This is a genomic window from Salipiger sp. ABF4_146 (assembly GCF_056161345.1).
Genome location: NZ_JBSWYX010000013.1, coordinates 57118 through 112521 on the forward strand (window position 1 = coordinate 57118; position 55404 = coordinate 112521).

Annotated in this window: 54 protein-coding genes and 2 pseudogenes (1 of these 56 only partly in view); 32 read left to right on the forward strand and 24 right to left on the reverse strand. The window is 66.1% G+C overall.

The features are described from left to right. Positions 1–287: 287 nt before the first annotated feature. Entirely contained in the window at positions 288–803 is a 516-nt protein-coding gene (locus tag ACXAJT_RS18485) for a DMT family transporter (RefSeq protein WP_475237522.1), read from the forward strand. Further along, on the forward strand, positions 800–1219 hold the full coding sequence (locus tag ACXAJT_RS18490) for a DMT family transporter (RefSeq protein ID WP_475237523.1): 420 nt from the start codon (positions 800–802) through the stop codon (positions 1217–1219). The genes ACXAJT_RS18485 and ACXAJT_RS18490 overlap by 4 nt, the downstream gene beginning before the upstream one ends. Before the next feature lie 11 nt (positions 1220–1230). On the opposite strand, the gene ACXAJT_RS18495 is transcribed toward ACXAJT_RS18490, so the two are convergent. Further along, positions 1231–1917, reverse strand: coding sequence for a GntR family transcriptional regulator (locus tag ACXAJT_RS18495; RefSeq protein WP_475237524.1), 687 nt, complete (start codon positions 1915–1917; stop codon positions 1231–1233). Positions 1918–2174: 257 nt separating this feature from the next. On the opposite strand from ACXAJT_RS18495, the gene ACXAJT_RS18500 reads away from it, so the two are divergent. The 7 genes and pseudogenes from ACXAJT_RS18500 to ACXAJT_RS18530 form a co-directional block, all read left to right on the forward strand. Next, positions 2175–3083 (forward strand): DMT family transporter, encoded by a 909-nt coding sequence (locus ACXAJT_RS18500; RefSeq protein ID WP_475237525.1) that lies wholly within the window; start codon positions 2175–2177, stop codon positions 3081–3083. Then, the gene (locus ACXAJT_RS18505) at positions 3076–4548 is read left to right on the forward strand and encodes a serine hydrolase domain-containing protein (RefSeq protein WP_475237526.1); all 1473 of its coding nucleotides are present in this window, start codon (positions 3076–3078) and stop codon (positions 4546–4548) included. The genes ACXAJT_RS18500 and ACXAJT_RS18505 overlap by 8 nt, the downstream gene beginning before the upstream one ends. 35 nt (positions 4549–4583) lie before the next feature. After that, positions 4584–5798, forward strand: coding sequence for a M20/M25/M40 family metallo-hydrolase (locus ACXAJT_RS18510; protein ID WP_475237527.1), 1215 nt, complete (start codon positions 4584–4586; stop codon positions 5796–5798). A gap of 144 nt (positions 5799–5942) precedes the next feature. Then, positions 5943–6215 carry a WGR domain-containing protein gene (locus ACXAJT_RS18515; protein ID WP_475237528.1) on the forward strand — a complete coding sequence of 91 codons (273 nt, stop codon included), beginning with the start codon at positions 5943–5945 and terminating at the stop codon, positions 6213–6215. A 264-nt stretch (positions 6216–6479) separates the two neighbouring features. Next, the gene (locus tag ACXAJT_RS18520; RefSeq protein ID WP_475237529.1) at positions 6480–7685 is read left to right on the forward strand and encodes an aminotransferase-like domain-containing protein; all 1206 of its coding nucleotides are present in this window, start codon (positions 6480–6482) and stop codon (positions 7683–7685) included. 375 nt (positions 7686–8060) lie between these two features. Beyond that, positions 8061–8666 carry a 2Fe-2S iron-sulfur cluster-binding protein gene (locus ACXAJT_RS18525; protein WP_475237530.1) on the forward strand — a complete coding sequence of 202 codons (606 nt, stop codon included), beginning with the start codon at positions 8061–8063 and terminating at the stop codon, positions 8664–8666. After that, positions 8663–8829: pseudogene (locus ACXAJT_RS18530) on the forward strand (FAD binding domain-containing protein); the annotation flags it as partial. The gene ACXAJT_RS18525 and the pseudogene ACXAJT_RS18530, both read left to right, overlap by 4 nt. 205 nt (positions 8830–9034) lie before the next feature. On the opposite strand, the gene ACXAJT_RS18535 reads toward ACXAJT_RS18530, so the two are convergent. The 8 genes from ACXAJT_RS18535 to ACXAJT_RS18570 all read right to left on the reverse strand — a co-directional run bounded on the left by ACXAJT_RS18535 (position 9035) and on the right by ACXAJT_RS18570 (position 15869). Next, the gene (locus ACXAJT_RS18535) at positions 9035–9370 is read right to left on the reverse strand and encodes an SH3 domain-containing protein (RefSeq protein ID WP_475237531.1); all 336 of its coding nucleotides are present in this window, start codon (positions 9368–9370) and stop codon (positions 9035–9037) included. A 133-nt stretch (positions 9371–9503) separates the two neighbouring features. Further along, the gene (locus tag ACXAJT_RS18540) at positions 9504–9983 is read right to left on the reverse strand and encodes a CYTH domain-containing protein (protein ID WP_475237532.1); all 480 of its coding nucleotides are present in this window, start codon (positions 9981–9983) and stop codon (positions 9504–9506) included. Between the two features lie 145 nt (positions 9984–10128). Then, positions 10129–10584 carry a MaoC/PaaZ C-terminal domain-containing protein gene (locus ACXAJT_RS18545; protein WP_475237533.1) on the reverse strand — a complete coding sequence of 152 codons (456 nt, stop codon included), beginning with the start codon at positions 10582–10584 and terminating at the stop codon, positions 10129–10131. Next, positions 10584–11627, reverse strand: a complete 1044-nt coding sequence (locus ACXAJT_RS18550; protein WP_475237534.1) for a Gfo/Idh/MocA family protein — start codon at positions 11625–11627, stop codon at positions 10584–10586. The genes ACXAJT_RS18545 and ACXAJT_RS18550 overlap by 1 nt, the downstream gene beginning before the upstream one ends. Positions 11628–11636: 9 nt before the next feature. Beyond that, on the reverse strand, positions 11637–12728 hold the full coding sequence (locus tag ACXAJT_RS18555) for an ABC transporter ATP-binding protein (RefSeq protein WP_475237535.1): 1092 nt from the start codon (positions 12726–12728) through the stop codon (positions 11637–11639). Between the two features lie 3 nt (positions 12729–12731). Beyond that, a complete protein-coding gene (locus tag ACXAJT_RS18560; protein WP_475237536.1) occupies positions 12732–13598 on the reverse strand; it encodes a carbohydrate ABC transporter permease in 867 nt (288 codons plus the stop codon). Next, positions 13598–14494: a carbohydrate ABC transporter permease gene (locus ACXAJT_RS18565; protein WP_475237537.1), complete on the reverse strand. Its 897-nt coding sequence runs from the start codon at positions 14492–14494 to the stop codon at positions 13598–13600. The genes ACXAJT_RS18560 and ACXAJT_RS18565 overlap by 1 nt, the downstream gene beginning before the upstream one ends. A gap of 67 nt (positions 14495–14561) precedes the next feature. Beyond that, the gene (locus ACXAJT_RS18570) at positions 14562–15869 is read right to left on the reverse strand and encodes an ABC transporter substrate-binding protein (protein WP_475237538.1); all 1308 of its coding nucleotides are present in this window, start codon (positions 15867–15869) and stop codon (positions 14562–14564) included. A 152-nt stretch (positions 15870–16021) separates the two neighbouring features. Here ACXAJT_RS18570 and ACXAJT_RS18575 point away from each other — a divergent pair, with 152 nt between their 5' ends. Continuing rightward, entirely contained in the window at positions 16022–16819 is a 798-nt protein-coding gene (locus tag ACXAJT_RS18575) for an IclR family transcriptional regulator (RefSeq protein ID WP_475237539.1), read from the forward strand. 38 nt (positions 16820–16857) lie between these two features. Beyond that, positions 16858–17703 (forward strand): amidohydrolase family protein, encoded by an 846-nt coding sequence (locus ACXAJT_RS18580; protein ID WP_475237540.1) that lies wholly within the window; start codon positions 16858–16860, stop codon positions 17701–17703. Between the two features lie 7 nt (positions 17704–17710). Here the strand turns inward: ACXAJT_RS18580 and ACXAJT_RS18585 are convergent, their stop codons facing one another. Together ACXAJT_RS18585 and ACXAJT_RS18590 are read right to left on the reverse strand one after the other, a co-directional pair. Then, a complete protein-coding gene (locus ACXAJT_RS18585; protein WP_475237541.1) occupies positions 17711–18814 on the reverse strand; it encodes an extracellular solute-binding protein in 1104 nt (367 codons plus the stop codon). Beyond that, on the reverse strand, positions 18811–20004 hold the full coding sequence (locus ACXAJT_RS18590; protein WP_475237542.1) for a CaiB/BaiF CoA transferase family protein: 1194 nt from the start codon (positions 20002–20004) through the stop codon (positions 18811–18813). Before ACXAJT_RS18590 ends, ACXAJT_RS18585 begins: the two co-directional genes overlap by 4 nt. A 123-nt stretch (positions 20005–20127) precedes the next feature. On the opposite strand from ACXAJT_RS18590, the gene sfsA reads away from it, so the two are divergent. Then, positions 20128–20835: a DNA/RNA nuclease SfsA gene (gene sfsA / locus ACXAJT_RS18595; RefSeq protein WP_475237543.1), complete on the forward strand. Its 708-nt coding sequence runs from the start codon at positions 20128–20130 to the stop codon at positions 20833–20835. Positions 20836–20921: 86 nt separating this feature from the next. Here the strand turns inward: sfsA and ACXAJT_RS18600 are convergent, their stop codons facing one another. Beyond that, complete coding sequence (locus tag ACXAJT_RS18600; protein ID WP_475237544.1) at positions 20922–21824, reverse strand: mechanosensitive ion channel family protein; 903 nt, start codon at positions 21822–21824, stop codon at positions 20922–20924. Positions 21825–21998: 174 nt separating this feature from the next. Between ACXAJT_RS18600 and map the strand changes: the two genes are divergently transcribed. Further along, a complete protein-coding gene (gene map / locus ACXAJT_RS18605) occupies positions 21999–22826 on the forward strand; it encodes a type I methionyl aminopeptidase (RefSeq protein ID WP_475237545.1) in 828 nt (275 codons plus the stop codon). A 124-nt stretch (positions 22827–22950) separates the two neighbouring features. Here map and ACXAJT_RS18610 read toward each other — a convergent pair whose 3' ends face one another. Beyond that, on the reverse strand, positions 22951–23763 hold the full coding sequence (locus ACXAJT_RS18610; RefSeq protein WP_475237546.1) for a sulfite exporter TauE/SafE family protein: 813 nt from the start codon (positions 23761–23763) through the stop codon (positions 22951–22953). Between the two features lie 323 nt (positions 23764–24086). On the opposite strand from ACXAJT_RS18610, the gene ACXAJT_RS18615 reads away from it, so the two are divergent. From ACXAJT_RS18615 to ACXAJT_RS18650, 8 genes are all read left to right on the forward strand, one after another. After that, a complete protein-coding gene (locus ACXAJT_RS18615; protein WP_475237547.1) occupies positions 24087–24869 on the forward strand; it encodes a serine O-acetyltransferase in 783 nt (260 codons plus the stop codon). Next, on the forward strand, positions 24866–25762 hold the full coding sequence (locus ACXAJT_RS18620; protein WP_475237548.1) for a VOC family protein: 897 nt from the start codon (positions 24866–24868) through the stop codon (positions 25760–25762). The genes ACXAJT_RS18615 and ACXAJT_RS18620 overlap by 4 nt, the downstream gene beginning before the upstream one ends. 9 nt (positions 25763–25771) lie before the next feature. Beyond that, positions 25772–26911: a M20 aminoacylase family protein gene (locus tag ACXAJT_RS18625; protein WP_475237549.1), complete on the forward strand. Its 1140-nt coding sequence runs from the start codon at positions 25772–25774 to the stop codon at positions 26909–26911. Between the two features lie 10 nt (positions 26912–26921). Next, positions 26922–27830 (forward strand): LysR family transcriptional regulator, encoded by a 909-nt coding sequence (locus ACXAJT_RS18630; protein WP_475237550.1) that lies wholly within the window; start codon positions 26922–26924, stop codon positions 27828–27830. Between the two features lie 128 nt (positions 27831–27958). Further along, complete coding sequence (locus ACXAJT_RS18635; protein ID WP_475237551.1) at positions 27959–28870, forward strand: NAD(P)-dependent oxidoreductase; 912 nt, start codon at positions 27959–27961, stop codon at positions 28868–28870. Beyond that, a complete protein-coding gene (locus ACXAJT_RS18640; RefSeq protein WP_475237552.1) occupies positions 28870–30405 on the forward strand; it encodes an aldehyde dehydrogenase family protein in 1536 nt (511 codons plus the stop codon). Before ACXAJT_RS18635 ends, ACXAJT_RS18640 begins: the two co-directional genes overlap by 1 nt. Before the next feature lie 99 nt (positions 30406–30504). Beyond that, positions 30505–31320 carry a DUF3100 domain-containing protein gene (locus ACXAJT_RS18645; protein WP_475237553.1) on the forward strand — a complete coding sequence of 272 codons (816 nt, stop codon included), beginning with the start codon at positions 30505–30507 and terminating at the stop codon, positions 31318–31320. Between the two features lie 3 nt (positions 31321–31323). After that, the gene (locus ACXAJT_RS18650) at positions 31324–31803 is read left to right on the forward strand and encodes a hypothetical protein (RefSeq protein WP_475237554.1); all 480 of its coding nucleotides are present in this window, start codon (positions 31324–31326) and stop codon (positions 31801–31803) included. A gap of 137 nt (positions 31804–31940) precedes the next feature. On the opposite strand, the gene ACXAJT_RS18655 is transcribed toward ACXAJT_RS18650, so the two are convergent. Both ACXAJT_RS18655 and ACXAJT_RS18660 read right to left on the reverse strand, forming a co-directional pair. Further along, positions 31941–32921 carry a zinc-binding dehydrogenase gene (locus tag ACXAJT_RS18655; RefSeq protein ID WP_475237555.1) on the reverse strand — a complete coding sequence of 327 codons (981 nt, stop codon included), beginning with the start codon at positions 32919–32921 and terminating at the stop codon, positions 31941–31943. Between the two features lie 28 nt (positions 32922–32949). Next, positions 32950–33549 carry a TetR/AcrR family transcriptional regulator gene (locus ACXAJT_RS18660; RefSeq protein ID WP_475237556.1) on the reverse strand — a complete coding sequence of 200 codons (600 nt, stop codon included), beginning with the start codon at positions 33547–33549 and terminating at the stop codon, positions 32950–32952. Positions 33550–33677: 128 nt separating this feature from the next. Between ACXAJT_RS18660 and ACXAJT_RS18665 the strand changes: the two genes are divergently transcribed. Continuing rightward, positions 33678–34256, forward strand: coding sequence for a GNAT family N-acetyltransferase (locus ACXAJT_RS18665; RefSeq protein WP_475237557.1), 579 nt, complete (start codon positions 33678–33680; stop codon positions 34254–34256). A gap of 6 nt (positions 34257–34262) precedes the next feature. Here ACXAJT_RS18665 and ACXAJT_RS18670 read toward each other — a convergent pair whose 3' ends face one another. The 4 genes from ACXAJT_RS18670 to ACXAJT_RS18685 form a co-directional block, all read right to left on the reverse strand. Then, complete coding sequence (locus ACXAJT_RS18670) at positions 34263–34706, reverse strand: MaoC family dehydratase (protein WP_066110477.1); 444 nt, start codon at positions 34704–34706, stop codon at positions 34263–34265. Between the two features lie 224 nt (positions 34707–34930). Then, the gene (locus ACXAJT_RS18675) at positions 34931–35803 is read right to left on the reverse strand and encodes a TIGR01459 family HAD-type hydrolase (RefSeq protein WP_475237558.1); all 873 of its coding nucleotides are present in this window, start codon (positions 35801–35803) and stop codon (positions 34931–34933) included. Between the two features lie 74 nt (positions 35804–35877). Then, positions 35878–36762: an aldose 1-epimerase family protein gene (locus ACXAJT_RS18680; protein ID WP_475237559.1), complete on the reverse strand. Its 885-nt coding sequence runs from the start codon at positions 36760–36762 to the stop codon at positions 35878–35880. 159 nt (positions 36763–36921) lie between these two features. Continuing rightward, entirely contained in the window at positions 36922–37842 is a 921-nt protein-coding gene (locus ACXAJT_RS18685) for a manganese-dependent inorganic pyrophosphatase (RefSeq protein ID WP_475237560.1), read from the reverse strand. 178 nt (positions 37843–38020) lie between these two features. On the opposite strand from ACXAJT_RS18685, the gene ACXAJT_RS18690 reads away from it, so the two are divergent. Together ACXAJT_RS18690 and ACXAJT_RS18695 are read left to right on the forward strand one after the other, a co-directional pair. Next, positions 38021–38233: a DUF3072 domain-containing protein gene (locus ACXAJT_RS18690; protein ID WP_475237561.1), complete on the forward strand. Its 213-nt coding sequence runs from the start codon at positions 38021–38023 to the stop codon at positions 38231–38233. Between the two features lie 169 nt (positions 38234–38402). Continuing rightward, positions 38403–40682 (forward strand): NADP-dependent malic enzyme, encoded by a 2280-nt coding sequence (locus tag ACXAJT_RS18695; protein ID WP_475237562.1) that lies wholly within the window; start codon positions 38403–38405, stop codon positions 40680–40682. A gap of 85 nt (positions 40683–40767) precedes the next feature. Here the strand turns inward: ACXAJT_RS18695 and ACXAJT_RS18700 are convergent, their stop codons facing one another. Continuing rightward, a complete protein-coding gene (locus tag ACXAJT_RS18700; protein WP_475237563.1) occupies positions 40768–41733 on the reverse strand; it encodes a Hint domain-containing protein in 966 nt (321 codons plus the stop codon). Between the two features lie 435 nt (positions 41734–42168). Here ACXAJT_RS18700 and prpE point away from each other — a divergent pair, with 435 nt between their 5' ends. Then, entirely contained in the window at positions 42169–44067 is a 1899-nt protein-coding gene (gene prpE, locus ACXAJT_RS18705) for a propionate-CoA ligase PrpE (RefSeq protein WP_475237564.1), read from the forward strand. 91 nt (positions 44068–44158) lie between these two features. Here prpE and ACXAJT_RS18710 read toward each other — a convergent pair. From ACXAJT_RS18710 to ACXAJT_RS18720, 3 genes and pseudogenes are all read right to left on the reverse strand, one after another. Then, positions 44159–44512, reverse strand: a pseudogene (locus ACXAJT_RS18710) (DUF4396 domain-containing protein); the annotation flags it as partial. 15 nt (positions 44513–44527) lie between these two features. Further along, the gene (locus tag ACXAJT_RS18715) at positions 44528–44797 is read right to left on the reverse strand and encodes a hypothetical protein (RefSeq protein ID WP_475237565.1); all 270 of its coding nucleotides are present in this window, start codon (positions 44795–44797) and stop codon (positions 44528–44530) included. 122 nt (positions 44798–44919) lie between these two features. After that, entirely contained in the window at positions 44920–45954 is a 1035-nt protein-coding gene (locus tag ACXAJT_RS18720; protein WP_475237566.1) for a GlxA family transcriptional regulator, read from the reverse strand. Between the two features lie 366 nt (positions 45955–46320). Here ACXAJT_RS18720 and ACXAJT_RS18725 point away from each other — a divergent pair, with 366 nt between their 5' ends. From ACXAJT_RS18725 to ACXAJT_RS18755, 7 genes are all read left to right on the forward strand, one after another. Further along, the gene (locus ACXAJT_RS18725) at positions 46321–47574 is read left to right on the forward strand and encodes a sarcosine oxidase subunit beta family protein (protein ID WP_475237567.1); all 1254 of its coding nucleotides are present in this window, start codon (positions 46321–46323) and stop codon (positions 47572–47574) included. A gap of 11 nt (positions 47575–47585) precedes the next feature. After that, the gene (locus ACXAJT_RS18730) at positions 47586–47888 is read left to right on the forward strand and encodes a sarcosine oxidase subunit delta (protein ID WP_475237568.1); all 303 of its coding nucleotides are present in this window, start codon (positions 47586–47588) and stop codon (positions 47886–47888) included. Then, the gene (locus ACXAJT_RS18735) at positions 47885–50875 is read left to right on the forward strand and encodes a sarcosine oxidase subunit alpha (RefSeq protein ID WP_475237569.1); all 2991 of its coding nucleotides are present in this window, start codon (positions 47885–47887) and stop codon (positions 50873–50875) included. Before ACXAJT_RS18730 ends, ACXAJT_RS18735 begins: the two co-directional genes overlap by 4 nt. Positions 50876–50885: 10 nt before the next feature. Then, positions 50886–51431, forward strand: coding sequence for a sarcosine oxidase subunit gamma (locus ACXAJT_RS18740; protein ID WP_475237570.1), 546 nt, complete (start codon positions 50886–50888; stop codon positions 51429–51431). A 17-nt stretch (positions 51432–51448) separates the two neighbouring features. Further along, positions 51449–52723, forward strand: a complete 1275-nt coding sequence (gene glyA, locus ACXAJT_RS18745) for a serine hydroxymethyltransferase (protein WP_475237571.1) — start codon at positions 51449–51451, stop codon at positions 52721–52723. A gap of 20 nt (positions 52724–52743) precedes the next feature. Next, positions 52744–53628: a formyltetrahydrofolate deformylase gene (purU, locus tag ACXAJT_RS18750; RefSeq protein WP_475237572.1), complete on the forward strand. Its 885-nt coding sequence runs from the start codon at positions 52744–52746 to the stop codon at positions 53626–53628. Positions 53629–53794: 166 nt separating this feature from the next. Beyond that, a complete protein-coding gene (locus tag ACXAJT_RS18755; RefSeq protein ID WP_475237573.1) occupies positions 53795–55051 on the forward strand; it encodes an NAD(P)/FAD-dependent oxidoreductase in 1257 nt (418 codons plus the stop codon). A 73-nt stretch (positions 55052–55124) separates the two neighbouring features. Here the strand turns inward: ACXAJT_RS18755 and ACXAJT_RS18760 are convergent, their stop codons facing one another. Next, positions 55125–55404 carry the final stretch of a MetQ/NlpA family ABC transporter substrate-binding protein gene (locus ACXAJT_RS18760; RefSeq protein ID WP_475237574.1) on the reverse strand. Its footprint extends 497 nt past the window's final position, so only the last 280 of its 777 coding nucleotides appear in the window; the start codon falls outside the window, past its right edge — the gene reads right to left on this strand; its stop codon occupies positions 55125–55127.

Genomic DNA, 55404 nt, shown 5'->3' on the forward strand with positions numbered 1-55404 from the left:
TGGCTGGAACGCTCTGGGAGAGCCTTTGATGCGGGAGAAATGCAGCAAATTTCATGGGTAAAAGCCGCGCAGCAGCGGCTGGCGTGATGTCGCAATGATGCAAATTTAACCGTACGCATTTTCAGTACAGTCATCTCTCCAAATTCTTACATCGTGACGCGGCTTTTCCGGGTTCCGTGCGGTTCGGAGGGGCGGCTTGTGCGTCGCAGGTGCTACCCTCTGCCCTGCGAGGTGGGTATGGGAGAGGCGAGATTCCCGTCGCCGCCCGGCGCTTCCAAGGACACCAGATGGCCGCACCTGACACCGATCCGCAAAAAGACGGCGCGCGCCATGCGCCGCATCCGGTCGAGATCGCCGCCGCGCTTTGCGCGGGCAGCCTGCTCACGCTCATGCTGCTCAGCAATGGCATGATGGCGGCGCATACGACGCCGGTGTTTGCCTCGCTCACCGCGCATGGGGTCGGCTCGGTCGTGGCGGCGCTGCTTCTGGGGCTGTTCTGGCTGCGCCGACCTGCCGCACGCCGCGGACAGCCGCGGCGGAGGGCGCCGCTCTGGGCCTATCTTGGGGGCGTGTCGGGGGCGCTGACGGTGATCTTGTCGACGGTGGTGGTGAACTCGTCGCTGGCGCTGACCGGCACGCTGGCGCTGGGGCTGGCAGGGCAGGTGGTGCTGGCGCTGCTCTTCGATGTTACCGGGGCCTTGGGGATGGAGCGACGGGTGCCGCGCCGCAACGACCTGCTGGCGCTGGCGGCAATCATCGCCGGCACGCTGCTGATCATCTTTGCGCGGGGGGCTGGGCAATGATCTGGCTGATCGGTCTCGGGGTGGCGTCGGGCATGCTCGTCACCCTGTCGCGGCAACTCAACGGGCGGCTGGCGCTGACCACATCGGCGATGCAGTCCTCCTTCTGGAACCACCTTGTTGGCTTTGTCGTTCTGGTGCCCTGCGCCCTGATCGCCGGGAGCCTGTGGCCCGAGGCCGCCACAACCGCGCCGCTCTTTGCCTGGGCGGGCGGGGCGATCGGCGTGATCTTTGTCGCCAGCGGCAGCTGGCTGATCCCGCGCCTCGGCGCGGCGCTCACGGGCGGGCTGCTGGTGGCCGGGCAAATGCTGTCGAGCGTGTCGCTGGACCTGGCGGGCGGCGCGGGCGGGGTGCTTTGGATGCAACTTGCCGGCGTGGCGCTGATCTTGCTGGGGGTGTGGCTGAGCCGCCGCCGATGAGCGCCGCCGCGCTACCGCTTCTGAGCGTGGATTTCCGCTTCGGTGCGCGACCAGTTCTCGATCATCCGCCGCCCCGACCGATAGGTGTGCTCTGTCTGAATGCGATGGGCACGCTCTGGCTGGCGGTTCAGCACGGCGTCGAACAGTTCGAGGTGCTCGTCCTGTGATTGCCGCAGCAGATCTGCGTCGAACCAGCGCCAACGGATCAGGTCGAACAGCGGCACTTCGTTGGTCTTGCGGATCATCTCGGCGAGGAAAGGGTTTTGCGCCGTTTCGCGCACCAACTCATGGAGGCGGCGGTTGAGCGGCAGGAAGGTCTCGCGGATCTCGTCGTCCCAGCGGGCGGTCCGCACCAGACGCGCGGTCCCGTCGAGCAACTCGCGCATCTCGGCCTCGCCTGCGGGGGTGAAGCCCTCTTCGGCTGCCAGCCGCGCCGCAAGCCCCTCAAGCTCGGTGCGCACCCGAAAGATGCGCGAGATGTCCTGCACGGTGAAGCGGCGCACCGTGTACCCGGCGTTCGGGGTGTAATCGAGCAGCCCTTCGGCGGCGAGCGCCGCCAGAGCATTGCGCACCGGGGTGCGAGAGACCCCGAACCGCTCGGCGATCTCAACCTCGTTCATCCGGCTGCCACCGGGAAAACGCCCGCTGGCGATCCCCTCCCGGATGTGCCGCACCACTTGCTGCCCGCGTGTCGACATTGCCTGTCCCAATCCCCGATACCGTATGCCGCGATCCTGACCGGAACAGGCCCCTTTGTCACCGCGCCTCGCATAATTGTATCCAACCTGCCTTGCGAGTCCAAAATTCCGGGCGTACGACTTGCGTAAACTGATATTTTTGAAGCGATGATTGGGATGCTCATGCCGGTAAGGCGCAGGGTTGTATGCAATGTGGCCGCGGATCGTGTTCTTGGCCAAGGGTGCCCAGACACTGTCGCTTGCGCGGAGACTGGTCCTTGAGCGCCTTTGTCACGCTGACCGAAGGGCTGCGCGGGCGGATCGCCGGTCTGCCGGGAAACCTGCAGGGCGCGGTCTGGGTGGCGATGGCAGGACTGGTGATGACGATCATGACCGCGCTGATCAAAACCGTGGGTGAGGCGATCCCGGTGGTGCAGGTGCTGTTCATCCGGCAATTGGTGATGACCGCCGCGATGAGCCCGCGCATCCTGCGCGATCCGCGCGGCGCCTTCCAAACCGACGCGCCGAAACTGCACACCGCGCGGGTGGGGCTCTCGGCGCTGGCGATGGTCGCCGGGTTCACCGCGATGGTGCATCTGCCGCTTGCCGATGCGGTGTCGATCAGCTTCTCGCGCTCGTTCTTCGTGGCGATCTTCGCCATACTCATTCTGCACGAAACCGTCTGGGCGCACCGCTGGGTTTCCATCGTCGCGGGCTTTGCCGGTGTGGTGGTGATCACCGATCCCCGCGGCGGGCAGATCGACCACTACACGCTGCTGGCGCTGCTGTCGGCGGGATCGGTGGCGCTGGTCATGGTGATCGTGCGCAAGCTCGCGCAACGCGAGAAACTGGGTACGGTGATCACCTATCAGGCGGTGGGCGTGGGCGCGCTTCTGGCGGTGCCCGCCGCGCTGTCGTGGGTGCCGCCAAGCCCGGCACAATGGGCCCTGCTGCTGTGCATCGGCCTGCTCTCGACGCTGGGGCAGAGCCTGAATTTTCTTGCCTTCCGAGTCGGCGAGGCAACGGCGCTTGCCCCGTTCGATTACCTGCGGCTGGTCTACGCGGCGCTGATCGGCGCGATCTTCTTCCTTGAAGCGCCGACGCTGACCACGCTGGCCGGAGCGGGGCTGATCGTGCTCGGCTCGTTCTGGGGGCTGTGGTGGGAGCGTCGGCCGCGCCATGCCTGAAGCAGATTGGAGAGCCGCCGACGCGGCAGCCCGGCAGGACCTGTCGGCCTTCGAGGAGACAGGCCCGGGGGCCGTCGTCCTTGCAATTGAAAAAGGCACGATCCGCTTGTCGGTCGCGCGCGGGCGCGCGGCGCCGGGCGGTGCCCCGCTGGATACGCGCAGCGTGTTTCGCTGGGCCTCGGTAACGAAGCACGTCTTTGCGGCCTGCCTGCTGGAAAGTGGCGCGCTTCCGCTGAAGATGCCGCTGGGCGAGGCGTTGCCAGAGCTGGCCCCTGAACCGGCCAAGGTCACCGTCGCACAGGCGCTCGCCATGCAGGGCGGGCTGCCGGACACGCGCGAGTGCCTGACGCTGCTGGGCCTTGGCGCGCACGACCGGACCGAGGCGGCGGCGCTTCTGGCTTGGTCGGCTGGGATCGACCGGCTCAATGCCCCGCCCGGCACCGAGATGGTCTATTCCAACGGCGGCTATCGTCTGCTCGAAGCGGCGCTGGCGCGGCGCGGTGTGGTGTTCGCCGAGGCGGTGGCGGCACATGCGGCGCGGCTGGGGACCGGGATGCGCGCGTCGGAGCATTGGACCGATCCCGTGCCGGGACTGGTGCCGGGCCACGTGCCGCGGCCGGGCGGCTGGGATACGGGCTATCAGGGCATGCATCTGTCGGCAGCGGGCTCGCTTTCGGGCTCAGCCGAAGACCTTGCAAACTGGCTCGCCGACCTGATGCCACGCCCCGAGTTCGCGCGCATCGCCGCGGCGCTGCCGATGACCTCCGGTGCCGCTACAGGTTACGGGCTCGGTCTGCGGCTGCAAAGGATTGGCACGGCTCTGGTGCCGGATCACGGCGGGGCGCTGGCCGGGTACCGCGCGGGCTTTCTATGCTGCGCCAAGACGCAGCGGGCGCTGGTGGTGCTGAGCAATCGCGACGACGCCGATGCCACCGGCATCGCGGCGCGGGTCTGGGCGCGGCTCCACGGCGAGACCTATGCGCCTGTCCCGGCGGGGACTTGGGCCAAGCCCGGCCTCTATGTGGCGGCGGAGGGAGACCTCTGGGCGGAGGTGACCAAGGGCGGGATCAGTGTGCGCGATGCGCCGGAGGCGCTTTTTGAGGGCGGCGATGGCTGGGTCTTCTCGGCGTCGCCGCAGGCGCAGATGCGGCTGCGGTGCGACGCGGGCGAGCTGCATGGCGAGATGTTCCACCGCCCGGTGCGCCTGCACCCGGCGCGCAACGACGGCGCCGATCCTGGGTTGGACGGGCACTGGGCCTGCGATGGCGCGCTGCTGGAGATCGCCGGGCGCCGTCTGCGCTGGGGCACCGGCCCGCGCGCACAGACCGTTTCGCTGACGCCGCTGGGGGGCGGGCGCTGGCTGTTTCCGGCCATGGGGCGCCGCGTCTGCCTGCGCCGTAGCGCCCCCGACGTCATCTCCTTGTCGCTCGCGCGGGCGCGCGGGATCGAGTATCGCAGGCTCTGAGCCGCAGACATCGCAAGAACCACAGGACCCCATTCATGACCCAAGACGTCGCCCGGATCATCGCCTCGGACCATTTCAAGCGTGCGCAGGAGGATCTGCGCCTCGGCCATGACCGCTTTGTCGAGGAGATCATCGAGTTGACCGAGATCCCCGCGCCGCCCTTCAAGGAAGACCGCCGCGCCGAGGCCTATGCGGCGAAGTTCCGCGATCTGGGGCTCGAGGACGTGGAACGCGACGAGATCGGCAATGTGCTGGGCATCCGGCGCGGCCGCGGCAATGGGCAGATGATCGTGGTGGCGGCGCATCTCGATACGGTGTTCCCCGAAGGCACCGACGTGACCGTGCGCCGCGAGGGCACCAAGCTCTTTGCGCCGGGGGTCGGCGACGACACGCGCGGGCTGGCGGTGCTGCTGGCGTTCATCCGTGCGCTGGACGCGGCGGGGATTGAGACCGAGCAGGACCTGCTTTTCGTCGGCGACGTCGGCGAAGAGGGCAAAGGCGACCTGCGCGGCGTTCGTCATCTGTTTGAAGCCGGGCGCTACCGCGAAAAAATCGCCGGTTTCTTTACTATCGATGGGCTGGAACTGGATCAGTTCATCACCGGCGCGGTGGGCTCGCTGCGCTATCGGGTGAGTTTCCGCGGGCCGGGCGGGCACTCGCTGAACGCCTTCGGCACGGTAAATCCCTCTTATGCGCTTGGCGCGCTGATGACCGGCATGGCGCGGCTCGAGGTTCCGGCCGAGCCGCGCACCACCTACTGCGCCTCGGTGATCGGCGGCGGCAGTTCGATCAACGCCATCCCCGAGGAGGTCTGGCTCGAGGTCGATCTGCGCTCGGTGGACGCGGACGAACTGGCCAAGCTTGACAGGAACTTTCATGCGCTGGTCGAGGCGGCGGTGGCCGAAGAGAACGCCCGCGGCGACACAAGCCACGGCGCGATCTCTGCCGACCTGACCCGCATCGGCAATCGCCCGGCGGGCCGCACGTCGCAGGACAGCGCTATCGTGCGTTCGGCGCTGGCCGCGCTGCCGGCCTTCGGATTCACGCCCAGCACCGGCGCCAGCTCGACCGACGCCAATATCCCCATGAGTCTTGGCGTGCCGGCGATCTGCCTCGGTTCGGGCGGTACCGGCGGGCGGGCGCATTCGTTGGAGGAATGGATCGACGTCGCCCCCGAGCTTTCGCTGCGCGGGCTCTATGCGGGGCTTGCGACCATCCTCGGCACGGCCGGCATGGCCGAGGCGGACTGAGCGGCTCAATTAAGCGGTTCTTTGGCGGATCGGCGTCTCTTTGCACCGGTGCCAAATCCCTGCGGATGGGGCATGGCGGTGCCGTGAAGCCGCTGCTATACCGGCGGTCCGTCAACCTGTTAGTCCTCCGCTCTTGCTCCGCCCATGAACGCCTGCACCGATCAGTTCGAGGTCTTCCCGTCGCGCCTGCGCCTGCTGCGCGTCGCGCCGAACCGGACGACGCGGTATTTCTACCGTCTGCACGTCGAGCGCGACCTCTTCGGCGGGGCCTGTCTTGTGCAGGAATGGGGCCGCGTGGGCACGCGGGGGCGCAGCCGGGCCGAGCGCTACCCCGACGAGGGCCACGCGGTCACTGCGCTGATGCAGGTCGCCGCCACGCTCAAGCAGCGCGGCTACGGGCCGGACTTCTCGCGTTGAGCGCATCGCTGTCATGCAGACAACTTGCCGCCTGACCAGCGGGACGCGTTCGACGCGTCTTGCGCGGCAATGCGCGCAGGTCACCACGGCAGGGCTTGAGGACCCAGACTGAAGGGGGCTTCCTCGCGATCGGCGACCCCTCCGGCGCCTATTTGCGCAAAACGTCGCGACGTGTCGCTTGCTCTTGTGCCGCTCTGGGCCGATACCCGCCCTGCGAGCGCGCGCTGCGCGGCCAGCCAGACCGAGACCGACAGGAGCCGAGACGTGACAGACAGCACCCTTGCCCCAGCCCCGACCGCCGCGTGGATGGGCGAGACCAATGAGGTCACCCGAACCTTTCTCGGCGCGGCGGGCATTCCGGGGATGGTTAACCTCGGCGGCGGGCTGCCCGATCCGGCGACCTTTCCGGCGGACGAACTGGCCAAACTGGCGCGCGCCGCCGTGGCCGACCATCCTGCGGAAAGCCTTGGCTATGCGCCAATCGAAGGCCTGCCCGATCTGCGCGCCGCGGTGGCGCAGCGCTATTCCAAGGGCGCCCTGCAACTGGGGCCGGAGAATGTGCTGATCACCACCGGCGGCATGCAGGCGCTTGATCTGGTCGGCAAGCTCTATGCCGACAAGGGCGACGTGATCGCCGCACAGTCGCCCACATATCTTGGCGCGCTGGATGCGTGGCGCCCGCGCTACCCGCGCTACCGCCCCATGCAGCACGAAACACTGGGCAGCGGCGCCGGGGCCGCGCTCGACGGTGCGTGCTTTGCCTATACGGTGCCGAATTTTTCCAATCCTACGGGCGCATTGGTCGACACCGAGGCCCGCAAGGCGCTGGTCGCCGCCGCCCGCGCCAGTGGCACGCCGCTGGTCGAGGATGATCCCTATGGCGCGCTCTACTATGACGGCCCGCCGCTGCCGCGGATGATCGAGCTTGATGCCGAGGCGCATCCCGCCGCGCGCTACGACGGCCCGGTGATCTATCTTGGCACCGTGTCCAAGGAACTCGCACCGGGGCTGCGCGTCGGCTGGGTGATCGCCGCGCCCGAGGTTATCGAGAAGCTGACGGTGGTCAAGCAGGGCTCCGATCTGGCCACCAGCAGCCTGTGCCAGCGCATGGTGTGCAGCGCGCTGGAAGGTGGGCTGATGGAGCGCGTGCGCGCAGCGACGCTCGATACGTATCGCCCGCGCCGGGATGTCTTGTGTGCTGCGCTCGAAGAGCATCTGGGAGCGCATTTCAGCTTCACCCGTCCGGTGGGCGGAATGTTCGTCTGGATCACCGCGCGCGATGCCACGCTGGACACCGATGCGCTGATGCGGGTCGGGCTGGAGCATGGGGTGTGCATCTCGCCCAGCTCGGTCTTCGACCCCGAGGGGCAGGACCGCCGCAGCGCGCGACTCAATTTCACCGTCAATCCCGCCGATAAGCTGGACGAGGGCGTGCGGCGCCTCGCCGGCGCGGTTGCCGCGCTGCGCTGACGCGCCGCAGCCTGTTTGGTTCAAGCCGCCCGGTGCATGCGCCGGGCGTTTTCTTTTGAGGTTGGGGCGTGCGCAGCCCTCTCGGTCTTGCCGCTGCATCATTCGGCTGCCGCACGGCGCAAAGCGCCTGCCAGACCCTCGCGTTCCGGTGTCAGAGGCGCGAGGGGCGCCGCGTTCGACGACGTGCTTGAGAGCGGGCCTGACAAAGAGCAGGACGGCGGCCCGAAGCTACGCAAAGATCGATTTGTGAGCAGACCTTCTTTCTCCCGTGCCGCGCGCCGCCGCTGCCACCTGCACCGCGGCCAACTGAGGCGAAATTGCCAATCCGACCAAGCCGCCGTGCCCCGGCAGCAGCCAGACACAAGAGGATTTGGCATGCCCCCAGATAGCGAATTCACCCCGAGCCGCGAGGGTGCCGACACCTCGCCGGCGTCCCGCAGACCGGTCGGGCCGGCCACCACCACAGTCCGCCTTACTGTGAACGGCGCGGCGCATGAACTGACTGTCGACAACCGCACCACGCTGCTGGATGCGCTGCGCGAGAACCAGCAACTGACCGGCACCAAAAAGGGCTGTGACCACGGCCAATGCGGCGCCTGCACCTGCAGCGTAAACGGTGAGCGCATCAACGCGTGCCTGTCGCTGGTGATCATGCACGACGGCGACGCGGTGCAGACCATCGAGGGCGTCGGCGAACCCGGCGCGCTGGACCCGATGCAGGCCGCCTTTGCCGAACATGGCGGGTTTCAGTGCGGCTATTGCACGCCGGGGCAGATCTGCTCGGCCAAAGCGGTGTTCGAGGAGATTGCCGCAGGCGTGCCAAGCCATGTCACCGATGATCTCGCAGTGCGCATCGAGGCGACCGACGACGAAATCCGTGAGCGCATGTCGGGCAACATCTGCCGCTGCGGCGCCTATGCGAACATGCTCGCCGCGATCAAGCAGGTGTCTGAGCAGCATGCCGAAGGAGACCACCCATGAAGCAATTCTCCTACGAACGCGCCGCCGATCCCGCGCAGCCGCAGCGCGCGCCGCCGAGGTGTAGGGCGCCAAGTTCATTGCCGGCGGCACCAACCTGCTCGACCTGATGAAGCTTGAGATCGAAGCGCCGGTGCATCTGATCGATGTCAACGGTCTGGACCTCGAACCAGATGATCGAGTGGGACCGCCAGTCGCTCGCCACAACGCTGGAAATGGCGTTCGGAGGCACCCGCGACGAACATATGGTGTCGACGTTTGCGGCGCGTTTCGTCGAATTGGGCGTGCATGTGGGCACCGGCGTTGGTGCTGCGATGATGGAGGATAGTGCCGCGCTGGCCTCGTGCCGGCGCGGCAGCGTCGCATTCATCTCAGGGGTAGAACAGGCACCACGCGCTGTAGATCCAGCCATGGAACCGCGCCTCATTGCCATTGAGCACGCCATCTTCGACATAGCACCAATTGCCCTCGCACTTGCGGACAAAGGCCGCGTCCTCGTTGTGCAGGCTGCCGATCTGAGGATGGCCTGTGCCCGGTCCGGTGCGCAGCGCGAGAAAGTTGTCGCCGTTGGGATCGAGGCCCTGAACCAGACAACCGGTATCGCTGATGTAAGGCCCCGGTGGGACTAAAACGCCCTGAGCATGGGCCGCGCCAGCCATACAAAGGCCACCGCAGAGACCCGCGGCAGCGACCATAACTTTCCTCATGAAGTGACCTCATCGAAATGTCGGGCGCGGAAATCTCGGTGCGCCCGCGCAGCCTAGCACGTCGGCGGGTCAAATGTCGGACGACATTATGGGGGCACGGCTGTGTCGGCAGGCTTTCGCGCGGGCAGCGGGGCTATCCCGCGCGCCTGACCGCTTGCCGGTGCTGCTTGAACAGCGACGACTGGCGGTAGCGGGTCTTGCCGGTCACTTCGGCACCAAGCCAGCACGGACGCTCGAACTCGGTCTCTTCGGAGGCCAGTTCCACCTCTGCCACCACCAGCCCCTCGTGCACGCCGTGATATTCATCGACCGTCCAGACATGCGTGCCTTCGGGAATGAAGTGGCGGGTCTTGCGCAGCACCTCGCCGTCGCAATGCTGTTCAAGCAAGGTCAGCCCGTCGCTGGGCGGGATTTCATATTCGAACTCGTCGCGCGTGAGGCCGGATTTCGGACCCTTGACGCTGAGCGTCGCGCGGTCGTCGTAGAACCGCACCCGCACTTTGCGCCCATCCTTGAAAGCCAGAAGCCCGTCGCGGATCTCGATCCGATGGGTCGCGGCAGTGCGCCAGTCAGCGGAGGCGACGAGAAACTTACGCTCGATTTCCTTGGCCATGGCGGATCCGCAGTGTCAGCTTCAGTGATGGCGAGTCGAGGGTAGCTTTTCAGTCCCGCCAGTGTTTGGCAAGGCTCGGATCGTTTCAGCGGCTTGGCCGGCGGGCGGGTGCTCCGGTGAAAGCATGCGCGGCATCGACGCAGGTTTAAGCGGCGGCCGTCTCCTTCTTTTGCACCACGTAGATGTGTTCGCAGGCCAGCACCACCTCGTCACGCTGGTTCAGCACCTGCACTGTTTCGAACAGCTTGCCGGATTGCGGGCGCTTCGGGTCATCCTCCTTGCGCGCGGCGGTGACGCGGGTGCGGATGGTGTCGCCGATGAACACCGGACGCACGAAACGCAGCCGATCGTAGCCGTAGGAAAAAGCCAGCGGGTTGATCTCGGTCGCCGTCAGCCCGACGCCGATGGCGAAGATCATCGTGCCATGGGCGATGCGCCCGCCGAACTCGGACTTGGCCATGAACTCGGCGTCCATGTGGTGCGGGAAGAAATCGCCCGTGTGTCCGGCATGAACGACGAAGTCGGTCTCGGTGATCGTGCGCCCGTAGGTTTCGCGGCTCTCGCCGATCTCGATCTCTTCAAGGTAGCGGGGGCGTTCCATCACGGGGTCTCCTGAATCGGGGACAGCGGTGCGGCAGAGGCGGCATAGCAGGCCTCGACCAGCGCCATGGTGCGCCAGCCGTCGGCGACGGGGGCGATCAACGCCTCCTCGCCCGCGGCGGCGCGCTGCAGGTTGTGCATGCGGGCGGTAAAGCTCTCGGTGAACCACGAGCCGGTGAGCGGGATCGCCTGCCAGCCGCCGCCGTCGTTGATTTCCAGCACGTCGGGCTCGCCCTTGGGGTAGTCGAGGTTCACGCCCAGCTTCATGTAGGCCGCGCCCTTGGTGCCCGCGACGCGCAGTTCGCAGGCCTGATGAGGGCGCCCGAAGTCCCAGTCATGGTTGACAGAGAGCAGGCAGCGCAGGTCGGGGCCATAGTCGAGGATGGCGGCGGTGCGGGTCTGCGCGACGGCGTGGCTCGGGTGGCCCAGCGTGCGCGCCGAGACGCCCTTGGGATCGCCGACGAGGTGGCGGATCAGGTCGAGGTAATGGATCGAGTGCATGGCGATCTCGATCCGGGGCAGCCCTTCGAGGAAGGTCCAGAGCCCCCACGGCGTGGCGAGCACGCCGTGCATTTCGATGTCGACGATCTGTCCCAGCAGGCCCGTTTCGATGGCATCCTTCAGCGCCACTGCCATGGGGGCAAAGCGCAACTGGAAATTCATCGCCGCGAGCAGCTCTCGGTCGCGGCAGATGGCCAGCACCTCACTGGCACCTTCGAGCGTGCTGCCCATCGGTTTCTGGATCAGGACTGGCGCGCCCTTGGGCAAGGTGGCGAGGATGCCCGCGTGCGCATCCGGCGGCGTGGCCAGATCGAACAGGGCGTTCGGAACGGCCCGCGCGTCGTCGGCAGATAGGGCTCGCGTGCCGTGTTCGGCGGCCAGCGCCTCGGCCTTGGCATGGTCGGGATCGGTGATGCCCGCCACCTCGTAGCCGCCTGCGGCCCAAGCAGGCAGGTGCGCGTCGCGCACGATCGAGCCTGCGCCAAAGATCACGATGGGGCGGCGCGCAGAGGGGGCGGGCCAGTTTTGTTTCAGCGTGTCCATATGTCCTCCTCAGTGGCGCAGGGTCAGGCCGGTTTCGGCGTCGAAGAGATGCGCCCGCGACAGGTCGAGGTGGAAAGGCAGCACTTCGCCGCGCGTCACGTTGCGCGGGTTGAGCATCCGCGCGGTCCAGCTGTGGCCGGCGAGTTCGGTGAACAGCAGCGTCTCATTGCCCAAGGGTTCGGACAGCATCACCGGCAGCTCGCGGCTGTCGACCGCATGGCCGCTTTCGCTGTGGATGCCGTGACCCTCGGGATAGATGTCGTCGGGGCGCAGGCCGAGCACCACGCGCCGCCCTTCGGCCACGTCGAAACCGGGCGGCAGGGGCAGGGTGGTGCCGTCGTCCATGCGCAGTGCGCCGCCTGTCACCACGGCTTCGGCCATGTTCATCGGCGGCGAGCCGATGAAGCTGGCGACAAAGCGCGAGGCGGGGCGGTTGAACACCTCGTCGGGGCTGCCGACCTGCTCGATCACCCCACCGCGCATGATCACGATGCGGTCGGCCAGCGTCATCGCCTCGATCTGGTCGTGGGTGACATAGACCACCGTGGATCCCAGCCGCGCGTGCAACTGCTTGATCTCGGTGCGCATCTGGCCGCGCAGCTTGGCGTCGAGGTTCGACAGCGGCTCGTCAAACAGGAACACGTCCGGGTCGCGCACGATGGCCCGGCCCATGGCGACGCGCTGGCGCTGCCCGCCGGAAAGCTGCGCCGGACGCCGCTCCAGCAGTGGCTCGATGTCGAGGATGCGCGCCGCTTCGTTCACAGCGGTGTCGATGGTGCTCGCGTCGCGCCCGGCGATCTTCAGCGAAAAGCCCATGTTCTCGGCCACGGTCATATGCGGGTAGAGCGCGTAGGACTGGAACACCATCGAGATATTGCGATCGCGCGGCGGCAGGTCGTTGACCACCCGTTCGCCGATGCGCAACTCGCCGCCCGAGATGTCCTCGAGCCCGGCGATCATCCGCAGCGTGGTGGACTTGCCGCAGCCCGAAGGGCCGACCAGCGCGACGAACTCGCCGTCGGCGACGTCGAGGTCGATGCCCTTCACCGCGTGGAAGGCACCGTATTTCTTGTCGAGAGTGGATAGGGTGAGCGTTGCCATGTCTTATCCCTTGATCGCGCCCGAGGTCAGGCCCGAGACGAGGTGCTTTTGCACCGCGTAAGTCAGAAGAAGCGCCGGAATGATCATCACCACGGCCAGCGCGCACATGCCGCGCCAGTCGATGGTGAACTCGGCGGTGTAATCCAGCAGGCCCACCGGAAGGGTCTTGCTGTCGGTGGAGCGGGTCAGCTGGCTGGCCAGCGCGAACTCGTTCCACGAGGTGAGGAAGGCGAAGATGCCGGCGCTGGCGATACCGGGGCGGGCGAGCGGGAACTCGACCTGCCAGAAGGCTTGCCAGCGGGTGCAGCCGTCGATCTGCGCCGCCTCGGCCAGATCGCGCGGGACCTGCCGGAAAAACCCGTCGATCAGCCAGATGGTGAACGGCACGTTGAGCGCCACATAGGCGATGATCATGCCAGCGTGGGTGTCGATCAGCCCGGTCTTGGCGTAGAGGAAGAACAGCGGCAGCGACAGTGCGATGCCGGGCACTGTGCGGGTCAACATCAGTCCCAGAAACCACGCCGACTTGCCCTTGAACCGATAGCGTGCGAAGGCGTAGCCGCCGGACATGCCGATCGCCAGCGAGATCACCGTCGAGGTAACAGCGATGATCACCGAGTTGCGGAAGTACTCGATCACCGGGATGCCGCCCTGTCCGACGCCCGAGAACATGTCGACATAGGCGTCAAACGACAGCTCGCGCGGGATCCAGACCGGCGGTTTGGCCATGATCTCGACCGTCGGGCGCAGCGAGTTGAGCACGATCCACAGGCCGGGCAGGCAGATGATCAGCATCGAGATGAAGAGCGCGATGTTCAGCGCCCAGGCCGAACTGCGTTTTCTCAGGCGTGCAGAGGCATTCGCGTCCATCACCAATCCCCCGCGACCTGCGCCCGAGCCTTGCCGAGCTGTGAGAAGAAATATGCCGTGAAGGCCACCGACAGCAGGATCGCCACATAGGCCATGGCGTTGGCCATCCCCATGCGCGCGTCGGAATAGGCGGTGCGGGCGATCAGCGTCCACAGCACCTCGGTCCGGCCCGCCGGGCCGCCGTCGGTCATGATTTTGATGATGTCATAGGCCCGCGCCACATCGAGACTGCGGATGGTCATTGCGATGAAGGCGAAGGGCATCAGGAACGGCCACGTCACATAGCGGAAGGTCTGCCACGGCGTGCAGCCGTCGACCCGCGCCGCCTCTTGCGGCTCGCGCGGCATGGCCATGAGCCCGGCGAGGATGAAGATCGCGAAGACGGCGGTCGAGGACCAGATCTCGGCCACGGTGATGGCGATGAAGGCCAGCGTGCCGTCGATCAGCCACGGGATCGCCTGATCGGTCAGCCCCAGCGACTGCAGCGCGTTGTTCACCAGACCGACGTTGTCGTTGAACATGAACTTGAACTGAAAGCCGACGAGGATCGGCGAGAACATCATCGGGAACATCAGGATGGTGCGCAGCACGCGCTGGCCGCGGGTCTGCCGGTCGACCAGCAGCGCGAGCCCCAGCCCGATCAGCATCTCGAGGTTCAGCGCCACGGTCAGCAGCAGCACGGTGCGTCCGAAGGCGATCCAGAAGTCGGCGTCGGTGAAGATGCGCTCGTAGTTGCGGAAGCCGACGAACGTATAAACCGAGTCCGGCCGGGTCAGGCGAAACGGCGTAAAGCTCGACCACAGCGACAGCGCCAGCGGCAGCACGACAACCGCGGCCAGCACAATCACCGCAGGCAGCAGCAGCACGATATGAGGGGGGAGGCGCGAGGCCTTCATCGTTGTCTCCTGTCAGGGGATGCGGGCCGCGCGCACGCGGCCCGTGGCAAGGAGTGGGCCGGGCGGCTCAGAGTTCGCCCGCGTCTTCGAGCACGTAGGTCGCCTCTTCGGCGGCGGTGTCGAGCGCCTCCTGCGGGCTCTTGTCGCCGAGGATGGCAGCCTGCAGTTCGGGGTAGAGCACGTTGGTGATCTCGATCCAGCTGGGCGTTTTCGGCACCGCAAAGGCGGTCTCGGCCCCGGTCTGGAACGCCTGCAGTACCTCGGTGCGATAGGCGTCACCCTCGGCCTCGGCGATCACGTGCTCCCAGACCGACTGGCGCGAGGGCAGGGGGCCGGCGGCGCTTTCCAGCTTCTGGCTGTCTTCATTGGTCAGGAACCACACCAGCGACGCGGCGGCCTCGGGCGTTTCGCAGTCCTGCGTCACCGAGAAGCCGTGGAAACCAGACCAGCCCGAACGGACGCCCGCCGAGCCCTTCGGTGGCGGCGCGACACCGACGTTGCCGGCGACCTTCGACGCCTCGGGGTCGTTGAAGAAGCCCGCCCAGCCCGGCCAGTCTAGGTTGAGCGCGACCGTGCCGGAGGCGAAGCCCTGACCCAGATCATCCCACAGGTAGTTCGGCACGCCCACCGGCACGGCCTTTGCCGAATAGAGATCGACGAACCAGTTCAGCGCCTCGACCCCGGCCTCGGAGTTGAACGCAGGCTCGCCATCGGCGTTGAGGAACTCGCCGCCGTTGGCCACGAGGATCTCGTAGAAGCGCCCGGCGATGGCCTCTTCCTTGCCCGCATATTGTGTGCCGTAGAAATTCGGCGCATCGGCAAAGAACTTCGCCTGATCGGCGACCTGATCCCATGTCTCGGGCACCGCCAGCGGGTAGCCGTATTCCTCTTCAAAGGCGGCGGCCTTGGCGTCATCCTCGTACAGGCTCTTTTGATAATAGAGCGCCGAGACGTCGAACTGCGCGCGCGGCAGCATCACCAGCTTGTCGTCCAGTGTGGCGGCTTCGATGTTGCCCGGCACGAAATCGGCCAGCGCGTCCTCGGGCAGATATTGCCGCAGATCGACGTAGATGCCGGGGTATTGCGGCGCGAAAGACGAATGGTTCGAGCCGACGCACCAGCCCAGCTGGCCAGTGGCGATGTCGGATTTGATTTCACGATCGAGCTCGAAGTGGTTCTTTTTCGAGATCACCTCTACCGTGGCGCCGGTGGCCGCTTCCCATTCCGCGATGCGCGCATAGAGCGGCTCGTATTGCTGGCCGCCGATCAGCTTGGCCTCGATGGTGACGCCCTCGAAACTGCCGGGCAGATCCTGCGCGCCGGCTGCACTGGCAAGCGCCAGCACCGCCGCGGACGCGGTGGTCAAATATTTCATGGTTCTCCTCCCTGAAAATCCGCGAGACAAAATCTGCTCACTTATGGATAATCTATTTATATGCAAATACCGCCCGTGCCCGCCTGTCAAGGTTTTCCGCTGGATTTGCAGAGGGTATTCTTATATGAATAGAGAAATTCACAGAGAGCAGAATGACCGACACCGCTGACCGTTACCGCGCCCCGGCCCTCGACAAAGGGCTCGATATTCTCGAACTGCTGGCGGGGATCGAAGGCGGGCTCACCCAGTCCGAGATCGCCAAGGCGCTTGGTCGTTCCCCCAACGAATTTTATCGCATGCTCGAACGGCTCGCCCGGCGCGGCTATGTCGCGCGGGTGGAGGGCGACCGCTATGCGCTGACGCTCAAGATGTTCGGCATGGCGCAGTTTCACGCGCCGACGCGGCGGCTGGCCTCGCTGGCGACGCCGCTGCTGCGCGATCTGTCGTTGCGCACCCGGCAGGCGAACCAGTTGGTCGTTTTCGACCGCGGCAGCGCGGTGGTCATCGCGCAACAAGAGGCGCCGGGCTATTGGGGCATCTCGATCCGCGTTGGCAGCCACATCAACCTGTTCGACACCGGCTCGGGCAATGTGCTGCTGGCCTTTGCCAGCCCCGAGCGGCGGCAGATGATGGTGGCCGAAAACCGCGACACCGGTGCCCCGGCGCGCGACATCCCGCCCGAGCTGGAGTCGCGGTTCGAACTGGTGCGCGAACGCGGCTACGAGGTGAAGCCCTCGGCGCAGACCGTTGGGGTGACCAACCTTTCCGCGCCGGTTCTGGCGCCGGGCGGCGAGGCGATCGCGGCGGTGACCATCCCCTATCTGCCGCTGGTCGACAGCGAAGGTGCCCCCAGCCCTGAAGAGGCGACCGAGGCGTTGCTGGAGACCACCGCCGCTTTGTCGCGCTTCGCCGGAAATGGCGCTGAGGGGGAGACATTCGCATCTGAATGATTCATTCTTGGGTGAATGCATCACTCAGGGAGGACTTCATGTCGGACGATGCGATCCTGGACACCCATCTGCATCTCGTGAATCGGGACCGGCTGAGCTACCCGTGGCTGTCTGAGGCCCCGGCGCTCAACCACGACTGGTCGATCGAGACCTATGCGCAGCAGGCGCGGCGCGTGGGCATCACCGGCGCGTTGCATATGGAGGTCGATGTCGCCGACGCCGAGATCGAGGCCGAGACGCGCTGGATTGAGGAGGTGGCTGCGTCAGGGGTCTTCCCGATCGAAGGGGTGATCGCTGCCTGTCGTCCCGAAGCCGACGATTTTCCCGCGTTTCTCGACCGCGCCAGCCAGCGGCCGCTGGTCGTCGGCTTCCGGCGCCCGCTGCATGTGGTGCCCGACGCGCTGTCGCAGACCGAACGCTTCCGCGACAACCTGCGCCGTCTGGCAGAGGCGGATCTGCCCTTCGATCTATGCGTGCTGGCGCGGCAACTGCCGCTGGCGATTGATCTGGTGGATGCCGCGCCCAACGTACGGTTCGTGCTCGATCATTGCGGCGTGCCAGACATCGCCGGTGGCGGCTGGGAGGCTTGGGCCGCCGCGATCTCGGACCTCGCGCAGCGTCCCAACGTCAGCGCCAAGATCTCCGGCGTGGTCGCCTACGGCGGCGAGGGGTGGACGCTGCCCGACCTGCGGCGCTGGGTGGAGCACACGGCAGAGGCCTTCGGGCCGGACCGGATGTGCTGGGGCGGCGACTGGCCGGTCTGCACGCTGGGCGGCGGGCTGCCGACATGGGTGGCGGCCAGCCGCGCGATCTTCGCCAGTTGGAGCGCGGACGAGCGCGCCGCGCTCTACAGGGCCAACGCGGCGCGCATCTGGACCCTCTGAGCGGGGCTCAGAAGGTGGCGGCGAAAAGCTGGTCGAGGTCGTCCATGGCGGCCTCGACCCCGCCATCCTTCAGCGCCGCGTTGAGCCGCTCCGACGCCGCCTGCTGAAACGGCATGTAGCCGTCGTGGCGCGGCCGCATCCACGCGGCATCCAGCGTCGCCAGCGTGCCCGAATAGAAGCTGCCCGCCTCCGCATCCACCTGCGGCGACGTCCAAGCGCGGCGGTGCCCGGCCTGTCCGCCGGCACGCGCCCAGAGGCCCGCCTGCGCCTCGGGTCCGGCGGCATGACGGGCAAAGGCGATGGCCGCCTCGGGATGCTGGCAGAACGCCGAAACCGCCAGCCCGGTGCCGCCAAGCGCGCTGCCTCGCGGCCCGCCGCCGGGCAGGGCCTCGGGGATGTCGTGGAAGGTCACGCGGTGCGGTGCGGCCTGTGGCAGCGCATAGCTGATGTAGCCATAGATCAGGGGCGCGCAGGCGATGGTCTCGCTCTGCGCCATATGGGCAAGTACCTCGATCGGGTCCATCTCGAAGCAGGTCGGATCGACCTGCTGCGCCAGATCCCGGAGCATCTCCAGCGCGCGATGTCCTCCGGCGCGATCCACGAAGGGCGCGTCTTGGGTGACGCGGCAGGGGTGCCCGAGGTTGGCGCAGAGCGTGTAGAAACTCATCAGCACATGCGGGGGGCGCAGCGGGATCATCACGCGGCCCTCGGCGGCAAGCCGTAGCACCGCGTCCCACCCGGTCACTGGCGCGCAGAGATCGGGCCGCACCGCCTGCACCTGCGCGGCGGCGTCCACCGGCCAAGCCCATTGCGTGCCGTCCCACCTGTAGCTCTCGAACGAGCGGCCCAGCGAGCCTTCGGCGATTTCGGGAGCCTCCGGCAGCGGCACAAGGCAGCCTTCCTCGGTGATCTGTCCGACGTGCGGATGGTCGATGATGATCAGGTCATAGGCCTTGGCCAGCTTCAGCACCGGGTAGCTTTCGAAGTCCTGCAGCGAGCGGCGGTCCCAGATTATCCGCACGCCCTGCGCGGCCTCCCACTCCTGCGACAGCGCGGCGAGCGGGTCATAGCCGCGCGGGTGATCCCACGTCATGCCCTTGAGGGTGATCATAGTCCGAATTCCTCCCGGATGCGTTCTGAATGCTCGCCGACGCGCGGCGCGGCCCGCGCCGTCTGCGGGCGCTGGCCGTTGATGGTGAGCGGCGCGCGGGTGGTGTCGATGGAGACGCCGTCGCCGCGGGTGACGGTCTGCAGCAGGTCGAGCCGCTTGAACGCCTCGGCCTGCATCAGCGCGGTCCAGTCGAGCACTTCCGAGCACCAGATGTCGGCCGGCTGCAGGATGGCCAGCCACGCGGCGACGGTCTTTTCCGCCACCCGTTCCGCAATGCGAGTCTTGATCGCGTCGCGCGCGGTGAACGCCTCGCGCGGCGGGCGCCCGGCCAGGTCTGGCAGATCCATCAACGCGGCAAGCCGGTCGAGCGGCGTCATCGCCAACGCCAGATACCCGTCCTGTGCCGCGTAGACGCCGTAGGGCGCGCCAAGATAGGCATGCGCGCCGTTGATCTCGGACCGCTGCGGCAGTCGCCGCCCGTCGTTGAGCCATGTCGTCAGCACCTCGAACTGCAGATCGACCAGAGCCTCAAGCAGGCTGGTCTCGACGTGCCGGCCCGTGCCGTCGATGCCGCGCCGCACCAGCGCCGCCAGAATGCCCTGTGACAGCGCCACGCCGGCGAACATGTCTCCCACCGCCAGCCCCATCGGCACCGGTCCCTGCGTCGCGTCGCCGGTCAGCCACATCAGGCCCGACCGCGCCTGCGCCAGCAGATCCTGCCCGGGGAACTTCACCCATGGCCCATCGTCGCCATAGCCCGAGATCGAGCCGTAGACGAGCCGCGGGTTGAGCGCGTGCATCGCGTCCCAGCCGACGCCGATACGCTCGGCCACGCCGGGGCGGAAGTTCTGGATCATCACATCGGCCTTGGCGGCCAGCCGCTGCAGCGCGGCAAGGTCGGCAGGGTCCTTGAGGTCGAGCGCGAGGCTCTCCTTGCCGCGGTTGATCGCGTGAAAGATCGTCGAGTCGCCGCCGATCTCCGTGTCCGACAGATACAGCTGCCGCGACAGATCACCCGCCCCTGCGCGCTCGATCTTGATCACCCGCGCGCCAAGGTCGGCCAGCCGCAAAGAGCAATAGGGCCCCGAGAGGAACTGGCTGAGATCGATCACCAGCAGCCCGTCCAGTGGCCGTTCGGGCGCCACCGGCGGCAGGCTTGATGGATCAAGGGGCGGGGGCGTGGCGGACATGGCGCTCTCATTCTCCTGTAAAAAAAGTCTCCACATATGAATGACTGGTTGAGGGCAGTCCCGTCAAGCCCGTTGCGCATGGCGCCGCTTGTTCGGCTTGGGCTGCGTGGTATAGCCGCGTCCATGCGATACGAGACCCCACTCATCCCCGCCCGCCTGTTGCGCCGCTACAAACGGTTCCTTGCCGATTGCTCCTTGCCCGACGGGCGCGAGATCACCGCCCATGTGGCCAATCCGGGCAGCATGATGGGACTGGCAGAGCCCGGCTCGAAGGTCTGGCTGGAGCCCAACGACGACCCCAAGCGCAAGCTGAAGTTCGCGTGGCGGCTGGTGGAGCACGCGGACGGCGCGTTCACCGGGGTGGACACGGGCGCTGCCAACCGCGTGCTGCGGGCCGGGCTGGAGGCGGGGCAGGTGCCGGGGCTCGAAGGCTATGAGACGGTGCGCCCCGAGGTGAAATACGGCGAGAAGAGCCGGATCGATTTCCTGCTCTCGGGCGCCGACCGCCCGGATTGCTATGTCGAGGTGAAATCGGTGACCCTGTCGCGCCAGCCCGGGCTGGCCGAGTTTCCCGACAGCGTCACGGCGCGCGGCACCAAGCATTTGGGGGAGCTGAGCCAGATGGTGGCGCAGGGCAACCGCGCGGTGATGCTGTATCTGGTGCAGCGCACGGATGCGCGCGAGGTGACGCTGGCCGCAGATATCGATCCGGCCTACGCCCGCGCTTTTGCCGCAGCCCGCGCGGCGGGTGTCGAGGTTCTGACCATGGGCTGCAAGATCAGCCCCGAGGGCATCGCCCTCACGACGCCGCTGCCATTCCGCATGCCCTGACTTGGGCTTCGTCTAGATCGAAATATCCCGGGGGAGGTCGCGCGCCGGCGCGGACGGGGGCAGCGCCCCCATCCACAGGTTTTGGATTACGCGAGCTGCGATTTGGGCGTGTTGCCGCTCTGATCGCCCGCGTCAGCGTCCTTGGAGACATGCAGCGTGCGCGTCGGGAAGGGGATATCGACGCCATTGGCGTCCAGCGCTTCCTTGACCTTGCGCTTCATGTCGGCCTGATACTGGAAGTAATCGGCGCTCGGGACCCAGACCCGCACGAGGAAATCCACCGAACTGTCGTTCAGGTTGTTGACCTGAATGAACGGCGCGGGCTCGGACATCGAGCGGTCGTCGCCCATGATGGTGTCGCGGATCACCTGCTCGGCCTTGGCAAGATTGGCGCCATAGCCGACGCCAAAGGTCCACTCGGCGCGGCGGGTGTCGTAGACCGAGTAGTTCTCGATCACGTTGCCCCAGACTTCCGAGTTGGGAATGATGATCTGCGAGTTGCCGATGCTGGCCAGTTCGGTGGTGTTGAGCGTGATGTCTTTCACGGTGCCGGATTTTCCGGCGACGGTGATGAAATCGCCCAGCTTGATGGGGCGGAAAATGATGATCATCACCCCGGCGGCCACATTCGACAGCGTGCCCTGCAGCGCAAGGCCGATGGCGAGGCCGGCGGCACCCAGCGCGGCGATGATCGAGGTGGTCTGCACGCCGAAGGTGTTGAGCACGATCAGCACGGTGAAGATCAGCACCGTGTAGCGGGCGATATTGCCGAGAAAACCGAACAGCGTGTCGTCAAGCCTGGGGCTGCGCGCCGCCACGGCGGTGATACGGCCCTTGACCCAGCGTCCGATGAACAGGCCGACCAGCAGCAGCAGCAGCGCCGCCACCACGTTGCCCAGCACGCTGGCCAGAAAATCCAAAGTGAACACGTCCGACAGCGACGTGCCGTTGTAGATCTCGGTATTGAGTACTTCGTTGATGCTGTCCATCGTCCCTCGGTATCCCTTTCATCGCGTCTGCGCGCGTCTTATCATCATGTTACGCCGCCCGAACGGGCGCAGCGGCGCCACCCGCTGCACAACGCGCTCGTGCGGCATTGCGTTCCCCTGCCATCCTCTGGCAATGCAGCACAACACGCATTAAGTATTGAAGGGAAGAGACCCATGGAGCGCCCCGTCTTGCGAAACGACACGAGCGGCCGTCTCACCCGCGACGGCATCCGCATTCACGAACCCGGCGATTTTGCCGGCATGCAAAAGGCCGGCGAGCTTGCCGCGCGCATTCTCGACGACCTCGCGGCCTTGGTCTATCCGGGCCAGACCACCGGGGCGATCGACGACTTCATCCGCAATGCGGTGGAAGAGGCGGGCGCGACCTCGGCGACGATTGGTTACAAGGGTTATCAGCACGCCAGCTGCATCTCGCTCAACCACGTGGTCTGCCACGGTATCCCCGGCGACAAGAAGCTGAAGGATGGCGACATCCTCAACGTCGACGTGACGGTGATCGTCGACGGCTGGTACGGCGATACCAGCCGGATGTATGTGGCCGGGAAACTGTCGCGCAAGGCCGAGCGGCTGATCCAGGTGACGCATGATTCGCTGATGCTGGGCATCGAGGCGGTGAAGCCGGGCAACACCTTCGGCGATATCGGTCACGCCATCCAGAGCTACGTCGAAGCGCAGCGCATGTCGGTGGTGCGCGACTTCTGTGGCCATGGTTTGGGGCGGGTGTTCCACGCCGCGCCGAACGTGCTGCACTATGGCCGCGCCGGCTCTGGCCCGGTGCTCGAAGAGGGCATGTTCTTCACCATCGAGCCGATGGTCAACCTTGGCCGCCCCGAGACCAAAGTGCTGGCCGACGACTGGACGGCGGTGACCCGCGACAAGTCGCTCTCGGCGCAGTTCGAGCATTCGGTTGGCGTGACGGCGGATGGCGTGGAGATCTTCACCCTCTCGCCGGGCGGCAAGTTCCACCCGACCTGGGGCTGATCGCGGGCCGGCACTGCGCTTGCAGAACGGCTTGAAATCGATCGGGCCGCGTCAGGTGATCTCTGGCGCGGCCCGTTTCTGTTTGTGCCCGCTTCTGGCGCCCCGATGCGAGCCGGAGAGGGGCTCATCCCATCAGCGCCTTGCGCAGCATGTTCCCGGCCAGCACCAGCACGGTCAGCGCGAACACCAGCCGCAGCCTTGCGGGGCTGAGGCTATGCGCCAGTTTCACCCCGATCGGCACGGTCATCAGCGAGGTGACCATGATCAGCAGCACCGCCGGCAGGTTGACGTAGCCCACGGTGCCCGGCGGCTTGCCGGTGAGGCTCCAGCCGGTCAGCAGAAAGGCGATGAAGCCGGGGATCGAGATCAGCAGCCCGAAGCCCGGCGAGGTGCCCACCGCCCGGTGCGGTGGGACGTTGTAGGCGGTGAGCAGCGGCACGGTGAAACTGCCGCCGCCGATGCCCATGAGCGCCGAGAAAAAGCCGATGATGCCGCCGTAGAGCGCGCTGAGCCCGCGACCGGGCAGCGTGTCCGACAGCCGCCAGCTTTTCTTGCCGAGCAGCATGTAAAGCCCGAGGCAGACACCGATGATGCCGAACACCAGCTGCAACTGCTGCGAGCGCAGCACCGTGGCCGCGAGCACCCCCAGCACCGAGCCGATGGCGATGAACGGCCCCCAGGTCTTGATCAGCTCGATGCTGACCGCGCCGCGCTTGTGGTGCGATGTGACCGAACGCAGCGAGGTGACGATGATCGTGCCGGTGGAGGTGGCAACGCAGATCTGCATCAGCTGATCGGGGGTGTAGCCCAGCCCGGTGAACACATAGAAGAACGCCGGCACAAGGATGATCCCGCCGCCGACGCCAAGCAGCCCCGAGATGACCCCGGCCACCGCTCCGGCGGCGGCAATGACCGCGAAAAGGACGAGGTACTCCATCGGTCAGGTCCTGCTCGGGCGGGTCGGGCAGCGACCGATCCAGCGCGGACTGCGCGCTGCGGTGGGGGCTGTGGGGGGCATCTCCGGAAATCTCCTCGGTACGGATCACGTCACGCGCGCGGCGCTGCGGCAGCAGGCCTCGGGCAGCACCGCTCAAATCGGCCCGTCGATCCGAGGTCAAGCGCAATCCTGCCGGTGCGGCGTCCGCCTGAGCGATCCGGGTGTTCTTCTCAGAGCAACACGGCAGAGGCATTTCCGCTCTTGTGTGCAGCACCATCCTCGGGGCAGCTTTGCGCAACCCTTCGATCCCCCTGCGAGGCCTCATGACCGCATATTCCCTGCTGCAGACGCTTTTGCCCGATACCCGTGACCTGCTCGCCGCCGAGCCGGGGCTGTCGGTACTGCTTGGGGTCGAGGCAAGCGAGTTGACCGATCTGCCCGAACTGATGGCCGCCGCGTTGGCCGCCTGTCTGCCCGAGGGCATGGCGCGGGCGTGGCTGCGCGGGCTGGCGGTCGAGCTCTTCCGCCACGATGCCGACGTGCTGCAGACGGCGCTCGACGATCTGCTTGTGACCAGCGCACGCGACGATCAGCCCGGCGGGGCCCCGCGCGTGCTGCTCTTCGCAAACGGCTATCACGCGCTCCTGTCTTACCGGGTGAGCCGGGCGCTCTGGCTTGCCGGGCGCGAGGAGCTTGCGCTGGCGGTCAAGGGCCAGTTCACGCGCGCGCTCTCGGTCGAGATCTGGCCGCAGGCAAGCATCGGGCGCGGTGTCTGGTTCGATCATGGCATCGGGCTGGTGATCGGCCAGACGGCGGTGATCGAGGAGGATGTCAGCCTCTGGCACGGGGTCACGCTGGGGTCGAATTTTGTCGATATGGGCGAAGGGCGGCACCCAAGGCTGCGCCGCGGCGCGGTGATCGGGGCCGGTGCGCTGATCCTCGGACCGGTCGAGGTGGGCGCGGGGGCGACGGTCGCCGCCGGGGCTATCGTGACCAAAGATGTGCCGCCCGGCCATGTGGTCACCGGCCCGCGCGGCTCCGACCGCGGCGCCGGACGCTTTGGCGGCTTCGTGTCGCTGGCAGAGCTGAAGGGCGAAGACGAATGAGCACGCTTGGCATTGATCATCCGCTGGTCTGCGTCCGCGATCTGGAAAAGACGCGCGAGACCTACCTTTCGCTTGGCTTTCTGATGAAACCGGCGGGGATGCATCGGTGGGGCACATCCACCGCGCTGGTCATCTTCCGCAACCAGTTGCTCGAATTGGTGAGCATTGGCGACGCGGGCCTGCTGGACGGATACCCGGCGGGAGAGTTCCGCTTCGGGCGACACGTGCAGCACTGGCTGGGCGAGCGTGAGGGCGTGCCGCTTTCGGCGCTCAATTCCTCTGATGCGGCAGCGGATGAGGCGGCGGTGCTGGCGCGCGGCGGGCACTGCGCGGGCACCATCGAATTTGGCCGCGATGTCGTGCGTGACGACGGCATGCCCGACCGCACCTCGACGACGCTGAAGATCTTCACCCGGCCTGGCCTGCCGCGCCTGTCGATGTTCGCGTGCCAGCAACACCGCCGTGACCTCATCGAATTCCCGCAGTGGATGGACCACCCCAACGGTGCGCATGGGTTTGTCTCGGCGACCATCCTCGCCACGCCGCAGGACCAACCCGCGGTGCGCGACTGGCTGTGCACGCTGCACGGACCAGGGGCGCTGCGCGAAACCGACTGGGGCTTTGAGGTCGCCACCGGCAAGGGCTGCTGGCGCGTGGTCAGCCGCGAGGCCGCGCCGCAGATATTTGGTCCGCTGCCCGAGGCGCTGGCACCCGACGGCGCCGCCTCGGTGATCTCGCTCGACATCGCCTGTTCTTCCCTGGACAGCGTCCGCCCCTATCTAGACCGCGGCGGCTTTGCCCACCGCGAGGTTGCGGGCGCGCTTGTCCTGACCGACGTCGCCCGGCTGGGCGGCATCCTTCTCACATTTCACGAAGCGCCGACGGCGCCCTAAGGAGACCCTATGTTCGACACCGACCATATCGAAGAAGCCATAGGCTGGCGCCACGACCTGCACCGTCATCCCGAACTGGGCTTCGAAGAGCACCGCACCTCGGAGATGATCGCGGGGCTGCTGACCGGCTGGGGCTGGCGTGTGCATCGCGGGCTGGCGGGCACCGGTGTGGTGGCGCAGATGGGGCAGGGTGCACCGGTGATCGGCCTGCGCGCCGACATTGACGCGCTTCCCATCGAAGAGGCGACAGGCGCGGCCTATGCCTCGACCGTGCCGGGCAAGATGCACGCTTGCGGCCATGACGGACACACCGCGATGCTGCTTCTGGCGGCGCGCAAGATCGCCGAGGAAGGCGTCGAGCAGGGCACGATCACCCTGATCTTCCAGCCCGCCGAAGAAAGCGAAGCCGGCGCGCGGGTGATGATCGAGGATGGGCTGCTGACGCAGTTCCCGCTCGACAAGGTGTTTGGCATCCACAACTGGCCCGGCCTCGCGCCCGGGCGTTTCGTGGCGCGCGACGACAAGATGATGGCGGCCTTCTCGGTGTTCGACATCGAGATCCGCGGCAAGGGCGGCCATGGTGCCATGCCCGAGCAGTCCGACGGGGTGATCGCCGCCGCCGGTCGCGCCGCCGCCGCGCTGCAGGAGATTCCGGCGCGCGCCCTGTCGCCGCTGGAGCCGGGCGTGGTGTCGGTGACGCAGATCCACAGCGGCGCGGCCTACAACGTCTGCCCCGATCGCGCGGTGCTGAGCGGCACCTGCCGCTGGTTCGGCGCGGAGGCGGGCGACATCATCGAAGAGCGGGTGCGCCGCATCGCCGACTCCGAAGCGGCGGCGCAAGGCTGCACCGCCAATATCGACTACCAGCGCCGCTATCCCGCGACGCTCAATTCCGCGGCCGAAGCGACGCTCGCGCGCGAAGTGGCGGCAGAGATGGGCCTCGATACCACGATGGTCGGCCCGAGCATGGCGTCCGAGGATTTCGCCTTCATGCTGAATGAGGTGCCGGGCGCCTATCTCTGGCTGGGTGCGGCCCGCGACGGAGAGAACCCCGGCCTGCACTCGGCGAAGTTCGACTTCAATGACGCCGTGCTGCCCGCCGGAGCCGAGTACTGGGTGCGCCTCGCGCGCCGCGCCACCGCCGGATAAGGCCGGGCTGATGGACGCCTTTGACAGCCGCTTCCTGCGCGAGTTCCTCGCGGTCGCGCAGGAGGGCTCGATCCGCCGCGCGGCGGAGCGGTTGAACGTTGTGCCCTCGGCGATCTCGCGCAAGATCGCCGACGCCGAAACCCGGCTGGGCGTGAGCCTCTTCGAGCGCAGCTCGAAGGGGGTCACTGTCACTGAGGCCGGGGAGTTGCTGCGCGAGCACGCGCTGCACCAGCAGGACGAGCAAACTTTTCTGCTCGACCAGATTGGGCGTTACCGCGCGGGCCGCACGCAGACCGTGCGTATCGCGCTTGGTGAGGGGTTCACGGCCGACCTGATGGAGAACGGCCTGTCGGACCTGAGCCGTCTGGAGCCGCAGATCCGCTTCAGCATCGATCATGCGGGCACAGACGAATTGCAGCGCCGGGTGATCGAGGGCGAGGCGGATATCGGAATCGCCTACAACCCGCTGGTGACCGAGGCGACGCGCTCGGTCGCGGTGGGGCGGCAGCCGCTTTGCGCGGTGGTGCCCATAAATTCATCGCTTGCCGCGCGGGACCGAGTGTCTCTGGCCGAAGTTCTGGAGCAGCCGGTGGCGATGCTCGACGCGCGTCACGCCGTCCGCCACCTCGTCGGGCAGGTGGCGGCGGATCGGGGGCTGGCGCTGCGAGTGCATGTGGAGACGGCCTCGATAGCGCTGCTGATCCGCTATGTCAGCGCCGGCATGGGCGTGACCTTCCTGCCGCGTTTTTCCGCGTCCATTCAGGCAGAACGCGGCGATCTGGCGGTCATTGATCTGGACGAACCGGCGCTACATCAGGTCAGCGCGCACTTGCTGGTGCGTGCGCGCCGCCGCCTGCCGAAATCGGTGGAACTGGTGGCAAGCTTCCTGTCGGACCGCATGATGGCCTTCCGTGCCTGATTTAATGCGTTGCTCTCAAAGCAACGCGATGTGCTGCATTCAAGTATTCCGGTGAACGCGCCTCCTCCGCTTAGATTTCCCGAACACCGGTCGCAGGCGGCCGGCATCGGAAAACCACAGGAGGTCACATGGCAGCAGAGACAGGCAAACGGGCAGGGGTGGTCGGCCTTGGCGCGATGGGCTTCGGCATGGCGTCGAGCCTCGTCAGCGCGGGCTTCGACGTGTCCGGCTACGATCCGGCACCGGCGGCACAGGACCGCGCCCGCGAGGCCGGGATCACGCCCAAGGCCAGCCCCGAAGAGGTCTTCGCGGCCTCCGACGTCATCGTGCTTTCGCTGCCCACGGCGGGGCATGTCGAAGCGGTTGTTGCGGCAGCACGCGGGGCTGGGTTGCTCGTCAAAGGCGACGCGGCGAAGGTGATCATCGACACCTCGACCTCCGAGGCCGAGGTCAGCCGCAAGCTTGCCGCGATGCTGGAGCCTGATGGCCACGGCTTCCTCGATGCGCCGGTCAGCGGCGGACCGGCCGGGGCGGCAGCCGGGCAGCTTTCGGTGATGCTCGGCGGTGACGAGGCATGGGTGAGCACGGCGATGTCCGCGCTCGAAGCGATGGCGGCCAAGATCCTGCACGTCGGCCCCAGCGGCGCCGGCAATGTCGCCAAGCTGGTCAACAACATGCTGGTTGCGAGCCACATGGTCACCACGCTTGAGGCGCTGCGGCTGGCAGAGGCGGCGGGCGTTGGCGCGGAAGACGCGCTGCGGGTGATCAACTCGGCGACCGGGCGCAGCGCGATCTCGGAAATCCATTATCCCAACTGGGTGCTGCCGCGCAGCTTCGACAGCGGCTTCAGCACCGGGCTGATGCGCAAGGACGTGCGCCTTGCCCGCGAGCTGGCCGAACGCACCGGCTGTGCCATGCCGGTGGCCGACCTCGTGGCGGATCTCTGGGCCGAGGAAAACTCGGGCCTGAAGGACGGCGATGATTTCATGCATATGGGCGATCCCTCGGTGGACCGCCTGAGCCAGAAGGAGAAGACGTGATGGCCAAGGACATCATTGATACGGCGGCCCGCGTGGCCGAGCTGCTGAAGGACCTCACCGGCTCTTCCGAGGTGCAGTCCTACGTCGGCGGCGCGCTGGTGCCGGGCACCGGCAAGGAACTGGAACTGACCGATCCTGCGACCGGCGAAGTCTTTGCCCGCTACAAGGACGCCGGGGCCGACGTGGTGGCCCAAGCCGCCGAGGCGGCGACCCGCGCGCAGAAGGAGTGGTACGCCAAGACCGCGTCGGAGCGCGGGCGCATCATGTTCGAGATCGGCCGCCAACTGCGCGAGAACGCCGCGGCGCTGTCGGAACTCGAGGCGCTGTCCTCGGGCCGTCCGATCCGCGACACCACCGGCGAGCCGGCGCGCATGGCCGAGATGTTCGAATACTACGCGGGCTGGTGCGACAAGATCACCGGCGATGTGATCCCGGTCCCGTCGACGCATCTGAACTACACCCGGCATGAGCCGCTCGGCGTGGTCAGCCAGATCACCCCGTGGAACGCGCCGCTCTTCACCTGCTGCTGGCAGGTCGCCCCGGCGATCTGCGCGGGCAACGGCGTGATGATCAAACCCTCGGAGCTGACGCCGCTGTCGTCCATCGTGACGGGCATCCTGTGCGAGAAGGCGGGCGCGCCCAAGGGCCTTGTCAACGTCATCGCAGGCGATGGTCCGGGCTCGGGTCAGGCGATGATCGAGAACCCGGCGACGGCGCTGGTGGTCTTCGTCGGATCCGCCGAGGCAGGCGCCAAGATCGCGGGTGCGGCGGCCAAGCGGCTGGTGCCCTCGGTGCTGGAGCTGGGCGGCAAATCGGCCAACATCGTCTTCGGCGACGCCGATCTCGACCGTGCCGTGGTGGGTGCGCAGGCGGCGATTTTCGCGTCGTGCGGACAAAGCTGCGTGGCGGGCTCGCGTCTGCTTGTGCATCGCTCCGTTCACGCGCAAATGGTTGAAAAGCTGAGCATTGCGGCTGGCAATATTCCCGTCGGCGCGCCGATGGACCCGGCGACGCAGGTCGGCCCGGTGAACAACCAGCGGCAATGGTCGAAGATCGACGAGATGGTGCGCGAGGCGGTCAGCCAGGGCGCCGAGATCACCAGCGGCGGCGCCAAGCCGGCGGCGCTCGCCGAAAGCGGTGGCTTCTTCTTCGCCCCGACGGTGGTCGATCAGGTCTCGCCGCAGATGACCATCGCCAACGAAGAGGTCTTCGGCCCCGTGGTGTCGGTGCTGCCCTTCGACACCGAGGAAGAGGCCATCGCGATGGCCAATGCCACGCCTTACGGGCTCGCCGGGGCGGTCTGGACGCAGGACGTGGGCCGGGCGCACCGCATGGCGGCGCAGGTCCGGGCGGGCACCTTCTGGGTCAACAGTTACAAGACGATCAACGTCATGTCGCCTTTCGGTGGCTTCGGGCGCTCGGGCTATGGCCGTTCGTCGGGACGCGAAGCGCTGGCCGCCTACACGCAGACCAAGTCCGTCTGGGTCGAAACTGCGGAAAATCCCGCGCAGGGCTTCGGTTACGCGCCGGGCTGATCGCCGAATTACCGCCTTCAACTTCCGCCGCGGACCGGGTAGCAGCCCGGTCCCGGCCAATACGCCCCGCAACGTGGGCGTCAACAGAGAGGTCCCTTCATGCCAATAAAAGACATCCTTCTGGACTGGCGGCTGCATGGCAGCGTGCTGGTCATTACCGTGATCGCCGAGCTTATCGGCGTCATCGCCGTGCCGATCGGCATCGGCTCAATCCTGCTTCTGCCGCTGCTCTATGCCTTCGTCATCGGCCTGCTGATCAATCCCAACGTGATCTCGGGGGCGCGCGCGCTGATCCGCGACCGTGAGGTGCACGCCGCCTCGCCGCTGATCGTCATCGCGATCATGCCCTTCATCGCCAAGTTCGGCACGATCATCGGCCCGTCGATGGAACAGATCATCGCCGCCGGTCCGGCGCTCATCCTGCAGGAACTGGGCAACCTCGGCACCATCGTGCTGGCCTTCCCGATCGCCGTGCTGGTGCTGCGCATGGGGCGCGAGGCTATCGGCGCGACCTTCTCGGTGGCGCGCGAGCCCAACATCGCGATCATCGCCGACAAGTACGGCCTCAAGAGCCAAGAGGGCGCCGGCGTTATGGGCGTCTACGTGATCGGCACGCTCTTTGGCACGTTCATCTTTGCGATCCTCGCGTCGATCCTTGCCACCACCGGGGCCTTCTCGGTCGAGGCGCTAGCCATGGCCTGCGGCATCGGTTCGGGCAGCATGATGGCGGCCTGCTCGGGTGCGCTGGTGCACGCGGTGCCGGAGATGGAGGAGCAGATCCTCGCGCTCGCCGGCGCGTCGAACGTGCTGACCTATGCCAGCGGCCTCTATCTCTGCGTCTTCGTGGCGCTGCCGCTGACCGAGAAACTCTATGACCTGCTGGGCCGCAAAGAGCCCTCGAAAGCCGGAGCCTGAGCCATGAGCGATATCCAATCCCAAGACCTCGATCCGACCGAAGAACTCAAGCTCGGCCTTGGTGCCCATGCCGCGGCGCTGGCGGTGGTCTGCGTGATCGCGCTGGTGGGCAATACCGTGGCGACGGAAAACACCGTGCCGCAGGGGCTGGTCGGGCTGATCATCCTGTGGGTGATGTGCATGATCGGCATGCTGCTGACCGAATACGTGCCGTTCAAGCTGCCGTCGGTGGCATGGATTTCCGCCGTGGGCATCCTTGCCACGATGCCGTGGACCCCAGGCAGCGCGTGGATCCTCGACAAGGTCAGCCACGTGAACTTCCTGACGCTGGCGACGCCCTGCCTTGCCTACGCGGGCATCGCCATTGCCAAGCGTGAGATCGAGATCGCCAAGACCTCGGGCTGGAAAATCGCCGTTGTCGCCGTGCTGGTGATGACCGGCACCTATGTCGGTTCGGCCATCGTGGCGCAGACTTTCCTCTGATCGTCTGCTGAACCCCGCCACGGGCCGCGCTTCCCCGGCCTGTGGAAACTGCCCCCTCTCCGGCGACGGAGAGGGGGCTTTGTTTTGCCCGGCTCACAGAGCGCCTGCGCGCCCGGGGCGTGCCGCGCGGGTGGGTGTCAGCCGCGCAGCAGGATCTTGCCGCTGCGCGCGGGAGCTTGGGCCGCCTTCATCGCCTCGGTGATCTCTTCAAGATCGAAGATCCCGCCCACGTCCAGCGCCAGCTTGCCCTGCGCCGCCAGCGTGACCAATTCGGTGAGCAGGCGGACCTGCGTCTCGCCGCTCAACTCTTGGAACACGCGCGCCGCCCAGAACCCGCGCACCGCCAGATGCTTGGTGATCATCTCGCCGCTCGGCAGTTGCAGGGGCGCTCCGGTGGCGGTGCCGAAGACGACATATTCGCCATCGCGGCCCAGCAGCGCGGCCAGATCCATGCCCAGTTCGCCGCCCACGGAGTCGATGGCCGAAACAGCGCCGTCGTCACCCAGAAGCGTCTTGGCTTGGTCAAGCCAGCCTGCCTCGGAGGTGCAGAGCACATGCTCGGCGCCAAGTGCTTTCAGCTCGTCCACCGCTTCGGCGCGGCGCACGAGGTTGAGAAGGAGGATACCGCGGGACTTGGCGAGGCTGACCATGATCTTGCCGACCGCGCCGTTGGCTGCGGTCTGGATCAGCCATTCACCTTCGCCGACCTTCAGCGAGTCGAGCAGCGCAATGGCGCTGAAAGGCATGGCGATAAGCTGCGCGGCGGCCTCGTCGCTGATCTCGGCGGGCAGGGGCACCAGCGTGGCGGCGGGGGCGAGGAAATACTCGGCCCAGCTGCCGTGCACGCCGCCGACCGAGACGCGCTGCCCGATGAGCCCGTCGTCGACCTTTTCACCCACGGCGACGACGGTGCCCACCGCTTCGGAGCCGCCGATCTCGCCGGGAAGTTCGGGGACGTAGCCGTACTGGCCGCGGATGGTCCACAGATCGTGGTTATGCACCGGCGACAGGATGGTCTTGATCAGCACCTGTTCGGGGCCGGGTTCGGGGGTGTCGGCCTCGCCGAACAGCATCACTTCGGCGGGGTCGCCGAAGGCGTCATGATAGGCAGCTCGCATGGGAGTGCTCCTTGGTTTGGGGTGAGTGTCAGGGGCGCTTGGGATCGAGCCGTCGCGCGGTGTCTGCCCGTGCCTGCCGCAGCGGCGCGTCGTTGCGCGCCAGTTTCGACAGGACCGCTGCGCCAAGCCACTGCGCGTAAAGCCCGTTGGCCGTCGCGTCGGGATCGGGCTGCGGGCGCAGCGATCCATCTTCGGCGCCCTCCTGCAGCAGCGCGGCGATCCGGGTGATCAGATCGGCAACGCCGGCATCGAGGATGCGGCGCATATCGTCGGAAAGATCGGCAACCTCGGCAGCGAGCTTCACCACGAGGCAGCGGCTGGCAAGCCCTTCCTGCGCGTTCTCGTCAAGCCAGCCGTCCCAGTAGGCGGCGAGCCTGTGTCCGGCGCTGCCGGGCGCTTCGGCGAGCGCGTCGAAACGCATGAGGTACTCGCCCACGTAGTCGTGCAGCAGGGCGCAGCCGAAGGCCTCCTTGGACGGAAAGTAGTGATAGAACGAGCCTTTCGGCACGCCACTCTCGCGCAGAATCTGCGACAGCCCCACGCCGGTAAAGCCGCCATGGAGCACCAATGTGCGCCCGGTGGCGAGGATTTTTCTGCGCGTGGTGTCGGACTTTTTGGGCTCGGTCATAGAGGTGTAAATAATCAAAATAGACCGGTCGTCTAGTGCCGAGCGGGATGACGACGCGTCACGCCGCCAGACGACAACGGCCGCGCTGCGTGGTACGCTCGGCCCTCAGCCGTTTGGGAGGACCGGGAATGATTGACCTGAACCCACCGTATCGCGTCGCAAAAGCCGAAGACGCTCAGGAACTGGCGGAACTGGTGAATTTCGCGGGGGAAGGGCTGCCGCTCTATCTCTGGCGCGATCTGGCGGAGCCGGGGATGGACCCCTGGGAGGTGGGACGCCGACGGCAGGCCGAGAAGGTTGGCGAGGGGCAGGTGATCGTGGTCGATTTCGGCGCGGGCGCCGTGGCGGCGCTGACCGGCTATGCCATCGACGCCAACCCGGCGCCGGTGCCCGATGACCTGCCAGAGATCTTCCGTCCGCTACAGGAGTTGGAAAACGCCGCACCAGGCAGTTGGTATGTCAACGTGCTGGCCTGCTACCCCGAACACCGCGGCATGGGGCTGGGCACCGGGCTTCTGAAGCTGGCCGAAGACATTGCCCGCGCCGAAGGGCTTTCGCGGATGAGCATCATTGTTGCGGGGCACAACGAGGGGGCACGACGGCTCTATGAACGACAAGGCTATGTGGTCGAGGCGTCGCGGCCCTGCGTCTTTGATGGTTGGGAGACAGACACCCGCGAATGGGTGCTGCTGGTCAAACAGCTCTAAGCGCGATCAGTCGAATTTGCGCGACGGCGCGAGAACCTTGGCCTCGCCAACAAGCACCGGCTTGCCGTCAACCGTGCACTTGCAATCGAGCATGACCCGACGCTTTGCGAAGTCGATATCGGTGACCGTGACTTCGGCCAGCACCGTGTCGCCGGGCCGGACCGGGCCGACGAATTTCAGCGTCTGGCCCAGATAGACCGTGCCGTGGCCGGGCAGTTGCTCGCCGATGACGGCCGAGATCAGCCCGGCGGTCAGCATGCCATGCGCGATCCGGCCCTCAAAGATCGTGTCCTGCGCATAGGCGTCGTCAAGGTGGACCGGATTGTGATCGGTGGAGACCTCGGCAAAAAGCTCGATGTCGCGGTCGGTCACCTGTTTGCGCAGGTGTCGCGACATGCCCATCTCGATGTCTTCGATGCAGATCGTCCCGCGCGGCAGGTTGTCGAGCATCTTCTCCTCCATCATCGGTGGTCTGGTAATTAATTGGCACTCAGATGCCGGTATGAGTAATTTTATTACTTCGCAGGCGCAGAAAATCAAGGTGTAAAATTCATCTTCGCCGTGGTTCCTGCGCGTAGTTGCGCTCGGAAGGCGCTCAAAACAGCACCGCCGCCCGGTGACGCGGGCGGCGGTGCAAGATGTTGGGCGGGACGCGACCGGACGGCCGCCGCAGCTTAGCGCAGGAAGCCGATCGAGTAGGTCGGCTCGAGGCTTTCCTTCTCAAGGTAGGCGGCCAGCGCCTCGGCCTCGGGCTGCGTTTCGGTCTTGGTTTCCTTCGCGGCGAGCCCGCCGGTGATGAACAGCGAGTCGAAATCCTCGCCAATTGCGCCAAGGATGTCGGTGCGGATGCCGTCACCAACGCAGAGGATGGCGCTGTCGGGAATGTCGCGGTCGATCTCGGCGAGGCGGCGGCGGGCCAGATCGTAGACCGGCGGATGCGGCTTGCCGAAGTAGAGGCTTTCGCCGCCCATCTCTGTGTAGAGCTTGGCCACCGCGCCGGCGCACCATTCACGCTCTTCGCCGCGGTCCACCACGATATCGGGGTTGGCGCAGAGTAGCTTCAGACCTTTCTGCTTGGCATAGAGCAGTTGCGGGCGCAGCGTGTCGGGGTGGGCGTGGGCGTCAAACGGGCCGCAGCAGACGATGCCTTCGGCGTCTTCCAACTCCACGCGCTCGATCTCGAGCGGATTGTCGAGCAGCTTGATCGGCTCGAAGAACGGCAGGTCGAACTCGACCCCCATGAACCAGACCTTCTGGCCGACTTCGCCGTTGAACATGGCGACGCGGGCGCTGTCGCCCGAAGTGGCGATATTGTCCCACGCATCCTCGGGCACGCCGAACTTCTCGATCTGCTTGACCACCTCGTGGCGCGAGCGCGGCGCGTTGGTCAGCAGCACAACGAGGCCGCCGCGGGCACGATAGGCGCGCAGCGCCTCGACCGCCTCGGGCAGCGCTTTCACGCCGTCGTGCACACAGCCCCAGAGGTCGACGAACATCGCCTCGTAGTTCTGCGAGACCTCGGAAAGCGACTGGATGATACGGGACATGGGAAGCCTTTGTCTGACGACGGATTTTCTTGGGTCGCCTCTTGATAGGGCAGGCTGGGCGGACTGACCAGCGCTCACATGCGCGGTGTGACCGTATAGCCGAAACGCGCGCTGTCGCCGGGGGCGAGGCAGAGCGCGCCGGGGCGGTCTGCGAGCTCTGCCGAAGCGCCTTCGCGGGCATGCATGCCGTGCCATGGCTCGACGCAGAGGAACGGCGCGCCGGGTTTCTGCCAGAGCGCGACGAAGGGCAGGTTTTCGAAGGTGAACTGCAGGCGCGGGCCATCGAAGACGCCGTAGGTCAGCGCGTCGCCCGCGCCCTCGGGGAAGATCATCGCGTCGGATTCGAACTGCACATGCTCCAGCACCAGTCGGCCTGCGGCGAAGGGCGAGGGATGGCGCGTGCCGGGCAGGCGTCCGCCGTGAATGCGGGCGAGCGCGGGCTCGCCGGCGTTGGCCAGCATCACCTCATGCGGGGCGTCGTCGGTGCCGGGCAGCGGCCATGCAAAGGCCGGGTGGAAACCAAGGCAGAACGGCAGCGGCACGTCGCCGGTATTGAATACGTCGGCGGCGACCTCGAGCCGACCTTCGGTCAGCCGGTGGCTGATCTCAAGGCGGAAGGCAAAGGGATATTGCGCCCGCGTCTCGGCATCGTCAGTCAGCGCGTGGCGACAGTGGCTGTCGCTGCTTTCCAGCAGGGCAAACTCGCGGCGGCGGGCAAAACCGTGCTGGCCCATGTCTGCCTCATGCGCGCCGATGCGGATGCGCCCATCCGGGGCAGGCCCGACGATCGGAAAGAGGATCGGTGCACGGCCGGACCAATATGCGGGATTGCCCTGCCAGAGCAGTTCGGCCCCGGCCTTGCGGAAGCTCTGCATCTCGGCGCCAAGCGCCGAAACGGTGAGCGTAAGATCGCCCGCGGAGAGCGCGGCATGCGGTTGGGAATGGGCTGGCTGGGTCATCGGGCCTTCGCTTCGCTAGGAGAGCACCCGTGAACTATGGCGCGGCGGCGTGCGAAGTCCAAGGGCAGGGCGCAGATCGCCGCGAGGACGGGCCGCAGACGCAGACCCAAAAAAGGGCACCCCGAGAGGTGCCCTTCAACCTGCAGCGCGCCGCGCCGATCAGACCTTGAGGTTCGGGATGATCTGCTTCTTGCGGCTCATCACGCCGGGCAGCACCACGGTGTCGCCTTCGACGGTGGCGTCAAAGCTCTTTTCGGCCACACCCTTCACCAGATCGTTGGGCACCAGCAGCGTTGCCTCTTCCTTCAGGATGTCGACGATGAACAGCAGCACCTCGTCGACGCCATCCTCGGCGGCCACGGTCTTGAAGCTGGCCATCAGGCTGTCCTTGCGGCCAAGCGGGATCTCGGGCGCGGTGGTTTCCAGCACGGAGACGCGGAACTTGGTGCCGTCGACCTCGTATTCCTTGCTGTCCATGCGGATCAGCTCGGCGTCGGAGAACTCCGACACGTCCGACTTGGCGGCGAACATCTCGACCGCGAACTCGGCCAGATCGACGCCCAGATCGTCGGCCAGAGTTTCGGCCACGGCTTTGTCATGCGCGGTGGTGGTGGGCGAGCGGAAGGCCAGCGTGTCCGACAGGATGCAGGTCAGCGCGGCGCCCTTGATCGGCTCGGGCATCTTGCCGACGTCGCGTCCGATGAGGTCGATCATGATGGTTGCGGTGCAGGCCAGCGGGCGCACGGTGATGTCGATCGGTCCCTTGGTTTCCAGCCCGCCGACCAGCTTGTGGTGGTCGATGATGGCGCGGATGTCGGCGCCGTTGATGTCTGCCGGCAATTCGGCGGGGTTGTTGGTGTCCACGATGACCACGGGCGCGCCCTCGGCCACGCCTTCGATGATCTCGGGCTTCTCGAGACCCCAGTGCTCGAGCATGAAGGCGGCCTCGGTGTTGGGCTCGCCGAGCAGTGCAGGCTTGGCCGCTTCGCCCTTCACCTCGTTGAGGTACCACGCCCAGATGATCGGGCTGCCGGTGGAGTCGGTGTCGGGGGATTTGTGGCCGAAAACCAGGGTGGTCATGCGGAAAACTCCTTGGTGCGTATCGCAGGCAATTGTGCAGTCGCGGGGTTTATAGGCACGCGCGAAAGGCTTGTCACGCAGCCAATGCTGCGGCTGCACCGCTGTGAGCGCAAACCGGAAAATCCTATGGAACAAAGCGGTTTTCGCCCGCGTTGGGCCGACCATAAGGAGATGATACATGAGCCAGAGCACCAGCCACATGACCGTCGACGCCGCCATGGATGTGCCGCCGGACCCGCGCGAGCCGATGACCGATGAACAGGCCGTGCGCCTGCGCGAACTGTCCGAGGCGAACGGTGAGGATTTCGATGCCGAACTGACACTGCGCGAAGCAGACCGACGCATCGAAGAGCTGGAAGACTTCGCTGGCAAAACCCCGCCCGACAATTGATCGCCCGACAATTCATCGCCGGGGCGAGCGCCAGCACAACGCCGCCGGGGGGCTCATGCGCCCCGCGGCGTTTTTCGTTTACCGGATCATGAAATCCTGATACCCGGCCTCCGAGCCCTTATGGGCAGATTGTTCAACGTTGAACCATCTTCGTTGGGAGGCCTTCGACATGACCGATACCGCACAAGAGAGCCTGCGTCAGGCGGCGCTCTTCTACCATGAAAACCCCAAGCCCGGTAAGCTGGAGATCCGCGCGACCAAGCCATTGGCAAACGGTCGCGATCTCAGCCGTGCTTATTCGCCCGGCGTTGCCGAGGCCTGCCTCGAGATCAAGGCGGACCCCGTCAACGCCGCGCGCTACACCTCGCGCGGCAACCTCGTGGCGGTGGTGTCGAACGGCACCGCCGTGCTCGGCCTGGGCAATATCGGCCCGCTGGCGTCCAAACCGGTGATGGAGGGCAAGGCGGTCCTCTTCAAGAAATTCGCCAATATCGACTGTTTTGACATCGAACTGGATCAGCCCGATCCCGATAAGCTGGCCGAGATCGTTTGCGCGCTGGAGCCGACCTTCGGCGCGATCAACCTTGAGGACATCAAGGCCCCCGACTGTTTCATCGTCGAGAAAATCTGCCGCGAGCGGATGAACATTCCTGTCTTCCACGACGACCAGCACGGCACCGCGATCGTGGTGGGGGCCGCGGCGACCAACGCGTTGCATGTGGCGGGCAAGTCGTTCGAGGACATCAAGATCGTCTCGACCGGCGGCGGCGCTGCGGGCATTGCCTGTCTCAACATGCTGCTGAAGCTTGGTGTGAAGCGCGAGAACATCTGGCTGTGCGACATCCACGGTCTGGTCTACGAGGGCCGGGAAGAGGATATGAACCCGCACAAGGCGGCGTTTGCGCAGAAGAGCGACCTTCGGACGCTGGACGAGGTTATCGAAGGTGCGGATCTGTTCCTTGGCTTGTCGGGCCCGGGTGTTTTGAAGCCCGAGCATGTGAAGAAGATGTCCTCGCGGCCGATCATCTTTGCGCTGGCCAACCCGACGCCCGAGATCATGCCCGATCTGGCACGCGAAGTGGCCCCCGACGCGATCATCGCCACCGGCCGCAGCGACTTCCCCAATCAGGTGAACAACGTTCTGTGTTTCCCGTTCATCTTCCGCGGCGCGCTCGACGTCGGCGCGACCGAGATCAACGATGCCATGCAGGTGGCGTGTGTCGAGGGGATCGCGGCGCTGGCCCGCGCCACGACCTCTGCCGAGGCCGCCGCCGCCTACCACGGCGAGCAGCTGACCTTCGGTGCAGACTACCTCATCCCGAAGCCCTTCGACCCGCGTCTTTCGGGCGTCGTCTCCTCGGCGGTGGCCAAGGCGGCGATGGAAACCGGCGTGGCCGAACGCCCCGTCGAGGACCTGAAGGCTTACAAGGACAGCCTTAACGCCTCTGTGTTCAAGTCGGCGCTGCTGATGCGTCCGGTGTTCGAGGCCGCCGCCACGGCGGCGCGTAAGATCGTCTTTGCCGAGGGCGAGGACGAGCGCGTGCTGCGCGCGGCGCAGGCGATCCTCGAGGAAACCACCGAGACGCCGATCCTCATTGGCCGTCCCGAGGTTCTGGAGATGCGCTGCGAGCGGCTTGGCCTGACTGTGCGTCCGGGCAAGGACTTCCACGTGGTGAACCCCGAAAACGATCCGCGCTACCGCGACTATTGGGAAACCTATCACGGGATCATGGCGCGGCGCGGGGTGACGCCGGATCTGGCGCGGGCGGTGATGCGCACGAACCTGACCGCCATCGGCGCCGTCATGGTGCATCGCGGCGAGGCCGACAGCATGATCTGCGGCACCTTCGGCGAATACCGCTGGCACCTCAACTACGTCACGCAAGTGCTTGGCAGTGAACGGGCCAAACCGCATGGTGCCCTGTCGATGATGATCCTCGAGGATGGCCCGCTGTTCATCACCGATACGCAGAACTGGATCGAGCCGACGCCCGAGCAGATCGCGCTCACCGCGATCGGTGCGGCCCGGCACGTGCGGCGCTTCGGTCTCGAGCCGAAAGTGGCGCTGTGTTCGCGCTCGCAGTTCGGCAACCATGCCGACGGCTCCGGCCCGCGCATCCGCAAGGCGCTGGAGATCCTCGACAGCGCCCCGCGCGATTTCGTCTACGAGGGCGAGATGCATGTGGACTCGGCGCTCGACCCGGACCTGCGCGAGCGCCTGCTGCCCAACGGCCGCATGCAGGGCGCTGCCAACGTGCTGGTCTTTGCCGAGGCCGATGCCGCCTCGGGTGTGCGCAACATCCTCAAGGTGAAAGCCGGTGGTCTGGAAGTGGGGCCGATCCTGATGGGTATGGGCAACCGGGCGCACATTGTGACGCCCTCAATCACCTCGCGCGGGCTGCTGAACATGGCGGCCATCGCGGGCACCCCGGTGGCGCACTACGGCTAAGATCGCGGCCGCGGCGGGGGTGACCCTGCCGCGGTCGGTGCTTTGGCCTTGCCGGGGCCGTGCCTGAGCCCCGGCTGGCCGCTTCTCAGCCCGGCAGGTGTCGTGCCATCAGCCGAGCTTCGAAGGCGCGGAGGACCGGAGCGGCCACCTGGCCCGCCGCCAGAGCCTCCTGCAGTTCAAACTCACTGAACGCGGCGCGCGAGACGCCCTGCCGCGCGACCTGTCCGGGGTGCAGGCTCTCGGCGGCCATGCCGTTGGCGCGCAACACCGCGTGGCGGTCGCATAGAATGTGGTAGTAGGTGATCGTCTCGACGCTGTCGTCGATACGAATGCGGTTCCCGTCGGCCAGCCGAACGATGGGGGCAAGGCAGGAATTATCGCCGAAATACAATTCGTTGAGCGCAGATTTGACCAGAACTCTGTGCTGCTGCGACAGCCATGTGTCGTGGTAGGGGCGGTTGTGCCCGAAGCTGTGCGCGGCCACCCGCACCGGCCGCCATTTCCGGTAGGTGGCGCGCTGAGGAATGCGCAGTTGCAATCTGCCAATCCACTCTATTTTGCACGGGGTTCCCTCTATATCTCGCAAGCTCTCCCCGCGCTTCAGGTTCTCTATTCTTCGGTCCCCGAAGTTGGTGAGAATTCGTGTGCCCTCGGCGAAGCAAAGAGGGGTGAAGATCTGGTATGGTGAGCTGTCGATATCCACCACGACGGCGAGCGCGCCAGTGGGATCCGGTGGGCCGGACGGGTAGTGAAAATAGACTTGGTCGGCGGCTTCAAACACGACGAGATCGACCGATGCGCCAAGCGGCACGGTGAGGCCAGCCAGATTGACGCCGGGCTGTGCGGTGCCGCTGCCCACGTAAGTGATTGGTTCTCCGTTGAACAGTGCAGAGCCGTCGTCGGATGAGCCAAGAAGCCCATCATCGTCGATGAGCGTGCCGGTGACGCTGCTCTCGAAATCGCCAAGAACGATCGTCTGTTGTGACGAGAGTAATTGTGTGGTCAGCAGTCCGCCACTGTATGGCGTTGCCGTTATTTCCGTCGATGCCATGACCTTCACTCGATACTTATTTTAGCCACCCCGTCTTTAGTGGGCAATTTTCTATCTAGTGAGCAAATGTCACCATGGATAAATTATCACCTCACCCTTAATTTAAAGTTCCGACCAATTCAGCCTTGTGTAAACAGATTATTTATAATTTGGGTTGACGTTTTTGGAATTCAGGTGTCAATACTATCCGCTTGGATATATGATATGTCGCAAGACATTACCTTTTCATCTTGGTATGGTAGTTAGCTGTTTTGCAGAAAATGCGAAGTTTCGCAGGACTTATTTGCAGAGTTCGCAATTTGCAAACTTTAGCGTGGGATATTTCGCAAAATTCCGCAAAGCATTGCGATAATCTGTCTCTGTGCGCGGTAACAGGCTTGCCGCAGCGCGCCGCAGGGCCGTATCAGAATCGGCATCGACGTGAGGAGGAGCACGATGGGCTACAAGGACGTGTACGACAGCTGGATGCAGGATCCCGAAGGGTTCTGGATGCAGGCGGCCGAAGCAATCGACTGGGACAAGGCGCCCTCGAAAGCGCTCTTCGAGAGGGGCGAGGGTCTTTACGAGTGGTTCTCTGACGGGATGACCAACACCTGCTGGAACGCCGTCGACCGTCATGTCGAGAATGGCCGGGGCGAGCAGGTGGCGATCATCTGGGACAGCCCGATCACCCACACCAAGCGCGAGATCACCTATGTCGAGTTGCGCAACCGCGTTGCGACGCTGGCCGGCGCGCTGCGCGCCAAGGGGGTCGAGAAAGGTGACCGGGTGATCCTCTACATGCCGATGATCCCCGAAGCGCTGGAGGCGATGCTCGCCTGCGCCCGGCTTGGTGCGATCCATTCGGTGGTGTTCGGTGGCTTTGCGGCGCATGAACTCGCGGTGCGGATCGACGATGCCAAGCCCAAGTGCATCATCGCCGCCTCCTGCGGGCTCGAGCCGGGCCGCACGGTGCACTATAAGCCGCTGCTCGACGGCGCGATCGATCAAGCCAGCCACAAGCCCGACTTCTGCGTCATCTTCCAGCGTGAGCAGGAGGTGGCGACGCTGGTTGAGGGCCGCGATGTGAACTGGCACGGGTTCCAATACGGCGTGGAGCCCGCGGAATGCGTGCCGGTGGAGGGCAACCACCCGGCCTATATTCTCTACACCTCCGGCACCACTGGACAGCCCAAGGGCGTGGTGCGCCACACCGGCGGCCATCTGGTGGCGCTGAACTGGACGATGAAGAACATCTACAACGTCGAGCCCGGCGACCGCTTCTGGGCGGCCTCGGATGTGGGCTGGGTCGTCGGCCACAGTTACATCTGCTACGCGCCGCTCATTCACGGCAACACCACCATCGTCTTCGAAGGCAAACCCATCGGCACACCCGATGCGGGCACCTTCTGGCGAGTGATCTCCGAGCATAAGGTGAAAAGCTTTTTCACCGCGCCCACCGCGTTCCGTGCGGTGAAGCGCGAGGATCCCAAGGGCGAGTTCGTCAGGAAATACGACCTCAGCTGCCTGCAGGCCGTCTACCTCGCTGGCGAGCGTGCGGACCCGGATACCATCAAATGGGCGCAGGATCAGTTGCAGGTGCCGGTGATCGACCATTGGTGGCAGACCGAGACCGGCTTTGCCATCGCCGCCAACCCGTTGGGGATCGAAGAAATGCCGGTGAAACTGGGCTCTCCCTCGGTGCCGATGCCGGGCTACGACGTGCGTATCCTCGACGAGGGCGGGCACGAGGTGAAGGACGGTGAACTGGGGGCCATCGCCATCAAGCTGCCGCTGCCGCCGGGCACCCTGCCGACGTTGTGGAATGCCGAGGAGCGGTTCAAATCGGCCTATCTGACGCATTTCCCCGGCTACTACGAAACCGGTGACGCGGGGATGAAGGACGAGGACGGCTATCTCTACATCATGTCGCGCACCGATGACGTGATCAACGTTGCCGGCCACCGGCTCTCGACCGGCGCGATGGAAGAGGTTCTGTCGAGTCATCCCGATGTGGCCGAATGCGCGGTCATCGGCGTCAGCGATCCGCTCAAGGGGCAGCTTCCCATGGGGTTCCTGTGCCTCAACGCCGGATGCGACCGGCCGCATGACGAGGTGGTCAAGGAGGCGGTGAAGCTGGTGCGCGATCAGATCGGCCCGGTTGCGGCCTTCAAGCTCTGTGCCGTGGTCGACCGGCTGCCCAAGACCCGCTCGGGCAAAATCCTGCGGGCCACCATGGTCAAGATCGCCGACGGGGACGACTTCAAGACCCCGGCGACCATCGACGATCCGGCAATCCTTGGTGAGATCCGCGAAGCGGTGACACCACTGGGATACGCCAAGGAACCCGCCTGACGAGCCTTGCGCTCTCGGTGGGCGGCGCGTCCGGCTTGGGAGGGCCGGGCGCGTCGCGTTTTCAGAGATCCGGTTTTCGGTCAGCGGCGGGTCAGCCGTGGCTTGTCGCGTGCTCGTGCTGCGCGTGGCCAGCGCTATGGTCCGTCATGCGCGGGTCCATCATGCCTTCCTTCACGCCGAATTTCAGCAGCAGCAGGTTCACCGGGTAGGCGGCGAAGAGGCCGCAGCTTAGCGACACGATGATCGACGACCAGAAGATCACCTCGCCCATGCCGGCACCGCCCGCCAGCGTGAGATCGACGCCGATGGCGACAACCTCCATCACGGCGATCGACGGCGTTTCCGCGAGGAACGTGTCTTTCAGCGCGGCGGGCGCTGCCATGCCGTCCTGCACCAGCGGTCCGAAGGTCAGCAAGAAACCGATGACATAGGCGAAAGCGAAGGTGAGCGTGGCAGTGCCCTAGGTGCCAAGGCTCAGCAGCCCCACCGCCAGTGTCACGCCGATGATCTCGCCAAGGCCGCACCCCGAATAGCAATGCGCCACCGAGCGGAAGCCGCGCCGCCAAATACTGTCGCGGGTGATCTCCTTGCGCCCGCAGGTCCAGTAGACCGCAAGACCGACGGGGCCGGAATAGAGCACCGTCAGGATCCAGACGAGTTTCATCAGGCTCATCAGGTGGCTGTTGTTGCGGTTAAAGTCGCGGATCAGCAGGAACAGCGAGGGGATCATCAGCGCGGCTCAAAGCGCGAGACTCCAGGGCGACGAGAGAATATCGGTCAGCATGAGCGGCCTCCTTGCAAGGCCAACACGCTGCGCTGCGGCACGGTTCCTCGCGCGGGCCGGGCTGGCGGTCAGTCTGCGCCCGGCAAGAGCACGCCCACGGCCAGCTGATCGTCCGCCGCGCCGCTTTGTGCCTTGCGGTATTCGGCGGGGGTCACGCCGCGCTCGGCCTTCATGGTGCGCGACAGGTGCGGGCCGTCGCAAAAGCCGCAGGCAAGGGCGATCTCGGTGACCGAGGCTTCGGTGGTGCGCAGCCGGTTGAGCGCCCGCTCAAGACGCAGTTCGAGATAGGCGCGAAGCGGGGTCTGCCGCAGGTCTGCAAGAAAGCGCCGCTCCAGCGTGCGCCGCCCGACGCCCAGATCGCGCGCCAGATCGTCAATGGATTTGGGCATCTCGATATGCTGCTGCATCCGCAGGACGGCGCGTTTCACCAACTCGTCGCTGGCGCGGCGGGTCAGCGCCTGTCCGGGCTGCGCCTTCTCGCCGCTCATGGCGTCGTCGATCATCATGATGTTCAGGCTCTTGATCGCCGCCGACTGGCCGATGTGGCGCTGCACCAGAAACGCCGCCAGATGCGCCGCCCCGTGCCCGCCGGAGCAGGTGAGCCGGTCGCGGTCGACGACGAAGATCTGGTCCGAGACCGGGGTCTCCGCCTCGAACCGATCGATGAAGTCCTGATGGTGAAACCAGCTCACGCAGCAGCGGTAGCCGTCGAGCAGGTGCAACTGGTGCAGGATGAAAACCCCGGTGCACAGCCCGACAATCGGCACGTCCGCCGCCGCCTGTCGGCGTAGAAAGGCCATCTCGGCGGGGTTCAGCGCCGCCTCGTCGCTGATCAGCCCGCCAACCACCACAAGATAGTCATATGTCTCGGCGCTGCGCAGCCGCGTTTCGGGCTGCACCCTGACGCCGCAGCTGGAGCGGATGGGCTCGAGCGTGTCCGACAGGACGGTCCAGTCGCAGAGGATCGGCCGCGAATGGTCCCCTTCGTCGGCGGCGAGGCGCAGAACGTCGACGAAGTTGGCGAAGGCGGAAAGCGTGAAGCGGTCGGCAAGGAGGAATGCGACACGCAGGCGTTTCTGGGGGCGGCTCGGGGCAGGGGGCATGGCGGGATTCTTCATCGTTTGACGGAATCCTACAGCAGCGGACCGATTGGCGAAAGGGGCGCGCGGCACCGGCGCGTCAACTCGCGCGGCAAAACGGGGTGGAGGGCGGAGGTCGCACACCGATTTGGCGAGTCGGGTTTGGGTCGATGGCTCAACATTCATTGGGCGCAGGCGCGAAAAATAGCGCTGCGCTGGGGTGCCGAGGTGCCCTTGCGCGCGGCGGGCGCTCTGCCGCTCTGGCGTCCGTCTTCAGAAAAATGACACATGACGCGTCAGTTCATTTTCGCTGGCGCATTTCTCCACATGCGAGCCAGAGCGATCCACTAGCAATTTGCCCCAGATCACTCACTCCAGCGGGGGCAGCCCATGACTCGCTTCAACGCCTTCACCCTCCTCAAGAACGCCGTCACCGGCCACAAGGACTGGACCGAGCAATGGCCCGACAGCCAGCCGAAAGCCGAGTATGACGTGGTCATCGTCGGCGCGGGCGGTCATGGCCTCGGCGCGGCCTACTACCTTGCCACCCAGCACGGCATCACCAACATCGCGGTGATCGACAAAGGCTGGCTCGGCGGCGGCAATACGGGCCGGAACACCACGATCATCCGCTCGAACTACCTCTACGACGAGAGCGCGCGGCTGTTCGATCACTCGGTGGACCTGTGGCAGAACCTCAGCCAAGAGCTGAACTACAACGTCATGTATTCGAACCGCGGCGTACTGATGCTGGCGCACAACGTGCATGACGTGCAGAGCTTCAAGCGTCACGTCCACGCCAACCGTCTCAACGGCGTCGACAACCGCTGGCTCAGCCCGGAAGAGTGCAAGGAATACTGCCCGCCGATCAACATCTCCAAGGACGCGCGCTACCCGGTGATGGGCGGCGCTCTGCAAGAGCGCGCGGGCACCGCACGGCACGACGCGGTGGCTTGGGGCTATGCCCGCGGCGCAGCGGCGCGCGGCGTCGACATCATCCAGAACTGCGCGGTGACGGCAATCCGCCGCAATCCCGATGGCTCGGTCGCCGGGGTGGAAACGGCAAAGGGCTTCATCAAGGCCAAGAAGGTCGCCGTCTCGGCCTCGGGCCACAACACGCAAGTGATGGCCACCGCCGACGTGCGCCTGCCGCTGGAGAGCATGCCGCTGCAGGCGCTGGTGTCGGAGCCGGTCAAGCCGATCTTCCCCTGCGTGGTGATGTCGAACGCCGTGCACGCCTATTGCAGCCAGTCCGACAAGGGTGAACTGGTGATCGGCTCGGGCACCGACCAATACGTCAGCTACTCCCAGCGCGGCGGCCTGCCGCTGATCGAGCACACGGTCGCGGCCATCTCCGAGGTCTTCCCGATATTCAACCGCATGCGGATGCTGCGCAAATGGGCGGGCATCACCGACAACACGCCGGACCGCTCGCCGATCATCGGCAAGACCCCGGTGCAGAACCTCTACGTCAACTGCGGCTGGGGCACCGGCGGCTTCAAGGCCACGCCGGGCTCGGCCCACGTCTTTGCCTGGACCATCGCCAAGGACGAGCCGCACCCGATCAACGCCCCGTTCACGCTCGACCGGTTCCGCACCGGCCGGCTGATCGACGAAGCGGCAGCCGCCGCGGTTGCGCACTAAGGACGACGACCATGCTTTTGATCCATTGCCCCTATTGCGAAGAGACGCTGCCCGAGGTCGAGTTCACCTATGCCGGTGAAGCCCATATCGCGCGTCCGGAAAATCCCGCCGAGATGAGCGACGAGGACTGGCAGCAGTTCCTGTTCATGCGCGACAACGTCAAGGGCGACCACTTCGAGCGCTGGCGCCACATGCATGGCTGCGGCCGCTTCTTCAACGCCGTGCGCAACACCATCACCGACAAGTTCCTCATCACCTACAAGGCGGGCGCGCCCCGTCCCGATCTCGCCGCACTGAAGGAGGGCCAGAAATGAGCAGCTACCGCGTTTCCGGCAAAGGCCGGGTCAACAGCTCGCGCCCGGTGAACTTCACCTTCGACGGCAAGACCTATCAGGGCTTTGAGGGTGACACCGTCGCCTCGGCCCTGCTGGCAAACGGCGTGCATCTGATGGGCCGCTCGTTCAAGTATCACCGCCCGCGCGGGCCGGTGGCGGCGGGGTCCGAAGAGCCCAATGCCCTCATTGGCACCCGTCGCGGCCCGGGCCGCTTCGAGCCCAACACCCGCGCCACGGTGCAGGAGATCTGGGGCGGTCTGGAGACCACCTCGCAGAACAAGTTCCCGAGCCTGAAGTTCGACGTCGGCGCGGTGAACGACGGCGCCTATATGCTGTTCTCGGCAGGCTTTTACTACAAGACGTTCATGTGGCCGCGCAGCTTCTGGGACAAGGTCTATGAGCCGTTCATCCGCGCTGCCGCCGGTCTGGGTGTCAGCCCGACCGAGGAAGACCCCGACACCTACGCCTCGCGCAACCTGCATTGCGACGTGCTGATCGTCGGCGCCGGTCCCTCCGGCCTTGCGGCTGCGCGTGTCGCCGCAGAGGCGGGGCTGAAGGTGGTGCTGGTCGACGAGAACGCGGAAGTCGGCGGCACGCTGCTGTCCGAGCCGCAAGCGCAGATCGACGGCGCTGCCGGTTGGGATTGGATCGCCTCGGAACTGGCCGCGCTGAAAGCGGCGGGCGTCAAGGTTATGACCCGCACCACCGCCATCGGCTACTACCACGAGAACCTCATTGGTCTTTGCGAGCGTCTCACCGATCATCTCGCACAGCAGCCCGCCGATACCCCGCGCGAGCGGCTGTGGCGGGTGCGTTCCAAGCAGGTGGTGCTGGCGCAGGGCGCGCTGGAAAAGCCGCTGGTGTTCCACGGCAACGACCGTCCGGGCGTCATGCTGGCGGGCTCGGCGCAGACCTATCTCAACCGCTACGGCGTGCTGGTGGGGCAGCGCCCGGTGGTGCTGACCTCGCATGACAGCGCGTGGTATGCCGCCTTTGATCTCGCTGACGCAGGCGCGAAGGTGCAGGCCATTGCCGACACGCGAGACGGCGTCGACGAGGCGCTGCTGGCCGGCGCGCATGAGCGCGGCATCCCGGTCAAGCTCGGCCGCACCGCCACCGCCACCAAGGGCCGCTTGCGGGTCAGCTCGATCCGGCTCAACCCGGTTTCGGGCGGCAAGGTCGGCGCGGGCGAGGATATCTCGTGTGACGCGGTGCTGATGTCGGGCGGCTGGACCCCCTCGCTGCACCTTTTCTCGCACACCAAGGGCACCCTTGCGTGGGACGACGATCGCACCACCTTCCTGCCCGAGCGCACCCCCGAGGACTGCGTCATCGCCGGCGCGAGCCGCGGTCTCTGGGGCCTTGAGGCGGCGCTGAACGATGGTGCCGAGAAGGGTCGGGAGGTCATCGCGGCGCTCGGCAAGAGCGGCGACACCCGTACCTACGCAGTCGCGCAGGACCGCCCCGGCTCCGGCGTATCGCACAAGGAACTGCCGACCGATCAGAGCGCGGGCAAGGCCAAGGCCTTTGTCGACTACCAGAACGACGTGACCGCCAAGGACCTGCGCCTTGCGGTGCGCGAGGGCATGCGTTCGATCGAGCACGTCAAGCGCTACACCACCAACGGCATGGCCACCGATCAGGGCAAGATGTCCAACATCAACGGCCTGAACATCGCCTCGGATGCGCTTGGAAAGAAACAGCCTCAGGTCGGTCTGACCACCTTCCGTCCGCCCTATACGCCGACCAGCTTTGGTGCTTTCGCGGGCTATCACCGCGGGGCCCACTTCGAGGTGACGCGCAAGACCCAGATCGACCTCTGGGCCGAGGAGAATGGCGCGGTCTTCGAGCCGGTCGGCCAGTGGCGCCGGGCGTGGTACTTCCCGAAGGCGGGCGAGGACATGGACGCCGCCGTCGGGCGCGAATGCCGTGCCGTGCGCTCGAGCCTCGGCATGTTTGACGCCTCGACGCTGGGCAAGATCGAGGTCGTCGGCCCCGATGCGGTTGAATTCATGAACCGCATGTACACCAACCCGTGGACCAAACTCGCGCCGGGCCGCTGCCGCTATGGCCTGCTCTGCGGCGACGATGGCTTCATCCGCGACGACGGCGTCATCGGGCGCCTGAGCGACGACAAGTTCCACGTCACCACCACCACCGGCGGCGCGGCGCGGGTTCTGAACATGATGGAAGACTACCTGCAGACCGAGTGGCCCGATCTCAACGTCTGGCTGACCTCGACGACCGAGCAATGGTCCACCATCGCGCTCAACGGCCCGAACGCCGCCAAGCTGCTGGCACCGCTGGTCGAGGGCGTGGAACTGACCGACGAGGCGTTCCCGCACATGTCCTGCTTGGAGTGCTCCGTGGCAGGGATGCCCGCGCGCCTCTTCCGCGTCAGCTTCACCGGCGAGATCGGTTTCGAGGTCAATGTGCCCGCACCGATGGGCCGCAAGCTTTGGGAGGTGCTCTGGGAGGCAGGGCAGCAGTACGACATCTGCGCCTATGGCACGGAAACCATGCACGTTCTGCGCGCCGAGAAGGGCTACATCATCGTCGGCCAAGACACCGACGGCACGGTCACGCCCTATGACGCGGGCATGGGCTGGGCTGTGGGCAAGAAGAAGCCCGACTTCGTCGGCATGCGCGGCCTCGCGCGGCCCGATCTGGTGGCCAAGGACCGCAAGCAGCTGGTCGGTCTGCTGACCGAGGACAACAGCAAGCTCGAAGAGGGGGCGCAGATCGTCTTCGATCCCGAGCAGGCGATCCCGATGACCATGGTCGGTCATGTGACCTCGTCCTACCACTCCGACGCGGCGGGCCGCCCCATCGCGCTGGCGCTGGTGCAGGGCGGTCACGACCGCATGGGCGAGACGGTGCACATCCCGATGCCCGACCGCACGATCGCCGCCAAAATCACCTCGACGATCTTCGTCGATCCCGAAAACGCCCGCCTGAAGATCTGAGGAGGCCCTGATGAACGCTCCGCTTTCCGCCTTCCCGCCCGCCACACTGGCCGACACCTCGGCCGCCAAGGTGAGCTCGGTGCTGCCCAAGGTGCGCTTCTCGCTGCGCGCCCGCGGCGATCTGGCGCCACTCGAACAGGCCCTCGGGGTCGCGCTGCCGCGCAAGATCGGCGAGACCGTGAAGAGCGCCGTCGAGGTGGCCTGCCTCGGTCCCGACGAATGGCTGGTGCTGGCCTCCGAGGCCGCGCCGGTAGTGGATGCCTGCGCCGACGTCTATGCGAGCCTGCCGCACAGTCTGGTCGAGATCTCGGCCCGCGAGGTGACCTTCGTCATCGAAGGGCCGCGCGCCGCCGAACTGCTGACCATCGGCTGCGCCCGCGACATCGACGGAATTGCGGTGGGCTCCGCACGCCGCACGCTCTTTGACGGCGCCACCGTCACGCTCTGGCGCGACGCCGAGGACCGCTTCCGCATGGACGTCTGGAACAGCTTCGCTCCGCACCTGCTGCATCTGCTGCAGGTGGGCGCACGTGAACTTGCTGCCGAAACCCTCTGACCTGAAGGGATAATTCAATGTTCGACCGCCTGCCCAAAGGCGGCATCTCCGATGCCGTCATCGCGACCGCTGTGTCTGAAGAACTGGATCGGCAGCAAAGCCAGATCGAGCTCATCGCCTCGGAAAACATCGTCTCGGCCAGCGTCATGGCGGCGCAGGGCTCGGTGCTGACCAACAAATATGCCGAAGGTTATCCGGGCAAGCGCTACTACGGCGGCTGCGAGCATGTGGATACCGTCGAGCGGGTCGCGATCGACCGGCTCACGCAACTGTTCGGCGCGGGCTATGCCAACGTACAGCCGCATTCCGGCGCGCAGGCCAATCAGGCGGTCTTTCTCGCGCTGCTGCAGCCGGGCGACCGGATCATGGGCATGTCGCTGGCGCACGGCGGCCACCTGACCCATGGCTCGCCGGTGACCATGTCGGGCAAGTGGTTCGACGTGGTCTCCTATGAGGTCGATGCCGACAGCCATCTGATCGACATGGAAAAGGTGCGGGCAAAGGCGCTGGAAACCAAGCCCAAGCTGATCGTCGCCGGGGCGTCGGCCTATCCGCGCCAGATCGACTTCGAGGGCTTCCGCAAGATCGCCGACGAAGTGGGCGCCTACCTGATGGTCGACATGGCGCATTACGCCGGGCTCATCGCGGGCGGCAAATACCCCAACCCGGTGCCGCACGCGCATGTCGTCACCTCGACCACTCACAAGACCCTGCGCGGGCCGCGCGGCGGTGTCATCCTCACCAACGACGAGGCGCTGGCTAAGAAGCTGAACTCGGCGGTCTTCCCGGGCAATCAAGGTGGCCCGCTGATGCATGTGATCGCCGCCAAGGCGGTGGCCTTCGGCGAGGCGCTGCAGCCCGAGTTCGCCGATTACGCGGCGCAGGTGATCGAGAACGCCAAGGCGCTGGCCGACGTGCTGATGGTCGGCGGGCTTGGCATCGTCTCGGGCGGCACCGACAGCCACATGGTGCTGGTCGATCTGCAACCCAAGGGGGTGACCGGCAAGGTCGCCGAGATCGCGCTCGAACGCGCGGGGCTGACCTGCAACAAGAACGCCATCCCCAATGATCCGCAGAAACCCTTCGTCACCTCGGGCATTCGTCTGGGCACTTCGGCGGGCACGACGCGCGGCTTCCGCGAGGCGGAATTCGAGCTGATCGGCAGCCTGATCCTGCGGGTGATCGATGCGCTGTCGCACAGCCCCGAGGGCGACGCAGAGGTCGAAGAAAAGGTGCGCGCCGAAGTGCGGGCGCTCTGCGACGATTTCCCGATCTACTCTGCCGACCTCTGAGCCGAGACGAAAGTACGACCATGACCCAGATCCTCCTTACCGTTTCTTGCCCCGTGCGCACCGGCATCGTCGCGTCGATCTCGACTTATCTCGCCGAGCAGGGCTGCAACATCCACGACAGCGCGCAGTTCTCGGACCTCGCCAACGACCGTTTCTTCATGCGCCTCAGCTTCAATTCCGAAGACGGGCGCAGCCGCGAGGCGCTGACCGAGGGCTTCGCCGGGGTCGCGGAGAAGCTAGACATGGATTTCGCCTTCCATGATCCGGGCACGAAGGTGAAGGTCGCGATCATGGTCAGCCGCTTCGGGCACTGCCTGAACGATCTGCTCTACCGCTCGCGCATAGGGGCGCTGCCGATCGAGATCGTGGCGGTGATTTCCAACCATTTGGATTACCAGAAGGTCGTGGTGAACCACGACATTCCCTACTACTGCGTCAAGGTCACCAAGGAGAACAAGCCCGAGGCCGAGGCCGAGCAGATGCGCATCCTGCGCGAAAGCGGCGCGGAACTGGTGGTACTGGCGCGTTACATGCAGGTGCTGAGCGACCAGATGTGCACCGAGATGTCGGGCCGGATCATCAACATCCACCACTCGTTCCTGCCCAGCTTCAAGGGCGCCAACCCTTACAAGCAGGCCTATGAGCGCGGGGTGATGCTGATTGGCGCGACGGCGCATTACGTCACCGCCGATCTCGACGAGGGGCCGATCATCGAGCAGGACGTGATCCGCGTCACCCATGCGCAGAGCGCCTCGGATTACGTGTCGCTCGGGCGCGATGTGGAAAGTCAGGTGCTGGCACGGGCGATCCACGCGCATATTCATCGCCGGGTCTTTCTCAACGGCAACAAGACCATCGTCTTTCCGGCCAGCCCCGGCGAATACGCGTCCGAGCGCATGGGCTGACGCCTTGGCGAACTGCCTGAGGAACGGGCGTCAAGTTACGGCAGTGCAACAGGTTCGCGTGACCAGACTGCCGATTGGCGGCGGTGCCGCTCGACAGGGTTTCATCTCTCGCGCAGGCTGAGGGTGCGGCGGGCGCATTGCCCGCCGCAGCGCTCTGGAGCCCGCGATGACCTTTCAAACCCTCTGGGCCGCCACGGCCCCCGCCATGCCCGATCTGCCCGCGCTGAGCGAAAGCCGGCGCACGGACGTGCTGGTGATCGGCGGCGGGCTGCAGGGGCTTTCGACCGCGCTGCATCTGGCAGAAGCCGGGGCCGAGGTTACGCTGCTGGAGGCCGGGCAACCGGGCGACGGCGCGTCAGGACGCAACGGCGGTCAGGTGATCCCGGGGCTGAAGGATGACCCGGACACGCTCGACCGGATCTGGGGGTCGCAGGCGACGGAGTTCGCCGGAGCCACGGCAGATGTGCTCTTTGCGCTGGTCGACCGTCTGGGCATCGAGTGCGACGCGCAGCGGGCGGGCTGGATCCAAGCCGGCGACAAGCAGGTGCATCTTGCGGGGTTGCGCGAGCGCATGGCGCAGTGGCAGGCGCGCGGCGCCGCGGTCGATTGGCTGGACGCGGGGGCGATGCAACGGGCCACCGGCTCGGGCGCCTTCACCGGCGGCTGGATTGATCGCCGCGCCGGAAAAGTGCACCCGCTGAAGCTGGTACAAGGGCTGATCCACGCCGCGCAGGGGGCAGGTGCGCAGGTCTTTGCCAGTTCGCCGGTCGCCACGCTGGACCGCGTCGGACGCATGTGGCGCGCGCGGACACAAAGCGGGCCAGAGGTTTCGGCCGATCGCGTGGTCTTGGCCAGCAACGTCTATACGCCGCCGTCGCTCGACCGCAATCTGGCGCGCGCCACAGTGCCGGCAAACAGCTTTCAGATCGCCACCGCGCCGCTGAACGACGCGCAACTGTCCCGCATTTTGCCGGGCGGCGCGGTGTGTTCCGAGGTCCGACGCGTGGGCACCTATTTTCGCATCGGCCCGGAGAACCGGCTGATGATCGGCGGGCGCGGCAGTTTTGCCGACCCGCGACAGGCCAAGGATTTCGCCGAGCTCGAGCGGGAACTCGCGGCGCTGTTCGGGCCTGGGTTCAGCATTGCACATCGCTGGTTTGGTCGGGTGGGTATAACGCCCGATCACCGGGTACGGATCTGCGCGCCTGCGCCCGGGCTGCTGGCGGCCAGCGGGTTCAACGGGCGCGGCGTGGCGCTGTCGGTGGCACTCGGCAAGGCTTTTGCGGACCATCTGGCGCAGGCGACGCCGCTGCCCATTCCTCCGCTGCCAGAGATCCCGGCACTGCCGCTGCACGGGCTGCACCGGCTCTATGGCGGCATAGGCGTCCACTATTACCGGTTGCGCGACCGGCTCGATCGCTGAGCCTGGACCGGGCGCCCAAAAGGAAAAAGGCGGGCCTGAAAGCCCGCCTTTGCAATGCCATCCGGCGTGATGCTTACCAGGAGGTCAGCACGGTGCCGTGGTATTTCTCTTCGATGAACGCCTTGATCTCGGGGCTGTGGTAGGCGTCGATCAGCGGCTGAACCCAGGGCTGCTCTTCGTCACCCTGACGCACCACGATGATGTTCACATAGGGGTTGTCGGCGCTTTCCATGGCGATCGAATCCTCCTTGGGCGAGAGGCCCGAGGCGATCGCGTAGTTGGTGTTGATCAGCGCCGCGTCCAGATCGGCCAGCGAGCGCGGCAGCTGTGCGGCGTCAAGCTCCTGGAAGCGC

Excerpts from the sequence above, each read along its gene's own strand:
- ACXAJT_RS18550 (WP_475237534.1), bottom strand. The coding sequence starts at position 11,627 with ATGGACACGCTGAAACAAAACTGGCCCGCCCCCTCTGCGCGCCGCCCC.
- ACXAJT_RS18600 (WP_475237544.1), bottom strand. The coding sequence starts at position 21,824 with ATGGACAGCATCAACGAAGTACTCAATACCGAGATCTACAACGGCACG.
- ACXAJT_RS18495 (WP_475237524.1), bottom strand. The coding sequence starts at position 1,917 with ATGTCGACACGCGGGCAGCAAGTGGTGCGGCACATCCGGGAGGGGATC.
- ACXAJT_RS18620 (WP_475237548.1), top strand. The coding sequence starts at position 24,866 with ATGAGCACGCTTGGCATTGATCATCCGCTGGTCTGCGTCCGCGATCTG.
- prpE (WP_475237564.1), top strand. The coding sequence starts at position 42,169 with ATGGGCTACAAGGACGTGTACGACAGCTGGATGCAGGATCCCGAAGGG.
- ACXAJT_RS18565 (WP_475237537.1), bottom strand. The coding sequence starts at position 14,494 with ATGAAGGCCTCGCGCCTCCCCCCTCATATCGTGCTGCTGCTGCCTGCG.
- ACXAJT_RS18665 (WP_475237557.1), top strand. The coding sequence starts at position 33,678 with ATGATTGACCTGAACCCACCGTATCGCGTCGCAAAAGCCGAAGACGCT.
- ACXAJT_RS18505 (WP_475237526.1), top strand. The coding sequence starts at position 3,076 with ATGCCTGAAGCAGATTGGAGAGCCGCCGACGCGGCAGCCCGGCAGGAC.
- ACXAJT_RS18680 (WP_475237559.1), bottom strand. The coding sequence starts at position 36,762 with ATGACCCAGCCAGCCCATTCCCAACCGCATGCCGCGCTCTCCGCGGGC.
- ACXAJT_RS18560 (WP_475237536.1), bottom strand. The coding sequence starts at position 13,598 with ATGGACGCGAATGCCTCTGCACGCCTGAGAAAACGCAGTTCGGCCTGG.
- purU (WP_475237572.1), top strand. The coding sequence starts at position 52,744 with ATGACCCAGATCCTCCTTACCGTTTCTTGCCCCGTGCGCACCGGCATC.
- ACXAJT_RS18540 (WP_475237532.1), bottom strand. The coding sequence starts at position 9,983 with ATGGCCAAGGAAATCGAGCGTAAGTTTCTCGTCGCCTCCGCTGACTGG.
- ACXAJT_RS18640 (WP_475237552.1), top strand. The coding sequence starts at position 28,870 with ATGGCCAAGGACATCATTGATACGGCGGCCCGCGTGGCCGAGCTGCTG.
- ACXAJT_RS18755 (WP_475237573.1), top strand. The coding sequence starts at position 53,795 with ATGACCTTTCAAACCCTCTGGGCCGCCACGGCCCCCGCCATGCCCGAT.
- ACXAJT_RS18485 (WP_475237522.1), top strand. The coding sequence starts at position 288 with ATGGCCGCACCTGACACCGATCCGCAAAAAGACGGCGCGCGCCATGCG.
- ACXAJT_RS18525 (WP_475237530.1), top strand. The coding sequence starts at position 8,061 with ATGCCCCCAGATAGCGAATTCACCCCGAGCCGCGAGGGTGCCGACACC.
- ACXAJT_RS18655 (WP_475237555.1), bottom strand. The coding sequence starts at position 32,921 with ATGCGAGCTGCCTATCATGACGCCTTCGGCGACCCCGCCGAAGTGATG.
- ACXAJT_RS18670 (WP_066110477.1), bottom strand. The coding sequence starts at position 34,706 with ATGCTCGACAACCTGCCGCGCGGGACGATCTGCATCGAAGACATCGAG.
- ACXAJT_RS18660 (WP_475237556.1), bottom strand. The coding sequence starts at position 33,549 with ATGACCGAGCCCAAAAAGTCCGACACCACGCGCAGAAAAATCCTCGCC.
- ACXAJT_RS18700 (WP_475237563.1), bottom strand. The coding sequence starts at position 41,733 with ATGGCATCGACGGAAATAACGGCAACGCCATACAGTGGCGGACTGCTG.
- map (WP_475237545.1), top strand. The coding sequence starts at position 21,999 with ATGGAGCGCCCCGTCTTGCGAAACGACACGAGCGGCCGTCTCACCCGC.
- ACXAJT_RS18615 (WP_475237547.1), top strand. The coding sequence starts at position 24,087 with ATGACCGCATATTCCCTGCTGCAGACGCTTTTGCCCGATACCCGTGAC.
- ACXAJT_RS18690 (WP_475237561.1), top strand. The coding sequence starts at position 38,021 with ATGAGCCAGAGCACCAGCCACATGACCGTCGACGCCGCCATGGATGTG.
- ACXAJT_RS18590 (WP_475237542.1), bottom strand. The coding sequence starts at position 20,004 with ATGTCCGCCACGCCCCCGCCCCTTGATCCATCAAGCCTGCCGCCGGTG.
- glyA (WP_475237571.1), top strand. The coding sequence starts at position 51,449 with ATGTTCGACCGCCTGCCCAAAGGCGGCATCTCCGATGCCGTCATCGCG.
- ACXAJT_RS18570 (WP_475237538.1), bottom strand. The coding sequence starts at position 15,869 with ATGAAATATTTGACCACCGCGTCCGCGGCGGTGCTGGCGCTTGCCAGT.
- ACXAJT_RS18510 (WP_475237527.1), top strand. The coding sequence starts at position 4,584 with ATGACCCAAGACGTCGCCCGGATCATCGCCTCGGACCATTTCAAGCGT.
- ACXAJT_RS18555 (WP_475237535.1), bottom strand. The coding sequence starts at position 12,728 with ATGGCAACGCTCACCCTATCCACTCTCGACAAGAAATACGGTGCCTTC.
- ACXAJT_RS18515 (WP_475237528.1), top strand. The coding sequence starts at position 5,943 with ATGAACGCCTGCACCGATCAGTTCGAGGTCTTCCCGTCGCGCCTGCGC.
- ACXAJT_RS18545 (WP_475237533.1), bottom strand. The coding sequence starts at position 10,584 with ATGGAACGCCCCCGCTACCTTGAAGAGATCGAGATCGGCGAGAGCCGC.
- ACXAJT_RS18535 (WP_475237531.1), bottom strand. The coding sequence starts at position 9,370 with ATGAGGAAAGTTATGGTCGCTGCCGCGGGTCTCTGCGGTGGCCTTTGT.
- ACXAJT_RS18730 (WP_475237568.1), top strand. The coding sequence starts at position 47,586 with ATGCTTTTGATCCATTGCCCCTATTGCGAAGAGACGCTGCCCGAGGTC.
- ACXAJT_RS18725 (WP_475237567.1), top strand. The coding sequence starts at position 46,321 with ATGACTCGCTTCAACGCCTTCACCCTCCTCAAGAACGCCGTCACCGGC.
- ACXAJT_RS18650 (WP_475237554.1), top strand. The coding sequence starts at position 31,324 with ATGAGCGATATCCAATCCCAAGACCTCGATCCGACCGAAGAACTCAAG.
- ACXAJT_RS18685 (WP_475237560.1), bottom strand. The coding sequence starts at position 37,842 with ATGACCACCCTGGTTTTCGGCCACAAATCCCCCGACACCGACTCCACC.
- ACXAJT_RS18715 (WP_475237565.1), bottom strand. The coding sequence starts at position 44,797 with ATGATCCCCTCGCTGTTCCTGCTGATCCGCGACTTTAACCGCAACAAC.
- ACXAJT_RS18645 (WP_475237553.1), top strand. The coding sequence starts at position 30,505 with ATGCCAATAAAAGACATCCTTCTGGACTGGCGGCTGCATGGCAGCGTG.
- ACXAJT_RS18490 (WP_475237523.1), top strand. The coding sequence starts at position 800 with ATGATCTGGCTGATCGGTCTCGGGGTGGCGTCGGGCATGCTCGTCACC.
- ACXAJT_RS18740 (WP_475237570.1), top strand. The coding sequence starts at position 50,886 with ATGAACGCTCCGCTTTCCGCCTTCCCGCCCGCCACACTGGCCGACACC.
- ACXAJT_RS18580 (WP_475237540.1), top strand. The coding sequence starts at position 16,858 with ATGTCGGACGATGCGATCCTGGACACCCATCTGCATCTCGTGAATCGG.
- ACXAJT_RS18610 (WP_475237546.1), bottom strand. The coding sequence starts at position 23,763 with ATGGAGTACCTCGTCCTTTTCGCGGTCATTGCCGCCGCCGGAGCGGTG.
- ACXAJT_RS18625 (WP_475237549.1), top strand. The coding sequence starts at position 25,772 with ATGTTCGACACCGACCATATCGAAGAAGCCATAGGCTGGCGCCACGAC.
- ACXAJT_RS18585 (WP_475237541.1), bottom strand. The coding sequence starts at position 18,814 with ATGATCACCCTCAAGGGCATGACGTGGGATCACCCGCGCGGCTATGAC.
- ACXAJT_RS18695 (WP_475237562.1), top strand. The coding sequence starts at position 38,403 with ATGACCGATACCGCACAAGAGAGCCTGCGTCAGGCGGCGCTCTTCTAC.
- ACXAJT_RS18630 (WP_475237550.1), top strand. The coding sequence starts at position 26,922 with ATGGACGCCTTTGACAGCCGCTTCCTGCGCGAGTTCCTCGCGGTCGCG.
- ACXAJT_RS18675 (WP_475237558.1), bottom strand. The coding sequence starts at position 35,803 with ATGTCCCGTATCATCCAGTCGCTTTCCGAGGTCTCGCAGAACTACGAG.
- ACXAJT_RS18720 (WP_475237566.1), bottom strand. The coding sequence starts at position 45,954 with ATGCCCCCTGCCCCGAGCCGCCCCCAGAAACGCCTGCGTGTCGCATTC.
- ACXAJT_RS18575 (WP_475237539.1), top strand. The coding sequence starts at position 16,022 with ATGACCGACACCGCTGACCGTTACCGCGCCCCGGCCCTCGACAAAGGG.
- sfsA (WP_475237543.1), top strand. The coding sequence starts at position 20,128 with ATGCGATACGAGACCCCACTCATCCCCGCCCGCCTGTTGCGCCGCTAC.
- ACXAJT_RS18635 (WP_475237551.1), top strand. The coding sequence starts at position 27,959 with ATGGCAGCAGAGACAGGCAAACGGGCAGGGGTGGTCGGCCTTGGCGCG.
- ACXAJT_RS18735 (WP_475237569.1), top strand. The coding sequence starts at position 47,885 with ATGAGCAGCTACCGCGTTTCCGGCAAAGGCCGGGTCAACAGCTCGCGC.